Raw genomic sequence first — 57,671 nt, forward strand, 5'->3', positions numbered from 1 at the left:
TAGCCGATCAAAATGGAAAAGCTAAGACTGCCGGTGAACTGTACCCTTTACGCGGACTTGTAAAAAACATTCATATCGAAAGTACAGAAGATGGCAAACGATTATACACTTTTTCAGCACAATCAACAGATAAATTTATAAACGCCTGGTATCAGTTAAACCTAGAAGGTTATCATGCTTTACAAAAGAAACGCAGTTTTGAAGGAGAACGTGTTTTTTTAGAAATCGAATTAAACAACGGTGCAACCTTTAGACTGCTTTACTGGGCAAACACCAACACGTTTAACGTTGGCGCGGTCGGAAATAAAGCAGTTAGAGAAATCATTATGAATGAGTTATCAAAAATACATAAGCCTTCATAGGACAATCTCACCTATATGAGGTACCACCAGCAAAACGCGATTATCTGGTGGTACCCCTATTGAAGCTTTTCGGTGCACCAACATGGATTTTTAAATTGCTTTTAATAATTTTTGGGATTTTACTGTTATCGTTGGGAGTTTTATATCAGATAATTCCTGATTATCTTTTTCAACCGATGAATGCGTTTTGGTAATATTCAGGAACGTTTTTTACTAAAGGGGCAGGGTTCTTTATTTACTGTACTTCCCATTTGAATTTTCCATTATACTGTTTAAGTTGTTTTTTCACTTGTTCCAATTCATAAAAACTTGAATGTGCTTTTTTGACAATTTCTTCATCCGTTTTACCTTCTTTTAGAAGAGTCCTGATAAGTTCATATCTTGATGCTTCAAACTCAAAATAACCATGATATACATTAAGTTGATTTCTTATGTCCTTTAATTCAACATAGCTGGTTGTTGCTATATAAACAATCTCTTGGTCTGTTTTGCCCATTTGTATAAGAGTTCTAACAATGCTATATCTTTGGTTTACTTGACCTGTCGCATATCCTTCTCCCCATCCGTCATCCCAAGCTATATCGTAGCATTCTTTGCAAGGAAGACACTCTTCTTCCTTCTCTTTAACTAATCCCAATAGTAATGGTAATGAAATTAATGTGACAAGAAATGATGTTTGTTTCACAAAAGTCACACCTTTTTTAGCTTAGTATGAACTTTTAGTTCACTAATTACTTCTTTTGAGTTGGTGAATATTATTCACCAACTATTATCAGGATTTCATTCCTGAAGCACGGATTAGTCAGTAATTCAATTACTTAATTTGTTTATTTCACATATCCGTATCACCATCAAAAAGCATTGACCATGATTCGCGCTTAAAGGATTCCAGTCAATTACAATATCTGGTAATATTAAAATAGACTAAATTTGAGGTGTGAATGTGATGAAACGAATGCCGTTTGAACGACCGACTGATCATTATAATGAATTGTTAGCCCCAATCGATGAACAAATATGTTCTTTGCTAAAACAAAGAAAGGAAATTTCAAACAATAACCCAGGTTTTCCACCACTTGAAGATATTTCAAAGTGGGCAGAAAAGTTTAACCTTTATGAGGATCTATTAAGGTCGTTATTCGGCTTATTAGAAAATGACGACCATTTTCGACCGCAGGTTGAACCAATAGATTTTCAAAAGTATCTGCCAGTCTCAAAGTCAGTGGAAAATGAAAAGTGTTTGTATTCAGTAACTTTTATCAGGCAATACGCAAATGCAAGTGTGGTTAATTTTAATATTGATTGGGAACCTGAGGAGGATCGAACTTCAGACAGGTTCCATCGACATAGTTTTTGGGAGTTATGGTTAGGAGAGGAATATGATTGTAGAATGACTGGCGGAGGAGGTTCAGATGGACATATTAGTAATAACTTTATTGTGTCTCCTCCATTACCAGACGATTTATCTGGTTTGAATTTTATATTTAGAGAAAATCAGACTCCTTTTAAAGGAAAACCCATTGGACTTGAGATTGTTATACGTTTTGATTAATATAGTTTGTTTGTGAAGAATTGTAACTTAAAGTAACAGGTGCGATGGGTCAATAAATGAGATGTCGCTTTCTGGTTCCACTAGCGGGGCAGGTTAGTTGAATAAGGTTATGACTCATATGAACTAGGGAATGACTATAGAGAGGTGAATTTAATGAAGTTTAATCAAATGACAGACGACGAAAAACGCAAGTTACTTATTGCAATGTACTTTCTACGAAAAGGTTCACATCAGTTAAATCGATTACACGATGAATTTAGACGTAGAGATAATGATGATGAAATAAAGGAAACAATGGAAAAGGAAAGCAACCTTTTTCAAGCAATAGCACGTTTTGATGATATGTATCTTTATTCAGAAGATGAAGGTGAAAATGAAGAAATTGAAAAGTTAGAGAATGAAATATTCGAATGGATTGAAGATAACGGTTTTACAGAGGACATTAAGAAGTATTTTGATAAGAATAGTATCATGTTCAGCTAACAGGGGCGATTGTTCTATATGAACAGTCGCTTCTTGTGCTAAAAAGGGCAGGATAGTTGAACAAGAAACTGTTAAAATAGTGATAAAAAAGGTGACGGGAAAATGGCTATATTTCCAGAAAGAAAACGACTTTCTTTCGTTATTCGAGTGCGAACCAACGTTATTAGATAACACTTCGAAAGACTTGCCATTTTATTATAATAAAGCAACATACCGATTTTCTAATGGAGAGGAAGACTTTATTGTTACTCTTTCTCCTTCTTATGGTGAAGTCAAAATACAAGTAACTCAGCGTGCTTCCAAAAGATTGTTATCACTTTTGGACCTAAAACGGGTTGATAAATTTGAAATTACAGCAGATAAGAAAGACCATTCAAGTGTGCTAATAACAGTTGTTAATGAGGACATTCAACAAATGATTGAAATTGATTTTAAGCCTTATTTTAAACAGATTATTAAAGAACATTTTACTATGTAAGTACAAATTCAATAAAATTGGAGGAATACAATGATATTTAAATATAGATTAATGGGAACAGGTTGGGCGGAGTGTTTTTTTGAAATTAATTCGCAAGCCTTCACATTTGCTGCAAGTTATGTTACGGATGCTTTAAAATATCTTCTTGAAACATTAATTGATATAAATCCATTATATATGGATCCAGCCTATGATGATTTCTCCTTTAAATGGAATGGGGAGCCAAATGAACTTGAATGGAATTTTCAAGTTTTATCAAATGGAAAAATTGTAATTAAAGTAACAGAAAATGATGGTTTCGGAGAAGGATTGACTTCGAAAATTAAAACAGAGTGCAATTATGATGATTTTTTATCGGAAATTATTAGGGAAATGAAAGCTCTTCTTAAAAAATACGGCATTGTGGGTTATAAGGATAATTGGGGATACGACTTCCCAGTAACAGAATTGATTCAGTTAAATTACTATCTTAAAAGTAAGACATCATATCCGTTTACAACGATTATTGAGGATTATTCAGAACTTAATTGTAGTGACCTGAACAATGATTTAAAAGAACTAATTTAATTCTTCAACTATCGGGTGTAAGAGTTTGAAGATCTAGTTGCCAATTTAGTGGTTTTTTAATTAATGACAAGATTGTGAATAGATGTACTTAAACTAACGGGTGCGTTTCTACAATAAGCGGAGACGCATTTTTTATATTGCTGTAACTGGGCGGATTAGTATTAGAAGGTATAATTAATTACATATAGAAGTAGTTCCAGTTAGTAAACGAAGTTTCGAAAAGGGGTTAATAAATGTTTAGGATTAATTTTCAAATAGAAGACTCGCCTACACTTAGAAGTTGGTTAACCGAACCAGATTTTGATCCATATTTACATTTAAATGGTTATATAGATATATCTTATAGAGAAAATAACTTCTTTTTGAATTATTTACAAACACCTTTGGAAGGAAGGATTCCTTTTGAATCCAAAATGAGGTATCTAATTGTTAATATAATTAATGACTTGTTGTATTTCTTAGCAGAATCAGATAAACCTGGCTTATACGAATTAGGTGAATCACCTAACATTTATAAGCTAGTCCTGGTAAATAAAAATAACCAAATTCAATTGTTTATGCACACCGATTTTGAGGAAGTTGAAGAAAATATAGCAGTACATTGGTATGACGGTAAGAATATTTTATTTGAAGAAAATATGCCAATAAAGAGTAACTTTATTATCGATAAAGAGGAATTCTTAGATGGTGCGTTAAAATCAATCCAAGATTTTTTCTATACTGTAAGTGATAAATTTCCAGAACTAAAAACTAATGAATACTTTATTTTATTAAAAAGAAAATATGAGAAAGTGAGGTAAATCTAATGCTATAAAAAGATTTGTGTGAGTTAAAGATCAAGTTGTAAATTGGTGGCATTTTTGTTATTGTCTTGACGGATAGGATATTTAAGGGAGTAAATTATTCATCGTGTAATTCTGTCTTTCGAGGACAAAATATGTTAAGGGATTGTACTGGAAAAGCACTGCCCATTTTTTAATAAGGAGTGAAATGAATGGCTGATAAAAACGAATTCAATCGAGTCGATAACGATACTGGTGAGGCTGTAGATACTGTTGTTGGTGCTGTCTCTGGTGCTGCCGTGGGTTCTGCTTACGGTCCGATTGGTACTGTAGTAGGAGCAATTACAGGTGGAGTGATGGGTAACAATCTCGTCGAAGGAGCCGATGAAGCTAATGACGGTGATGCGAACCGAGAAGATTAGATTTATACAAAGAGGTACATGCATTAAGACTTTCAAAAAGGGAGTCTTTTTATTTTTCTATTAATTTATTCAGCTTTTTTAGGTGAATTTCCAAAAAAGATTGTGGATTGTTTCACTTAAAGTAACGAGTGCAAAAGGGGTAATGCTTTTTTTATTGAACTTAAAGAGCAGCATAGTTGAAGATTTTTGGGGACACCCTATTCTCAAAAAAGGGGTGTACTAAATGAAAAGACCTTTCTTAATCATTTTGTTTATCTTAATTTTTTTAATGGTTTACCTACAAAACTCAATTAACACATTGGCTGAAAATAATTACTTATTACAAGATAATAAGGAAAAACAATTTATTAGTGCAAGGGAGTTTCTCCAAAGTGGGAAACTAACTGAATATACTCAATATAAGGATGCTGATATTAATTTTCAGCAAAAATTACTTTATAAGGATTTAAATCGGTTTATAAAATCTAATGTTAATGATTATTTCTACACAAATTTAATCAATATCTATTCTAATCCAAATAATAGCGTAAGCCCTAATCGCCAGGTATATTTTTTTTGCTCTATATTGGACAATGATAAAACATTTAAATATAAATTTATAATTCTGGATGCTGAAACCTCTAAACCATTAAGAGAGGGCTATAGGAAAGGCTCCAAACAAACGAATTAAACCTAATTCAACTATGTGAAGGAATATACTTAAACCAAACCAGCTAATAGTTTGTCAATATTTTTCATTAAAAATCTTAAAAGGCACATGATATACTAAAAATAAGCATACCAAATAACCTTCCTTATTTAGATTATTGGAAGGTTTTTCATTGTTTAGTATTATTTTTTATTTAAGCTATATCTTGGAAGATTGAATTACTTTTTAAAAGAGCATATATCCATTGTAAGAGCTTATTTGCACACGCTATTATAGCTACTTTATAAGGCTTTCCTTCTTCGCGTTTCTTATCATAAAACTCCCGTAACCGTTTATTTCGGGGGATGATAGTATCTGTTGTTTTCGTTTTGCGACAATCACGAATAGCACATTTGACAGCCATAAACAAGGCATGTCTCAATCACTGGATCCTCTTTTTGTGATTCTATTCACGGTTCCTTTGAATCTACCAGATTCAAAGATACTAGGGTCAATTCCGGCAAATGCTACGAGCTTTTTAGGGTGATTAAACCGATCAATCTCACCAATTTCAGAGATAATCGTTGCAGCGATTTTTTCTCCTATACCAGGGATTGATTGGATAATCTTATATTCCTTTATTTCTTTTGCTAAAGCATCTATCTCTTCCTCAAACGTAGATAGGTGCTTTTGGTATTCTAAAAGCATTTTAATGTACAGTTCTAAGGTTAAAATATGGCTTTGATATAAGGTTTCCTGAAAAGGATTCCGTTCAGCTGCAGCTATAAGTTTTTTTGCCTTTATTTCAGCCCACTTATTAGAACGACTTTTACATAACTCATTGATTTTAGCTGCTAAAGTATCTTCGTCAGTTGTCAGTACATCGTTAGATGTAGGGTACGCTAATAAAGTTTGTAAAGATACAACTGAATATAAGTCCCCAAAAACACCTCTAAATTCAGGAAAAACCTGATCAAGGACAGATTGGAATTGCAGTTTTGTTTGAACAACAATTCCGGTTAGATTTTCGTGTTGTCTCGTCAGATTACGAAGTTTTAAAAGTTGAATTCCTCGCTTTATATAGGGTTCTAAGTCCTCCTTATAGTAAAGTTCGCAGAGATGATTATCATCGATTTTATCTGTTTTTACTTTGCGTAAACTTGAGCTTTTCGCCCGATAAGAGATTAATGGATTTACAATGATTAATAAATAATTCCTGTCCTCAAAATACTGAACAACAGCTGTATGATAATGCCCTGTAGCTTCGAGTACGATTGGAGGTTTAATCCCAGTTAAACTCTCAATTTCTATAAGAAATCGGTGTAATTTATCAAGTCCCTCAAGAGTATGTGTTACTTTAAAACTACTTTTATATGGCTTTTTCTTTTCCAAGTATGCTTGAATCTGAGATTCACCTTTAGCTACATCCAGACCAACGACTGGATTCATTTATAAATCTCCTCCTCCAACTATAATTAACCGGTACCCCTAATCCTCCTTGCAGTATCATAGCTTCGCTTGTTATACGAGATCTATGTCCCAACCAGCCTCAAACATGTTTCTACAAATAGGGGGCGAACTGTTTAGTTGACGGGATCCGAGTCCCACGGGTGCTTACGTTCTACCCCGGCTACCGTTATAATAAAACCAAATAAAAATTGGTCAACCAGAAATATCTGGCTGACCTTATAATACGAACGGGTGCTTTAGTTTATTAAGAGATATAGGAAGACCTGTAAAGATGTGATTAAAGTTCGATTTAATTTCACAATTTCCCCATCCCTCTAATTTCAAACGAGTCATAATGAAATTAAAAGGAGTGCGCGAATGAGCCGACTTGTTATTATGGAAGTTGCAATGAAAGAGGAATTACCGGAACTATACGACATTTATTTTGGTGGAAAAGTTCTACTTCATTATGAAGAAGATATCCCTTTTATTGTGGTTGGAACTACATCAAATATGGGAAGAGAAGCGGCAATTGAACTTTTAAGAGGCTGTGAACAATTTAAAGCTTTACACAAGCGCCTATTTGGAGTTGAGATAAAATCATTTGTTACAGATGAAAAAAAGTTTAAAAAGGTAAAGAATTGGTGGGATTATTTCCATCCGAATGGAATCTATCGATAATTATTAAAGTTTTATTCTATAAAATGTACATACCAAGTAAAAAGAGCTGCCAATTTGGTGGCTTTTCTTTTTTATACATACGGAACATTGGTTCGTATATAATAAAAGTGAGATGAATTACAATGGCAATTCGTGACCGTGGTATGAAGAAATGGCAATTTGCGTTCGGGCATCTGGAGCTAATAAAAGGGCAGCAGGATCTATGGCGGGACCAGGAACGGATAGCAAAGCCGATTGTGGATCCATATGAACTCGAAGAATTCAATCAGCGAATAGCTTATGCGATGGAATATAACCTTGCGGTGATTATTACGATATGATCAAACGGCTTCACATCCGACATAAAAGGGTGGGTGCATTGGGTAGATCCTTTAACTCATCAACTGCGGATTGAAGCGGAGGATGGCTTATTTCACCGGATTGCTTTCGAGGATGTGGTCGCAGTGGTTGTCGTTGATTAGGTGGCATTAACGCTATATAGCGGGTGCCTTTTTACGGAAAGATTAGGTTATTTCCATAAAAAATATTAAGTTGATTAAATGATTTATATCGAGGACGCAAATCATTTTTATAAATACTTCAATTATTTCTGGTAATTAGCTGGAATATAGGTAAAATATAATTTGGAGGGGGAGCGAATATGAAAACAAAAATCATAAAAATAGTAACAGCACTAACTTTATCTACTGGTCTTTTATTTGGTGCTTCATCAACAAATGCTGCAACAAAGGATTTGAAAGTTCACTTCATCAATGTTGGACAAGGAGATTCTATTTACATTAAGACAGCTGCTGGCGATGACATTATAATCGATGGTGGAAATAAAGATGGTAGCGACGTCGTAGCATATTTGAAAAAGCAAAAAGTAAAAGACATCGAGGTTATGATTTCAACTCATCCGGACGCAGATCATGTAGGTGGCTTGGATGAGGTTTTAAAAGCGTTTAAAGTAAAATCTGTTTATGCACCAAAAGTAAGCAACACTACAATAGCGTTCAAGGATTTTCTAACAGCTGTAAAGCGAGAAGGTGTAAAAATTAAAACAGCCCAAAAGGGTGTTAAATTACCTTTAAAAGGCGTTTCAGCAACATTCTTAGCGCCGGTTAAAACGTATTCTAAAAGTGACTTAAACGACTGGAGTGCAGTTCTTCGCTTAGTTTATGGAAAGAAATCTTTCCTATTTACTGGGGACGCGGAAACTAAATCTGAAGCAGATATGATAAAATCCAAACAAACTCTGAAATCAGACGTCCTGAAGGTTGGCCATCATGGTGCCAAGACTTCAACAAGTTCAGCATTTTTAAAGGCCGTGAAACCAAGTTATGCTGTAATCAGTGTAGGCAAAAACAATAATTATGGCCACCCAACAAGTACTATTTTAAATAGACTAAAAGCACAAAAAGTAAAAATATATCGCACGGATTTAAGTGGAAATATCATCTTTACCACCAACGGTTCTACACTAAGCGTAAAGACGGTGAAATAATTGGTAAAGGGTATCATTGATCGGTTCGAAGGAAAGTTTGCAGTTGTAGAAATCGAGGGGAAAACGAAGGATTTTCCAAAATCAATTTTTCCTAAGAGTGCAACTGTTGGAGATGTTGTAGAAATTAACGGAGAAAAGGTCAAAGTCTTAAAAGAAGAAACCGAAAAGTTAAGACGTGAAATAGAAGATTTAATGAATGATGTATGGGAAGATTAGACGGAGATTATGCGGAATAAGTAACGATGCCAATGCGTCACCATTTTTGGTGGCGTTTTTCTTTTACATATTTTGTTTAATAACAACAGGATATTTAGACGAGTTTACAGAATTAAGTCTTGCTCCAGTATCGCTAAATAAAGATCCCCTTTAAAGGTATATTAATTGTTTATAAATTTAAATTATTTTTATCAAATAAACGACTTTTAATAAAAAATTTCATCTGCAATAACACCCAAAATAATTAGAATATCTAATGTGATAAGTATCCTCATCCATATTTTCACAACGTTATCTCCGTTCATATTGTCTTTTATAAATATAAAAGAAACTTTCAATCTACTTTACACTATATATTATAAATGCGTGAACATTTTTTATTTACCCAAAAAGTTGCTAGAAATAAATCATATTGTATTATTCCTGTCCATAAAAAGGGTGACTGAAAAGAAGGGTTGAAGATTATAATTTCCAAATAGTTGATGCAGTGGCTAGGGTGAAATTTAATGTATTTATCACAATTGACAACTCAGATATTCAAGGAAAAAAATATGTGATACATCGACACTGTCAAATTCATAAAATGGTGTGGCTCATACTCTAAATTTGTATGTATTTATAATTTTTAGGTTTTCCTCAACAGTTAATTACATATATGTCTACATCTCCTAATTCATTATAATATATATCAAAAATAACATATAAATTAAAGTATATTTTATTTTCTTAAACAACATTGTTGTCTAATAACCATTTTCCTTAATTCAAAAAGACATTATATATTGTAAAATCACTGTTTATAAATAATAAAAAAGTGAATATAAAATCATCTGCGTTTTCTAAAAGTCCTTTTTTAAAATACCCATTAATAAGGGGTATTTTATTGATGACTTCTTTCCTTCTTTTGTTCATATGTTTTTATAGAAGGGAAATGGAAACCGTTTATAAAGAAATAGTATTTTCTAAGTGCATTTTGATAAACCCCATGAATGGATTTGTCATTTAGTTCAGTTTGTACTTTAAGTAATGCTTGATAGGTTCTATCTTCATCTACTACTACATCATCAAGATCTATATTGATTTTACGTTCAATCGATAAACATTTTGAAATTATTGCCACAACCGATTTATCACTAGTAGTTAACATAGACAGGTGTTTTCTAAACTCGCTTACTTTCATAATTACCACCTCATATTTAGATCAAAATCTGTGTTTCTATTATTTATTAATATGAAGAACAGAATAGACCTTAGAATATCTGTTTTGTTAATCAAATTTAACTAGATTAAGGATCCTTTTAAGTAGCAAAAATAAGGGAAGAACTCCCAAATAAGTCCATTCGTTGTAAAAATGTTCAATTGATCCCGATTAACACGAACTACAACTCGTTATATATATTGGGTTACAGAAGCAACCTTTAACCTTATAAATGGCAAACAACTAAATTCAACTGGTTTGATAATTTCTGTGCATTTCGGTTGGCTGAACGGGTTTTCCTCATAGAAAACAATTTTTAAAATCTCTTTACGGTGCAGATTTTCTTGATGATTCATATGAAACTGGAGTATGTAAATTAGTTAAAGGAAAAACAAAATTAAATCCCTAGTTGACACATTGGATTAATATGCTTATTATAATGTAATAGATACATAATATTCCAAAAATGTTATAAAAAACTTATGAGCTTAGCTTATCAGTCAACTGAGGGCTGCTTCCATTCTAAATGGGAGCAGTCTTTTTTATTAAGTGTTAGGAGGGAGCAAAGAGCATGCAGGACTTATTTGTAAAAAATAGCAAGCAGCGTAAGTGGCTTGAACGGCTGTACCCATTAGAAGAGGACTTTAAAGCACAAGCCCCGCAAATCGACAAGGAGGGCAGCTTTCCTAGAGAGCATATCCAGGCATTAAGAAAAATCGGTTATACCAAAATGACCTTACCAGAGGAATTTGGCGGAGCAGGATTTTCTCTATATGATACCATCCTCTTACAAGAAAAACTGGGAAGCTATGATGGCAGTACCGCGTTATCGATTGGATGGACATTAATGACCGTTGGAGAATTATTTGAAAATCGGTACTGGAATCCATTAAAGTTAGCCTTTTTTGCTGAAGAAGTGAACAATGGGGCCATCATTAACCGAGCAGTAAGCGAAATGGCTACAGGCAGTCCCATTCGCGGGGGCCGGCCCGAAACAAATGCTAAGCGGGTAGCTGGCAAATGGGTGATTAATGGGCGGAAGAGCTATACAACCTGCTCACCGGAACTAGATTATTTTTTAACTTCTGCTTGGATCGAAGAAAAAGGAACAGTAGGCTTTTTGCTGATTCCAAAAGAAGCGGAAGGACTAACCATCGAGGAAAATTGGAATGTAATCGCGATGCGTGGTACAGGAAGCCATGATCTAGTATTAGAAAACGTGGTAGTGGATGAGTCGGATTTAGTCGAAATTCCCAGTTATCATACGGGATTTAAACTGAATGGCTGGGGTCTACTGATTCCTGCCACCTATTTAGGGATTGCGCAGGCGGCCAGGGACTATGCACTCAAATTTGCCAATACCCATTCTCCCAATAGTATTAAGGGGCCAATCGCTCAGCTGCCGAACGTGCAGGCGTTATTAGGCGAGATGGACTTGGAATTATACAAAGCAAGATTTGCCCTATATGGTACGGCAGAGGCTTACATTGATGAGGATCGTCAACGGGATATCACTAATGAAGCACTTGTAGCCAAACATATTGTGACCAACTCCGCTATTACCGTGGTCGACAAAGCTATGCGATTAGTCGGAGCAAAAAGCCTACAGCTGACCAATCCACTTCAGCGTTATTACCGAGATGTCCGGGCAGGCCTGCATAATCCGCCAATGGACGATCTAACCATTTTAAAATTAGCTCAAGCAGCTATTCAACAATATGAATCCAAGGGAGGAAAAGACAATGAAAATGAATAAATTTTTTAAAATCGCCGCTACAGGAATCGCTTTAGCAACCTTCATCGCAGGCTGCGGCTCAAGAGCAACAACGGGGGCAAAATCGGATGCGGGAACTGATAAACAAGAAGTCAGAAAAGTAAAAGTAGCGTTTGATCAAGGCGGTAAACCAATCGGATACCTAGATGAAAAGGGCAACCCAACCGGATATGAAATTGAAGTCATGAAATTAGTGGATAAGGCATTGCCAGAATATGAATTTGAATATGTGCCAACATCCAGTGATGATTTATTGATAGGGGTGCAGCAAGGCAAATATCAAGTAGGGGTAAAAAATGCCTGGTTCACAGAGGAAAGAACGAAGAGTTATATTTTCCCAAAGGAATTCCTCGGACTCAGCGGCGTTGGCATTTTGTTAAAAAAGAAAAATGAAAATATAAAAGACTTATCCGACTTTGCTAAAGCTAAACTGTCGTTAGCACCTATTGCAGCAAGTAATGCTCAATATACCATTGTGGATGAATATAACCAAGCCAATCCAGACAATAAAGTTAAACTGGAAGCCGGAGATGCATTCTCAGTGGATGTCGCTCAATGGGTAAATGAAGGCCGTGTAGATGGAGGCATTTATTTGGGAGCAACGTATGAAAAGCAAGTCCTTGCAAAGGATGGTCCTTATCATAGTTTAGCAAATGACCTTGTGTATAATGAATTTGCGGTTGTCAAAACGTGGCCATTATTCAACAAAAAAGAACAAGAATTTGCAGATGCCTATGATCAAGCCATCAAGAAAATAAAAGAGGAAAAGAAGACAAACAAACTGATGGTTAAGTTCTATAATACTGATTTATTTAAATTATTGGATACTGTAAAAAGGTAACCATCTAAAAAGAGGTGGAATATGCAAACGTATTTTGATAGTGCCTACATTTGGGGAGCATTGCCACAACTTCTTTCGTTTTTACACGTAACTTTTATGGTTGCAGGTCTATCGGTTTTGTTCGGTACGATTCTAGGATTTGTTTTAGCTGTAATGAAACTAGGAACGAGTACAGCTGCCAGAAAAATCGCCAATGGGTACACCACCATTTTAAGGTGTACCCCCTCTATTGTTCTTTTATTTATAGTGTATTACGGGCTTCCGGCTATAGCCAGTTACTTTGGTACAGATCTGAATCATCTTGACACTTCGATTTATGTTGTGATTACCTTTTCGCTGCAATTTGGGGCCATCATGTCTGAGGTGATGAGAACGGCCTATGAAGCGATCGACCGGGGACAATATGAGGCAGCGGTTAGTGTCGGGCTTAGTCCTGCCCAGGCATTTAGGAGAATTGTGTTTCCGCAAGCAAGTGTTGTCGCATTGCCCAATTTCGGTAACAGCCTCCTTGAATTAATGAAAGAAGGATCATTAGCGTATACCATTGGTTTGGTTGATATTATGGGGAAAGCAAGCCTAATTATTTCAAATAATTATAATTCTCATTCGTTAGAAATTTATCTTGCCCTATCTCTTATATACTGGGTTTTATCCATTTTGATTGAACAGTTCTTTTCAAAGTTAGAAAAGATTTTTAGTAAAGGTAAACTGGTTATAAAAACGACATAGGGGGTGAAAGCATGTCGGTCGGATTGGATGTTCCATTTTTAGTAAAAACCTTTTTTGTTGCATTATCTGGAGTGCCTATAGCCTTACTCATTACGATTGTCTCCTTACTCATTGCTCTGCCTTCAGGATTTTTGATCGCCTTATCGCGGATTAATCGAATTCCAGTGATTAGCCATTTGGCACGCGTCTATGTTTCGTTTGTGAGAGGGACACCTGTCATTGTTCAAATTTTTATTATTTTTACAAGTGCCCCTTTACTATTGACTCCCATATTCGAGAAGTATCATGTTAAAACGAGTATCTACGATATCAATCCGATTTGGTACGCATTTATTGTTTTCTCGTTGAATACAACGGCTATTTTAATAGAAGTATTTCGTTCTGCTATAAGTACGGTCAGTAAAGGGCAGCTAGAAGCAGCTTATTCCGTTGGGCTGAACAATGTGCAAGCATTTAGAAGAATACTCATTCCACAAATATTAGTGGTGGCATTGCCCAATATTTGTACAGCAACGGTCAATCTCATTAAAGCTACCTCTTTGGGTTATGCTTTGTCATTGAGAGAGATTACTTTAAAAGCTCAAGTGGCAGCCAATGTTGGCTACAATTTTATTGAAGCGTACATCGATATCTTTCTTGTATATCTCATTTTATGCAGCTTAGTGGAAACTTTATTTAAGCTGTATGAAAAACGGTTAAGGAAGTATAAAGCAGCCGCTGCCTAAGATCATGATAGGAGGCAAAGTCATGCTAGAGATTAAAAATATCCACAAGTCCTTTGGTAAGAATGAGATTTTAAAAGGAGTAGATTTACAGATTGATAGGGGTGATGTGGTTGTCATTCTTGGCCCGAGTGGCTCTGGAAAGACTACATTGCTTCGGTGTATTAACTTTCTTGAACGAGCTGATCAGGGGCAAGCTATTTTTGGTGATATTCATGTAAACCTTAAATCAGCAACCAAAAAACAAATACATCAAATCAGGCAAAAGATTGCTTTTGTGTTTCAGAATTATAATCTGTTTACGAATAAAACAGTATTAGATAATGTGACAGAAGGTCTTATCATTGGAAGAAAGGTTCCGAAAGCAGAAGCTAATGAGCTAGGGCAACAGGCCTTAGCGAAGGTCGGATTGGCAGATAAATTGAATTCCTACCCTAGTGAATTGTCTGGTGGGCAGCAGCAGCGGGTTGGCATTGCAAGAGCGATTGCGTTAAATCCAGATATTATTTTATTTGATGAACCAACGTCTGCACTGGATCCGGAATTAGTCGGTGAAGTCTTAACCGTCATGAAAAATATTGCAAAAGAAGGAACTACTATGTTAGTGGTGACGCATGAAATGTCTTTTGCAAAGGATGTAGCCAACCGAGTCATTTTTATGGATGGTGGTGTGATTGTAGAAGAGAATTCACCAAAGGAAATTTTCTCAAGACCAAAAGAGGAAAGAACGCAGCATTTCTTAAGACGGGTCATACCTGAGAATTTTATTTATAATATTTAATGAATGAGCAACCACTAGAAAGGCTTTTCTTCATTAAACGATTCCATTGCGTTTAGGATAATATGGCTCGAAGTACACCATTTATGCCGGAAAAACTATCCGGATAATAAGAGTAAGATCTAATTGTCCGGAAACAGTATATAGAATCCCGTTATTGTATTCGACAACAAAAGCCCCTTACTCGGTTGAGTAAGGGGCAACTTTATTTCCGGGTTATCATTAACGTTCACAAGCAATTCCGTCTTTATCTCTGTCACTCTTTTTATTTGCATTATAAAGAGCACTCGAAACAAAAGGCTTGTAATGTGTTTTTCCACCTTTATTTCTAATCTTTGAGGATTTAGCAACTCCTCCCTTATAAACCTTGTTTAAAGCAGTGCAATTTTTGTAAGTAATAATCTTTGTTTTTGCCTCCGAAACGCTTGAAGCAGCAAATACTAAACCAAAAGTCATACCAACTGAAATCAAAATTTTTAGTGTTTTTTTCATTTAAATACATCCTTTCGTTTTTATTCTATGGAAATCCTAATTTAATGCGGCTTCCCATTATTATCGTTTTGAGTGTCTGTATCCAGCAACTTCAGCATCGGAAGCAGAGCAAAACCAAACAATATTATCTTGGGTCCTATCGTAGTGCACCCGGATCCACCTTTCTCCATTATTTTTCCCCCTATGTAATTTACATAGATATATTTTACTAGTCTATTTTACATATTTTTAATCAAGTTTAAAACCCATTCTTTCACTAAAGAGAGGCATCATCTAAATATTTAACCAAATCTTTAATATCTTCGCCACTTACCTTTACTCGTGCCAATTCCTCTTCAACCTGATACGTCTACTTCCTTTGACAATCCGTTACTGTGATTGAAGGAAATGGAAGTTGGCGTAAGGAAAGTCAACAACTCTCTATTCGACTTTCAAGGGCATAATCTCTCGACTGCCTCCCCAAAACTCTTACAAATTATAATAGAGAATGATTCGAGCTTTTACGTGTTGGCGCTCAAAGGGAACAAAAATGGACTGACTATATAAAGTCAATCCAATGTGACGCAAGGTGCTACCTCGTCGTCTACTATATTTTATTCAAGTATTTGGACAAGTGATACTCTATTTATTAAGTTATAGGTAAGTTATAAACTGATTTTTTTTAAAATGGTTTAGCAGCAAGCAAGTTTTTTATTTATGGAAAACTAGGGGGAGATGTTGAAATTCAAACGATTGTTCCTTCTCCATAAGAAATTGGAAAAAGAGGACCTGTCGGGGAATTATTAAAAAGTATTGGACGTCATTCCTGGCGACCGGCCCATATCCATTTTAAGATTTCGTACGAGGGGTTCGAAATTACTTGCCGAATCCATTACGTGGCCCTTCATGTTTGTGTTTTCTTCAATTTACGAGGGCTTTCGTTAAAAAACAGGGTGCAGATTTTTTTATTCAACAAACGGTTAGTAGAAAACAGAATACTTGATACTTATATTCATTTAAGAGCAAGAAAAAAGCCACCCTGGATGAATGGCTTCTTTAAGTTTATTACATTGAACTGATTATAATTTATCATAAAAGTGCCTCCATTACTGCAGTCTAATGAAATTTATTAAAAATGAATATAAAGGTCTTTTTATTCAATAAAAAAGAGCCAATCCCAGTACTCGAAACAGGGTCTACTCTGGATCAGGGTACTATTTGGCTCAAATAAAGTTTAACATAATCTTATGAATATTCAAGAAAAAACAGCAAAAAGTTTTAGCCTAAAGAAAGAGGGATAATACTATATTTTGTCTTAATTCTTTTCTTTATTAGAACTTTCTTGGTTTTGACTCTTTCCTAAATTTTGATACTGAGGACCTTTAGTTGCTTTGTAAACAGTTGTTGTTTTGTAATTGGGTGTTGATTTATAAACATATGCATTTTCAGTTACTATTTTCTTACTTCCTCCGCAAAAACATCCCAATCTATCCACCCCCTTTCTCTATTTGATTGGGAATGTGGAATCCAGGTTTCCAATACTTTTCTCCAATACAATTACTGCTAGCATTATGATTATTTTACATTTTATGATGAAGTTCTCTATATGTATGGTTATTTGGACTAAGATTTTATCACCAATTTTTTGTAACACTACTTAATTCCCTCCATTTTGATCGTTTTAGCATTTGTATGATCCCTTGTCTTCATTTTCAACAGTGTCCTTTTTTACCCCTTCCATCATATTAAATTAGGCCGACTCTTTCTTTCAGTTATACAATTATTAGGTCGACAATAAAACGCACCAATCTTTTTTGGGGGAGGAAATTCCTTTTCTTCCCCATACATAGAAGCCTTCCCGTTATCCATCCATGCATTTGAAAACATCGATGCTTGAATGGATAACGGGTTTTTTTGTTTATATTTAATCATTAAATTAAATATATTTATTTTCTGGTATTCTCATTGGATTTCAATAATAAGACATTATTTATTTACGTATATTGGAACTTCTTTATAGGTTAATTTGTTTATGTCATAACATTTAATTAATGGATTTTTATATTTATAAGAAACAATGACCATTTTAACTGTAGAATCAGGATGACTTCGAAGATCTAAATATGAAGGTATTGGATTAGATGTTGGATGGGAATGTGCTAATGCAATTACTTCTTCACCTATTATCTCTATGGTTTTTAAGGCTTCTTCCACAAATTCTTTCTTTATAAAAAAAGAATTTGGGGTTGTGGAGCTGTTTTTCATTTCTGTCCAAGTAGTGATGTTGTTATATTTTCCGGATAAAAACCCACATGTTTCATTAGGGAGGTTTTGAAGTCCTGCTTGAATCATTTGATTGCATACGTTCGACTCAATCGTTAAAAACAATTCGCTCACTCTTTTTTCCTTAGAAATGAGAAAAGTGATTGTTTAGCTGGTGAAAGTTCAACAATCTCAGGTACTTTTGATTCCTCTGGTGTTTCAATTGAAGGCTCATTAAATTCGCCTTGATTTTGGATATTATTTAATTCATTATTATCAGCGCTAGAGATATTATGGGACAATTGATTTTCATCCTTTTTGACTATATTCGAGGGTAGTGAAGTGTTTTCAAGTTTTTTGTTATTATTTATTTTTTGGTCGGGTTTATAGTAGATAGGTGATTTAATAACAGCCTGCTGCAAGCCTCTAAATGTTATTTGTTCTGTGTTAGCCTTCGGTTCAGATGTTTTTCCCATTAAAGAAATTAATTGGTGATTTAAGGCAGTTAATTGATCAATCTGTTTTTGCAAAGAATTGAAAGCTTCTTGCTGATTTATAATTAATTTACTTGTATCATTTAACAATTCCATGATTTTAGTTAACTGCTTGTTAATATTATTTTCAAAGTCTTTTAATGATTCTTCATCCAAATATTTTTGTTGTCCATCATCCATTTGACTTGATTCTTTATTTTCCATTTTATCACCTCGCATTTAGAACTAATTAATTTTATGATAAATCAAATAAATTTGTGTTTGTAACCGAGAATAATAATTCCGCACTTGTCCGTTTCAAAATAATCAAAAAATAATATTTTATAGTGTAAGACAAAAATAAAATATATGAGGTGATTAGTTTGAAAGTAAAAAACTTATCCGGTGGCCAAGAGTTACTTTGTGTCAATGTAGATAAGGTGTATGATTGGGTTACCAGTCAAGCAAGTGTCAACTTACCTGGCACCACAATTACATTCCCAGCTGGAGTTGCCGACCCTTGTGCGGCAGGAACCAATATTTTAGATATTACAGCTGAAGTTACTGTAGGAGCTGTTACAGAAGTAGGGGATAGGGTCAATCGTACATTTATTATCAATGGTGCAGAAGTAACCCTTCAGCGAGTGACTATTGTAAAATCCTTATCGATTGCGGTAACTGTTTCAGCTCTAACCGCTTTAGGGGCTCAAATTACTGTAACAGGGGTTCCAATTCCTGCAACTGTAACAGAATCGTACTTCCTATGTGCTCCTGAAGGAACAGCTATTAATGTTTCAGCCTATGATACAGAAAGTTCCGTTAGTGGGGCATGCGTGGCAGGTGTAGGTTTAGTTGTGGATATTGCTGCTGTCATCTGTCAAAGCATCCAAGTTACAGCACCGGTTACAATTGAATTAACTGCAGATTTCTGTGCACCACGTGAAAATATTATCGCTGCTTGCCCTGCACCAGCAATTCCTCCACAATGTCCTGTTGTTTTCCCAACTCCTTTGGCCTAAAGAAATAAATGGATAAGCAATAATCAGAGGGTGTCCCTTAATCCGGGACACCTTTTCTCATTGAAAGTCATCAACCTTCACATTGATATCATGAATCATTGTAGAGATTTCATTAAGATTTTCTAATATTTTACTATTTTCCACCTCATCTCCTTGAAAGTCATTCCGGAATAACATATTCTTTGCGTAAATTAAAATTAATAACTCTAAAATATCGTCATTTAAGACTAAAATTGATGATTCTTTTTTCTTATTTAGATCTAAACTTTGGAGACGTTTAGTATATTTTGCTTTTAAGGATTCATAAATCAATTTATCAATCTCATTTTTCATAATAATCCTCTTGATTCTCCTCTTTTAATCATATATTTATTGAAACGGAATTTAATGAAGTAATCCCTTTTTTAAATTGATCACAATAAAAAAAACCCGAAACATGAATATTTTGTTCATGAGAGGCTGCCCATTTAATTTGGAAACCTGGAAAAACCAAAGTTTCTTTTGGTTTTAAAGTTGTTTGTTTTGATTTCAACCAATAATCGCTTTTTTCATCCATCTCCTCTACTTCAACCCGTTCCCATTGGGCTTTTTCATCAATAATGGTTTTACTAAAAAACCTGCCTAAAAAATCAGTGGGATTTATACTGTTGATTTTTATGAGAATAATTGGATTTTTTAGGGACATATTGGTGTTGTTTTGAATGACAAAGTCACAAAAAAGTATATTTTCTTCTGAATCATCTTTGGTAAAATTCATTGAAAAGTTAAAGTAACTTATAACTGATTTTTCATCATTTGTGGAAATATTGATTATTTTATCTTTGAGGATCACTATTTCACTTTTTATGTCTTCAATTTTCTTTTCAATTAATAAAGATAAATCATCCATGTCATCGAATCCCCTTTTGTAATGTTCATTATAGATTTATGTAAGTTACTTGAAAAATGTCAAATTTTTTAAAGGATGAAAGTTAAAAATAAGCCTTTTTTCAGTCAATATACGAAATATTTAAAAAAACAAGCCCATTGCCTAAAGACAAGGGGCTTATCTGCCAATTTGTTTTTTTCCTGAGTTATTTAATTCAATCTATTTTAATATGAATATTATAATTATTTAATTATTTAATTATTTATTCTTAAAAAGGATCTGAGGAAATGGAAAAAAACGAGCTCAGAGAAAATTTGATTGAAGTCGTTACAAAAATAAAAGAAGATAGAAAATTAGTAAACAAAATTAAAATGGGGCTGAAACAATATAAAATTCTCCCTGGTAAAATACAAAGTTATTTTTATAACACAGAATTGTTGTTAGATGTAGATATTGATACGGTCTATATATTAACAGAACAAATTTATTCAGCAACTGGAAGTCCAATCATAAATCCAAAAGAATACTTCACTGTTAGAGAAATAAAAGAAATTAAGACAAATTTTGTTGGAGATATTGTCAATCATATTCGGCTTCCTTATACATTCAAAAATGTACTTAGGGGGACAGAAGACGACTTCATACTTTATATCCAGGCACGTGAATTAAAACAGCTTTTTGAAAATGGCTTGCTACAATATAATCCGGAAACTCAACGTGAAATGAGACAAACAAAAAAGAAAGGATCCGATGAAATCATAGAACTTCCTAAATTAGTTGAGAAAAGTATAAAAGAAATGGAGGACTTATTAAGGAAGGGTGAAATGATTGGCACCATTATTACCTTCAACGCACGTTTAGGCAGTACAGATGATGAGTCGGGGGAAGAATTAATTTATGATGAAGATGATATGAAGTTGACTGTAACAGAGGGCACATTATTAGATGTTTTAGATGGTTTTCATCGTATAAATGCAATTGTTCGAGCCTTGAGAAAAGATCCATCATTAGACAGTATGTTTAAATTAAATATTTTACATTTAGGAAAAACAATGGCCCAACAATATTTCAAGCAATTAAATACAACGAACTCTGTAGGAAAAGGGCAATTAAAGAAAGTTGGAGAATCAAGACAGGCCGATTTTATCGCAAAACAATTACAATATAATAGTGAATTAAAAAATAAAGTTGCAGCATCAGATATGATCGCTCCTGGTTCTAATTTCTTAGTAACATTCAACACTCTCGCAGATGCAATAGATGATGTATTCAAAATTGAAGATAAACCAAATGCAATCATTACTGCCAAGTATTTAAGTGAATTCTTTAATGAACTTTTCTTTGCATTTCCAACTGAATTTTTTTCTGATATATCAATCGTTAGAAAGAATAGTTTAATTAACGCCAATACCATGTTTTATGGGTATATCGCCTTAGCAAAACGAATGAAGGATGAAACTATTCAGTTGAATAAATTATCAAATATCGTTGGAAGTATTAATTTTTCAAGAGAAAATAGGGTATGGGAAGAATACGAGATATTAAATCGGTACAAAAAAATCTCTACAAGAACAAAGAAACAAGTCTATAAATTTTTTTATGATTTAGATTTAACTAAATATAAGGGTGGGGGGTTTGGTGGTCAAAAAACTTTATAACGAAAAAGAAAAAATGGAATATCTAAAGACTATTCCTGAAAAAACAAGAATTGTATATAAATTCGCACTTTGCAGAAGTTTTGATACCGAGGAGGTTTCTGGAAAAGATCTATATAACTTTACTTCAGAAGAAATTAAAGATGCTTTGATTAATGCGGATCATTCAACGCTCAATTCCATAAAACTAACATTTAATGTTTTTGAGTCCTATATAGATTGGGCTATAAAAACGGGTAAAGTTCATAGTAACATTAATCCGGCTAGGTCAATAAAAAGAGATGAATTAAAAACCTATTTAAGTAAGAAAAAAATCCTTTTCTCAAAGTGTGAGATAGTAGGCATGCAAAGAAAAATGGTGAATGCCCAGGATAAAATTATCCTTCAATTATTATTTGAAGGTGTGAATGGCCATGGCCATTCAGAAATATTAAATTTAACTAAAACAGATATTGATTGGACCAATTGTGAACTGCATTTAAAGGATGACAAATATGGTGAAAGAAAAAACGTAAAAGTTTCAGAAACATGTATAAATTTAATTAAAGAAGCAATTGAACAAACACGATATCAAAATAAGAATGGAACCTCGATAGGGAATAACCCTGAACTACCGTTAATAAAGAATCATTATATTTTAAGATCTGCCACAACAAGGGTACAAAATTACAATCGGGCAGATAAACATTTAATCTACAGAAGAATATCTACCATTGCCAAATTTTTTGGCTATCAATACTTAACCGCTAAAAACATCGAAAAATCAGGTATGATTGCCATGGCAGTTAATTTATTTAAAACACGGAACAAATTAAAAACGGAAGAATTATCGATGATTGCTAATCAGTTTGGAGTGAAAAAGACGGTTGTAAATGGGTATGAAATCTTTAACATTTCCTTCCTGCGTGATTTTATAAACCCCGATACGATCATGGATTTATATAATATTCACATAGACTGATGTTTACTTATTTCCTCTACCTAAGTTGGTAGAGGTAAATACATACATAAGAATTTTAAATATATTTTTCTCATATTTTTATTTAAATACAGGGAAAAATACCCATGGAAAAACTTTACTTTAATTGTAAGATATAAAAATGAAGATGATACAATGGAGGGGGCAAAGGTGTATATAGCACAAGGTAAAATTATTCTAGAGGTATCAATTGAAGAAAATACATTAGAAGATTTACTAAATGTAACCAGGAGTTTAAATAATTATAATCTAAAAATCTATGATATTAATTTACAAACAGAATCTGGGGAATTCTATAAACTTAAAGTTGATGATATCAATATTAAATGGGACTCAATTAGTCGATAACTTTTTAATATTTTTTAGACTAAAAACTCAATTGGTTAAAGAATGATTGGAAAAAAGAATTGCCCCTAGCCATTTGTAGTACTCTTAAACTACACTGTTAAAAGTATATACTAGGTACTACACTTGAAAAAGAAGCGTGATAGGGCTTCTTTTTTCGTTAACTGTATTGATAGTGCAAAAAGATAAGGATGACAATTCATAAAAAATGGAGGTTATCATATGAAAATAGATTTTTTAATACGTCATTCATTAAAGTGTGACAACCAATACCAAAACCAGCTCAAAATGTGAAGAGTTTCAAAGTGTGAGGATGCTATCCCTTAGGGTAGCATTTTTTTCGTTAATGATGTGCCAAAAGGATTAAAAAATTTCATAACTAATGTTCAATCTCTTAAAGATATATACCCATTTTCAAGGACTACCTCCTCTTTTATTACACATTATCTTCAAATTCTCTTTAATTTCGCATTTGATAAATATTAGGAAAAAAACTAGGATTTTTCCTGTCTTATACACAAAAGGAACTGTGTTGGTACGAAACATATGATTGAAGGTCAGTATTGATTTTATTTTACAACATTCAAGTTGTTAGCTTGGATATTGAGTCATAAACCCTAACTTTTCAGGGCAAAAATTTGCTAATTAAAGGGAGTGTGTTTATTTATATGACTAATTCAATTTCTTCTGTTTTAACATTTCATATTAAAAGCAGTACATTAGGGAAATTTAAAGCTAAAGTTACAGTGAGGGACCAATTGGCATTAGAAAAAACTTTTGAAGCTGTCAAATTAGATCTAAATCTAAAAGACGCTGACGGGTCCATTATTAACCTTCAGATTTTACCCAAAATCAAAGATGACAAAGGTAATGTTTATTGCGATCTTGACGAAGAAGGAGAACAACTTTTAAGAAAATATATTGGATTGCAAGATTGATTTTATAAAGGAAAATTTCCTAATTTAACAAAGGAAAGAGCGGGTGCAAGAGCTGCGGATCAAGCTGTCATTTTTGCATCTATTCTTTTTGCGCTTAAAGTGCATTATCCCCAACATTGACATATGTGGAATTTTTACTGACAGATAGGTTATACTTTCTCCAAATTTGAGGGTGGTTTGAAAAAAATTTTAAAAATTCTTACTGCATTGTTAGTCCTATTTTTTATTATTTTGAAATACTGCAGGTACTAGCTTTTACAGAAGTATCCTATCCTTGTAGTATGGTTCTCCATCCAGTTTAGGGTATCCCCAATGCACTGCTTTATTTACAAAGGTTAAAAACCATATAAATCTTCATCAACGAGCCCTGTTAGAGAACGAAAAGGCGTATGTGTATATGCTGATTGGCTTCCATTCCCCTCTTCATTCAGGGCTTTTGTAGATGGTTTTTGTTGAAATACCTTATTTGCTTATTAACGGAAGAAACGCATCCAATGAATCCCTTTTCTGTTACAAATCCAGATTTTGACCAACTGTTTAAACGGTTAATTTTTGCTACTTATTCATTCTTGTGGTATTGAGATAAATATTTTAGAGCGGCTCATAGATGTAAGCAACACGAGCATACCCTTCCTTTAACAAGGTTTATTGCACCGATTTGCCATCCACAAAAACATACGCTAACAATCTCCCATATTTGTCGGTACGGCTTTTTTCAATCTCAATAGTCAATTTTCCTGAATTCACTAGTTGCTTATTTCTGTTATAAGCATTCATAGGTTTAACATTAAGTTGTCGATTTTATAGGTTATGTTCATAAAAAAGAACCAATCATCCATGCAAAGCTAGTCATTTGCGTTGTGATTGGTTCCTAAAAATGAAAAGTGTCCACTTTCTCTTCATTTTTTATGTACACCCTGTAGGTTCCCTTGAAGGGGGAATTTACTACAGTTTATGTGTGGGCAGGATGTACCTTCCTCTAAGTACATCCAATCATTATAATAGCCAAGATTTAAAAAATTATAAGTGTTTGGGATAGAATTAAAAAAGCGTCAATAATGACGCTTTCATCGGGAAGGTGATCCTCATCGTCCTACACCTTTATCATATGAATGATTGGGAATTTTAGAATATTCATTTTATCTTAAATATCGTAAATATCGTAAATTGGATATTAGCCTATTTTAATGTATTTTTTTGGAAAATACAGTCCATATTAATTTTAACCAGGTTCCTCAATGCTTGGTTCCTACTTTAAAAATTCCATCCTTAATGCCCAAACCTCAATCTAGCATTGAGGATGGAGTCCACATCTTACTATTAGATAAAATGGTAAATGTTTTACATGCACTTTTTCTCATTTTATTACCTCCTGAGGTTGACTACATCATATTTGGTATAAATACATGTAAGAAAAAATAATAACCAATGGCTCCAATTATCGCACCGAGAAGTACTATAAAAATAGGCAACTTATTCCTTTTCATAACAACCTCCTTTTATACCAAATTTTACCATAAACAATAAGCTCCGAGTAATCTCGAAGCCTATTGTTTCTATTCTATTTCCAATCTTGAGCGTCTATTTTCCCCTTCTTTACTCTTTATTCAACTAAACGGGCACATTAATTAAAGAAAAAATCATAAGCGGACCTAACCGGTCTTTTTTATTTTTTATCCATTCGGAACGTTTGTTCGTATATAATGATACCGAGGAGATGACGGATATGGCAATTCGTGACCGCGGAATGAAAAAGTGGCAGTTCGCGTTCGGGCATCCGGAACTAATCAAGGGACAGCGTGATCTAGGGCGCGACCAGGAACGGATAGCAAAGCCGATAGTCGACGCCTATGAGCTCGAGGAGTTTGATTCGCGGATAGCTTACGCAATGGAGATTAACCTGGCGGTGGTCGGACGGATTTACTTCGGATATAAAAGGGCATGTACATTACGTGGATCCTTTAACACATCAGATACGGATTGAGACGGAGGATGGTTCGTTTCACAGGATTGCACTCGAGGATGTAGTCGGAGTGGTTGTCGTAGATTAAACAAAATAGCAAAGCTTAAATTATCATTGTATTTACATAATTATATCAATAAGGCATTTCTCAAATAGTATATGCTTAATTCGTATCATACTTTAGGAGGTGCTTTATTTTGTACAAATTGCAATTTGTTAATGCTTACACCTCAGACATACTAAGAGAAGTTGATTATGAAAAGCCAGACATCATTAACAGTTTGATTGAGCAGCTTGAAGAAAGAAATAGTACTGATGTATTTTTAATGGATAGTCAACAACGACTATTTAGAGCTGATTATGTTTCATGTAAAGAAGTCAATGAGCAAGATAATCATGTTTATAAATTTTTCTTCAAAGTAAAATTACATAACGTACAACCGATTTTGGCAAGGAGAAATTAATATTACTTACATTTAATTACCATCAAATATAGTAAATGCCTCATGGTACAATTTATTATGAGGTGTTTTATATGTTTGTATCACCTATGTTATTGCATAAAACAGATTGTCCATTTGACGATGATGAATATATCACAGAACTTAAATTAGACGGCATTCGTTTAATCTTATCGAAGTTTGATGACAAGGTTCGCTTATATACCCGACATAATAACGAAGTAACCGCAAAGTTTCCCGAACTGCTTTCGATCGATATTCCAAACGGCACGGTAATAGATGGCGAGATTATCGTAACTGATTCCGAAGGCAAACCAGATTTTGAGGCGATGATGGAGCGATTCCAGTCGAAAAGGTCAGCTCACCGTATCCAGTATTGCGTGTTCGATGTTATTTATTACAAAGGAGATAAAGTCGCTAATTTACCGTTAGTTGAGCGTAAAGAACTCCTCGAGTCATTCTTGCAGCCTACGCAAGAAATCGTTCTTGTCCAATGGATGCATGGAAATGGCGAAGCATACTTTAAATTAACGCAGGATCATTCATTAGAAGGCGTTGTATTAAAGAAGGCTGACTCGGCCTATAAGATTGGCAAGCGATCACACGACTGGCTAAAGGTGATTAATTATCAATATACTGAAGCGTTTATCACCGGTATGAGAAAAGACGAATTCGGCCTATTGCTTGGCGTTGAAGAGGGCGGCAAGATAAAGCCGGCTGGTATTATGGAGTTCATGAATCAAACGGATAGGCGAACGTTTTACCAACGCTATCGCAATCTAATTATCGAGGAAAATAATAAGTTTATCTTTATCGATCCGCAGCTTAAATGCCGTGTAAAGTTCCGTAATTATACGAAGGATGGGAAGCTGAGAATTCCGTCTTTTGTTGAATATATATCGTAAGATTTTCGTCACCCTAGCCGGTGGCGTTTTTTATTTTTTATACACACAGAACATGCGTTCGTGCTATAATAAACACGAGGAGGGGCGGAATATGTCCGAAGTGACTATCGAAATTCATTATTCAGCAGGCAGCCGAATAACGCAGAAAGGTTCCTTTCCGCTCAGAGGTAAACGGCCAGAACAAGTTGCCCTGGCGTTTTGGAAGCAGATCCGGAAGGAAATGTCCTATCACGCGATATTAGAGAAGGTCCTTATTGGTGGCGGTGAGGATATTACGCAGCTGGTGAAGGTTTTACAAACGCACGAATGGCGCAATGTTGATGGCGTGGATCTACCGTTTTAACGTGGACATTGTCGGAGTGGTTGTCGTAGATTAAATAACAAAAACGGCAGCATAGATTCACTACCGTTCTGTTTTCTTATTAAACGGGATTTGGCGGGACCAACAGATTATGGAATATCGAGTTACCCTCTTGTGGCACACCGGCAGCGTTAATCCCAAATACGTTGACGCGCATAGGTGACGGTGGAACGACAGGTACCGGTGGAAGAAACGGAATTCTCACACGCACCTCAAAAATCGGAACTGGCGGTACCCAAGGAGTACGAGGTGTGCCATAAACGGTCACCGTAGTTTGTGGTTGAATGGTAAAAGTAAGCGGTGTGAAGGTTAGCGGTGGTGCACATTCTGGGCTAGATATAGGGTCACAACATGTCGGGTCGGACAATGGTTCACATGGCGACGGATCAGCAGGTGCGGCTAATACTGGTGATGATCCATCTTCTGAATTCGAAGATTCATCAGAACTTGAGCTTGAGCTTGAGGATTCGTCATCGGAACTGGATGATGACTCGTCAGATGATTCATCAACTGAGCTTGGTGCATTTCCGCAAGTATACGCAAACTTGCCATATTCAGGGTGGTCACAGGTTGTCCAATCAAGGATAGAAACCGTGACTTCCTGGGGCTTGTCCGATTGATTCAGCATCGATACTATAACGAAGTCCGTATTGGGATTTCTCCAAACTGGACCTGTTGTCAATGTGATGTCTTTATCATGATGATGAGACAATAAGAAAAACCTCCTTCTAAAATTAAACGTACACAATACTTTATGAATGTTGGCTTAAATAATTAACGACAGTTGACCTACCGTGTGATTCTTTTCGTATTAGCTGAAAGAGTGGTTGTCGTGGATTAGGACGTAAAAAAGCGCCAATAAATGACGCTTTTAAGAAGTGAAATGGTTTGAATCCTACCCGTTGCCCCCACTTTTATATTATGTAATGTGGTTAATGTTCGGCAGAGACAAATGCTGATAGAAACGAAAAAAGGCGAGTTTCACCGGATTGCATTCGATGATGTTGTCATTGATTAACAAAAAAGAAGCGTCTATTTAAGACGCTTCAATTTAGCTATACTTATCGACGAAGTACTATATCTTATGCAAAAAATAACGATAACTAATGGACAAAAGCGGAGTTAATTATTAAGCTTCTGTTAATTTAGAAATAGCGGACATTACTGTATATACCTACTAGGAGTATATAATAGAAGTTTAGAACGTTATCTTGCGTAATGTACAAAATATTACATTTCCGCAAAACTCGGTGGGAAGTGGCGGAAATATGCCGTAGAGTATCGTTGTTACTGCGTTTAAGTAAACGGGAGGGGTTCCGATTTCTTCCCATTTCATCAAACCATATAAATGTTATACGTAATAATAGTGAATAAGTTATACAATCGCATGCAAAGCGAAGTGAATACGAATTGTTTACGGTAGTGACACACTTTCGACAACCATCGGCATCCGTTCGCCCCCCCCAACCCCGGCCGGCCCAGCCCCTTCATTTGACGTTTCTAACTTGCGCATAATTTTTCTTCCTCGATAGGTCAAACGTCACAAAAAGCATTGAAATATTTATGTTATTTAGTATAATATACTTATTATTGGATTTGGTTCGAGCGCTAGCCATTCGTTTGGTTGGCGCTCTTTCCCTTTATTGAGCGTAAAAAAAAGACCGAAGCCTAAACTTCGATCATAAGGATGCATCGCTAATTTCCTCGTCAGTAATCCCGATATAAGCCAGCGTTATCTCAGGCGAACTATGCCCGAAAATAGCCATGATTGGCGTGATATCAACACCTTTCTTATGAAGCTGGTATCCGAACGTCTTGCGGAGTGAATGGCAGCCGATCGAACCGATCATATCAAGGATTCCGGCCTTCTTTTCCCGAAGAGGATTCGTCCGACCTACAGTTTAGGAAACTGAAGGTTATTTTATTGTTTCTCTCTGCGCTTATCCAGAGCTTCTGCAGCTAGCCTTGCTTTTTCTCTAGTAGTATTTATGTAAAGTAAAGAAATATCAGAAGAAGTATGCCCCAGTTGAGACATAATCAATGGGATATCTCCATTAGTTTGTTCAGCAAGATTTGTTGCATAAGTATGTCGCAACTTATGAGGAGACATCCTTTTGTCAAACGATTTTGTGTATTTATAAACGATATTCTCAATAGCACGATTCGTAAGAGGTTTAGGCTCGTTTTTGTAAAGTTTGAGATATACATACTCATTTTCATTGTTCCCAGCCTTGTATCTTTCATTTCTAATAGAGAGATATGTTTTTAAGTCATCTAGGCTAGAGGGAGTTACTGAAACGGTATCTTTCTTATTCCCTTTTCGTATCACACTGATCTCTTTAGAAGTGAAATCAATATCCTTAATACGCAAGTTCGATAACTCATTTACTCGAATTCCTGTTCCTAAGAATAAAGAGAGGATACTAATATCCCTTTCTCTATCACGCTTAAAATATTTAAACTGAGAAGGGGAGAGGGAGAGTTCATATTCGCCCTTTATGTAGTCTAAAAATTCAAGGTCTTTTTCTCCAATAAATATCTTATCTGTAAGGTTTTTAGCTCGTTCATTAAAAGTCTCCGTTACTTTGGTTACTTCTATTTTTTGCATAACATTTCGATGGAAGTAAGGCTCATTATTGTCTAATTCCGCTTCGATAGTCATGTATTTAAACAAGGAACGGAGGGAGGACTTATGACGATTTACTGTCTTAGGATTAATTTGCTTTGTTTCATCACCTGATACTTTAAATTTTTTCCTCGCTAAAAATTTAAAATAATTCCTTGCTTCATCTAATGTAATTGAAGAAAGCACATCTGGGGGAATATCCTTAATTCGATCACACTTCGCAATGCCTTCCGTTATAAGCCAATTAAAGAAATCACGATAATCTCTAACATAATTAAATAGGGTGATGGAAGAGCGGATATCTTGTTTAGCATCTACGTATTCCACCACATAAGAGGGCATTTCATTAAGTAAAATTTCTAATTGGTTTTCGTATTTTTCATGTTGTTTGGAAATTTCCATTCAAAGCACCTCATAAGAAATAATACCTCAATTATAGAACAATTGTTCGTATAATACAATTTTTACGAATTATTGTTTACATAATTATATTACGAGAAACAATAATTAATACATAAGAATTGTTTTTGTAAATTGGAAAAAATCAACTAAATGATTCTCTAAAATTTTCTGTAAAATAGTTAAGTTAATCTCTTGATAATCATGAACTGCAATATTACGAAAACCCACCATATTTTTCATTTTTTGCGATAGAAAAGGGGGAAGAATACCTTCTTCCTCTAATAAGGAAAAAGCATCTCGGCTATTTTGAGGAAGGCCAAGTTTCTTCTCGGCTACTATATGCATAGACAGATCAATACTCGCTTCACAAGCTCGCTGCAAGTTCAATACAATGGAATCCTGTTTCGTATAATTCCTAAGGTTCTCGGGGTTATTTGCATACTCTTCATGAATACGTTTAATACATCGTTCAATAATGTTTACTTTATTTAAGATCACATCATTTTTCATAAATGGACCCACTTTCTGTTACATTTTTAAGTATTGGAGATCGTTCTTCGTTTAATTTGGTGTACATTTTTAATGTTTTAAGCTCAAATTCGGCCTTTGTTTGGTCATCTGTACAGTAAATGACTTTTCCTGTATGAACCACCTGAGCTTGGAATACTGTGCTTGCTTGATATAAATCAATTAAGTCTACATCACGATTACACTTTGCTGCAATTTCTTGTGCAATCAAAAATAACTCATACTTATCTAAATTTTTATTATTGCTTAGAAAAGCAATATCGATATCGCTGTCTTTATGTAAATTACCTTTAGCTGTTGATCCGAATATATATATTAAGAATGGAGAGACTTTATCTGTTAATGTTTCTACAATGATTTGTTCCATAATATGACTCATTGTCTAAAAACCTCCATAATTTTCTTTTATTATAACATATGTCTTTAATCATTTCGATTATTCGTAAAATTAGTGTTATACGAATAGTATTTTTATATACCTTCAAACCCTGCAGTAATTTGAAAAGCACTAGGTATCAATTTTATTTAATGTTTTAATCATTATATAGATTATGATTTCCCTTTTATAATTTGAATAGCGAGAAAAGATATTATCAAAAATTCGATGCCTTCAAAACATATTATTGAATACATCTGAGAAGCCTTATCTTAATTATTTGAACAGCAACCACCAAAAGTCTCTCTATATATAATTCTTGAAGTGAATTCACAAATTGAGTGTCTGCATCAAGAATTCTTTACCATGAAATCCATATTCAAGCCATAAATAATATAAAGATGCCCCTTTCAGAAGGAGCCTTCCATCTTTTCAATTTATTATAAAAAAATTTTTATTTGTCAATTCATAACCTATTTTTTTTTACAAATTTATAAAATAGGGCCATAACTTCTATGAATCTTTTATCTTCATTTAAAACTTTCCTTTATAATGCACGTCTATATACTGAAAGCATCTCCTTTTTTCTTGATTTCCTCATATGCTTCCCTTCTATATAAAAATCCGCTACGTTTAAGCAATCAATTGTACTTTCTGTAAAGCTTCAAATCATAGCGGGTTTTTCTTTAAACTCTTATTTTCTTATACCATAATTAAAAAATAGAATTAGGGAAACTAAGAAAACCACTATTAATATTAAAGCGATTGCTAACGAAGTGGAGGTAAGAATGAAAATCAAAGATAGAATCATGATAGTAATTAAAATATAACTAGTTTTTTTTAGCTTTTTCTTCTGATGTATATCAAAGAATCCTGTTATTAATATTATTAAAATTACAAAAGCTGTTGGAGCAGCGATTTTTAAAAAAATATTATTCCTTCCTATCCCTAAACCTAAAAGCAAGAAAATGGTAAATATAGTAGTGAATGCATACCCTATAGGCAGAACAATATCTTTCAGTTTATTAAAAAGATAATCTATCCCTTCAATTCCAGACTTTATAGGATAGAGACTTTTATTTTCATTACTAAAGTAAATAATTTCTTCATATATTGTTGCTTCAATTCTATCGATTTTTTGTATTTCTGTTATTGCATTGTCTTTAATATAGCTTTTAATTTTTCTAATTAAATTTCCATCCATTATTGTGAAACATTCATATAAGGTTGCATAATATTCTTCTAATTTCCCACTATTTGTTTTATATTGATGAGATATGGCTAATACTTTACTTAAATTTGTCAATGCCTTGTCTGTTTTTGTTGCTTTTAATTCTTTATTTTTCTGATATTGTGTTTTAAATTCTTTCTGAAGCCAAACAAATAATGCTATAATTATTAGCCAAAATGTCACTTCTAAAGGTTGCATATTTGTAATTTCAACAACTTTATCGAAAACTTTCTCTAATTTCATTTGGATATTCTCCTTTATGTGTTTAATTGTAATTATTAATTTTTCTAACTATAGACGACTGATCTGTTACCCTATTCATAGTCTCATTTTGTTTACTAGTAAATTAAATTTAAAATGTGTTACCAAAAAATATCTCTTACTATTATATGGCTGGTTAAACACCAAAAAGTATTATCAGCATATTGATTTATTCAAAACAAACGTTCAAGGTAATAGTCAAAAAAGGAAACCTTTCTTTAAAGATCGGGGGCATTATCGAACAAATCTAATTTTTTCTACACCAGAAGCCCTTAGCTCTTCCCCCTCCCTAATATGGGAAGGCTCAGCTGATTTAATTAAAATGTTAAAGGACTAGAAAATTTTTCTAGTCCTTTTTATTATACCAAACACTTTTTCTACTAACTATTTACTATTCATAAAGTCCTATTTTACGAATTTTTATTCTCCTCATCAAATAGTGTTATAATAAATTTTCGAAACACTTCAAATTCATTGGGCAAGTATTTATCTACAATTTTGTGAGTCGTAGCAGTAAGAAAAGTGCGACCTAAATTTATTGGCATAAGTGACAGCTCTGCTTTTCTAATGGGTTGTAATATTAAGTTCTTACCCGGAGTTGAAAGGTCTGTAATTGAATTAAGCCCATGAGCCTCGGCAGACATTCCATTGTACAAGATATTATGTACTTTCTGTAAGGAGGTTTCTTTTGACAGTTCTCCTAGACTTTTAGGACCATTAAATAATGAATACCATTTTGGTGGATATCTAAGGTTTAATCTTTTCATGGTATTTTGTATTTCTATTTTATAATTCTTAAATTCTTTATCAAGCAATTGGTTATTTTTTTGTAGTTTTAGTAATAAAATTTCCTTTTCTAGTAAAGGGTGTGTGCTCTTCAATTGTTTTTCAATAAATGTTATCTCTTCAAACAACCAAGTGCTATAGTAAGATCGGGCTCTAGATTTGAATTCTTTTTGATTTTCAAGTATAAACTCAAGTTGCATAAAGATTTCATATGCAGATCTAATAACCGAAGTTGAAGGACTGTCCAGTCCACTGTCAACAAGAACTAAGATACCATCAATGTTTTCAATTAATTTTCTGTAAAGAGTTAACACAGTAATTTCTTCGTATGATATTAAACTAATTTGAGCCAGTTTTTTTAATGTAGAATGACTATACCTAATCACTTTACTAAGCTTATTTAATTCGTCCGGAAAGTCTAAGTCGAATAATGAATAAGATAAACTATCCATTTATTTCTCCTTTTTATTCAATATCATCTATTTTTTTTATCGAGAGTATATCTTCAGGTGTAATTATTTTATTCTCCTTTAAATAAACCATCGGATGGTCCTTAGGATATGAATAAACTATGGCATCAAAAATTAATAAAAACTCTAAAGCTTTTAATATGAAGAACTCCTGTTTTTCTTGTTTAGTAACATTTTCATTGTCAAATGTGGAATGATGGATATCATCTAGTTTTACCTTAAATGAAATAAAACTTGGTACTGACTGCCTTTCCCATTGAAATTTTATGTCTTTTCCTAATAGACTTCCTAAATGGCTTATAATTTCCGGACAGTTTCTAATTTCCCTTATATTCGAATCCTCGCCTATGGAATATGCAAATAGGTATCCGTTGATACACTGATCACGTTTATATCGGACCTCAAGATAGTTGGACGTAACTCTTTTACAGTTATACTCAAAAAAGGGAAAACCATCTTGGTCCAACTTAAATTCAATATCGTTCTTTTGTAAGAATTCCTTAAAATAGGTAAATGGCATTTCAGCGAGAGTCTTAAGGTTGTAGATTCCTTGTTCTAAGAAACTCGATTTGTTAATTAAAGAAGTAGCATGGTGAATTACAACCTCATCATATGCAAAATTTGAAATTCTAAAGTAATCTTTAATATATTCAATAGTTGGACGCTCAAATTGTACAAACCCATTAATAGGAGGTTTTATTCTATAATTATTATCACCAACAAAACCTACTACGTTGCCCCCTAAAATATTTTCTAAAGATTTATATATTGTTTCTACGCTAGTGCAGTTTAAGATTTTTGACACATATATACCTCCATTACCTTTTCAAGTTTTGAGCTATGGATAATTATACCACACAGTTACTTTCGCAAAATGTGTATTATACGAATAATTAAATTATGAATAATCTCCCCTATTGAAAGGAGCAATTTTGTTCACCGACATAAATCTCTAGACAAAAACAACAAGAATATTTGTACAATACCCTTTTGAGAAAATTTAGGACAAAAACGTTTGTACAAAAAAAGACAAGAATGTTTGTACAAACTTTTTCTCTTTATGGATTTTTTTATAAAGAATAACATTTGAACGGTAGAAGAAATGTCCATTTATTTCGGAATTTAACTGGTTACAAACCTCACCTTTTCCCCCAACACCATACATTGCATTAAGCTATTATAATGCATGCTAGACAAGATGTGTTAAAGTTGTTTGTATTGTCCAGCATATTTTATTTATGTAATCTAAAGATTCGCTTCGCGCGAAAATGACAATCATTTGATTAATGAATAAAGCAATTACAAAATAAAAAAAATGCTTGGCATCCACAGTATAATTCCCTACAAACTAAGTAGGTACATACAAATCTTTCAAATAGACTACCTCTACTTAATATGGTTCACCATACTAATAAAACTGGCAATGTGATTTGAAATATCATGGAAAAAAGATGCATAATTCAATCCAGAATATAGAATAAAGCGGCTCAAAAGTTGAGCCGCTTTATATTCCTGATGTTTAATTGGAAACCAATCAAGCTGTTCCCCTTTTTAGTAATTTAATGGGGAGTATCGTTTCCATTGGGGGGGCCTCGCCCGCAATCTGTTGAATTAGATACTGAACTGCTAATTCACCCATATCTTTAATCGGTTGTTCAATTGTTGTTATTTCACAATTTTGGAAATAACCCTGTTCAATTCCATCATAACCTACAACTCTAACTTGGTCTGGTATACTTTTTCCTAACCGATGACATTCTCTTACAACTTCCATTGCAATAATATCACTACTAGCAAATACGCCGTCAACATCGGGGTGCTCTTTAAATAAAGCATGAACCAACTTCCGGTAATCTTCTAAGTTAAATCCATTTACGTGTGTTTGCTTAACAACGTATTCAACTCCATTTGCTTTCACTTGCTCTAAAAATGCATCATGTCTTTTTGTAGCCAATAAATTCAATTGTAGATTTCCACTGATGTAAGCAATTTTTCTGCACTTTTTATCGATTAGTACCTTGGTGGCAAGTTTCCCACCCTCATAATTATCGGATGAAATACAAGGAATGGAATCAGTAATTTGTCGGTCTATCGTTACAATTGGCAGTTTGATTGACCGATATTCTTCCACTCCCATCGTATGACTACCCAAAATAATTCCATCCACTCTGCTTGCTTTTAACAGGTCAAAATACTCTTTCTCCTTCCTCTTATTCAACAAGGAATTGCAAAGGAGTATCTTATAACCGTGACTGTAAGCGTAATACTCGATATTTTTCGTAAGTTCTGCAAAGAAAGGGTGAGATACATCCGGGATAATCAGTCCTATAATATTGGACTTTTTACGGGATAAGGAACGAGCTATTTCATTAGGTTGATAGTTCATCTCCTCCATAGCATCCTGAACCCTTTTTTTTAAATTGTCACTTATATATCCTCGGTTGTTTAGAACCCGGGAAATGGTTGTAACCGAAACACCTACCTTTTCTGCGATATCTTTAATTGTTACTGCCATTAAATTTAACTCCTTTTCCGAAAAGCTAATTTATTTCAGTGCCCCTTGAGTGATTCCTTTGATAATGTATTTTTGAAGCAACAAGTAAAGCACCAACACAGGGATAATCGTCATAATTAACCCGGCCATCAATGGAGCAAAATCCACAGAATAGGAGGAGAAGAAACTAAATACGGATAACGGCAAGGTTCTTAATTCTGGAGATTGTAAAATTAAACTAGGCAACAAGTAATCATTCCAAATTGCGAGCACATCTAAAATACAAAGGGTTACGATGATTGGCTTCAAGAGCGGAAAAACAACCAAGAAGAATGTTTTAAATCTTGAACAACCCTCGATAAAGGCTGCTTCCTCCAATTCAAATGGTATCCCTTTTATAAAGCCGTGGAATAAAAAAATGCCAAAAGGGACCATAAAACCGATATGCATAAATATTAAAGTCGACCTCATATTAAGAAGTCCCAACTCTCCATAGATTTTGACAAGTGGAATCATTAGGACCTGGAAAGGAAGTGTCATAGATGACAAAATAGTAAAGAATAGTATTTTATTGATTTTCCATTTAAAACGAGCGAACAAGTATCCAGTCATCGAGGAAAAAATAATAATAAAAATGGTGCTTACCATAGTAATAATTATCGAATTTAAGAAACCTCTTGAAAAATCCATACTATTAAAGGCATTAATAAAATTATCCGATTTAAAGCTCTCTGGAAATGAGAATGGATTCTCCACAAACTGCTGTGTTGTTTTAAATGAATTCATGACAATCAAGATAAATGGAAGTAAAAATATTATTAGTGTAATAAACAAAGAACCTGCCTTTAAAAAAGAAAGAACACGTTTTAAACCAATACCTTTGTCCTTGACATCATTTACAGATGAAACCTGATTAAATTGGTAAGAGCTCCTTTGTAAACTCATGCTTCTACCTCCCGCTTCTTAAGGAAATACGTTTGTGTCAAAGCGATTAGTGCAACAACAACAAACAGCACAATTGCTTCTGCTTGTCCCGTCCCATAGTCATTAGAAAGGAATGCTTTCTGAACGATATGGTAAGAGACCATTTCTGTCGAATTAAAAGGTCCTCCCTTTGTTAAGGAGAGGTTAACATCATAGGCCAAGAACGAACGGGTGATTGAGATGAAAATACAGATTACTATCGATGGTATAGCAAGTGGTAAGATGATCTTAGCAAGTTTTTGAATGCCATTCGCACCGTCTATTTCGGCTGCCTCCAAGATGTCTTTGGGCACACCAGCCAGACCAGCAATATAAATAATAATAAGATAACCGACTAATTGCCAAACTGACGCAATCACTAATGCCCAGAAAGCTTTGTCAGAATCACCTAACCAAGATTTTTCGAATATTTCCCAACCAAATTTACCGCCTATATACGGAAATACTTGCGAGAATAAAGTCTGCCACAAATACCCCAGCACAATTCCGCCAATTAAATTCGGAGTAAAAAAGCCTGCACGGATAAATTGAGACCCTCTTAATTTTTTTGTCAGCGCCAAAGCTATAAAAAATGCGATTACATTGGAAAATAGCAAGCAAAAAAAGGCATATTTGATTGTAAACCACAATGAAGTTAAAAATGCCTCGTCTTTAAAAACCTTTACGTAATTACTGAATTGAACAAATGTACTTTCCCCCGTACCAACACTCCAATTCGTAAATGTCAAATACAGTCCGTAAATGAATGGAATCAGAACAACAGCGAGAAAGGCGAATAGAGCTGGACCACCAAACAATAAAAATGTTCCCGTATTCTTTAAAAGATTTTTATTTATCATCAAGTATTCCCTCCTAACAATGATGGGAAAAAGTAAGCTACTTTTTCCCATCTCTTTAGGTCAGTCAACCCATTTATTTTTTGGTTGATTTCCAATAATTTTCCACTTCTTCCGCAAGTTGCTCACGATTAATCTTTTCTACTAAATACTTTTGCATAGAAGCTCCCGTCTTAGCCCAATAGTCCTGTGGTAAATAGTTGATGACACCAATATTAATCACTTTACCTTGACTTACATATTTAGATACTGCTTTAGATAGGATATTGGTACTTGTTGCTTTTACATCCTTGTAAGGCATGGATAACCCCATTTTTGTTATAATTGCATCTTGGCCTTCTTTGCTTGTAACCATCCATTCAATCAAGTCTTTTGCTGCTTGTTGCTGTTCTTTTGTTGAGCCAGAATTATCAATTGCAAACAACTTTGGTTCACTAAAAGCTACCTGAGAGTTGCCAAAGTCTTCTGGATTATTACTGATTGGAACCGGAATAACGCCGAATTCTTTATCTCTTCCTTTAAGATTTCCAATTACTGCCCACGTCCAGTCACCCATAAAGTAGAATGCAGCATTGCCTTTTGCAAAATCGGCACTATCTCTATTATAATCTGCTACTAGTGGATCATTTTTTCTAGCATTATATTTCTTTAACAAATCAAAAGTATCCATCAAACCAGTAAATTGCGGATTGTCTGTCAATTTGACTTTGCCACTTTGCATATCCTCTACAAACTTGCGATTCTTTTCCATATCATCCGATTGCAAAGAATAGGACAATGCTAAGTAGTGAGCTCCTAAAGACCAATCAGCACCATGGAGCATGACAGGCTCCTTGCCTACAGCTTCAATTTTCTTAAAGAGCGATTCCAAATCATCGCGGGTTTTGATGGAAGCTGGATCGAATGTCCCGCCAATAGCTTCTTCTACTACTCGTTTATTATATAATAAACCGTAACCTTGGGCTGTCCATGGGATACCAAGGAACTTTCCATCCAAGATTCCTCCCTCAACAGCCCCTGGATTTGTAAGACTTTCATATTTAGCTTTCTCAGACTCTAAATCTAAAAATTTATCTTTATATTGCACAATAGTTCCCGGATCCAGGTTTGCGATGGTAGCAGGGGTACCAGAGGCTATTAATGATTGGAATTTTTCTATTTGTTGTCCACCAATCGGTGTTGGAATTAATTCCACCGTCACATTTGGATTTAGTTCATGATATTTCTTAAAAAGGTCCTCAAACACAGTATTTACTTCAGCTGAAGTATTAAAGAAGGTAATTTTAACTCCTTTATCACCATTCGTTGTTCCCGAGGATTCTTCCTTATCAGAACACGCTGCCAATGAGGCAAGTAACAAAGCAGAAATGACTCCTAATTTCAAAAACCTTTTAATTTTCAAAATTGATTCCCCCTTTTTTAAGAAAACGCTTTCTATGTATACATGATAACCGGTTATCATATAGTATGTCAACCGGTTATTATAATTTGCTATTTAATTCTGATTCCAAGAAGTTTGGCGCATGGGACCAAAACTTAATGACTGAATGGCATATTCGATATAGAGGCAGAGGTGTAATGATTTACTGGCATGTAGCTAAACATTCAACTTGTATCTATTCCCAATTGAAATCTTGCTCCTCTTCTGAAGTGGCATCCATGATTGAAAGTGTTTTGAAGCATTGTACGAGCATGGAAGTTGAAAAGAATTATGTAGATAGCCACGGTCAAAGCGAGGTAGCATTCGCATTTTGTCACCTTTTGGGTTTTCAGCTAATGCCAAGATTAAAGTCTATCCACTCTCAAAAACTGTATAGGCCAGATAATGTATGAGTGACGCTTTCCCCAATTTACATCCCATTCTTACAAGGCCTATTAACTGGGAATTGTTTCGTCAGCAATATGACCAGAAGATCAAGTATGCCACGGCTTTACGTCTTGGAACAGCTGAAACAGATGCTTCTTAAAACGATTTACAAGACAACTTAAAACACCCTACTTACCAAGCCTTGGCAGAGTTAGGAAAAGTCATTATAACTATTTTCTTATGTGATTATTTAGATTCGGAAGATATGCGAAGAGAAATTAATGAAGGTCTCAATGTTGTAGAGAATTGGAACTCCACCAATGGATTTATCTTTTATGGAAAAGGTGGAGAAATTGCAACAAACAGACTGGAAGATCAAGAGGTTGCAGTTCTTTCCCTACACCTATTGCAAAACTGCCTCGTTTATATTAATGTACTCATGATTCAAACGGTTTTTTCAGAAAGGAAATGGTAGAATAAGATGACACCAGGTTTTGTGAATATATTGTAGATTTTTTTTGCGTTTTGTCTTTTTTAAGGAAATAGGATAAGTGATCTTGTTCATTCTAATAAAATGAACAAGATCACTTATGGTTATTATATATTCATTCTCTAAAATGGAGGAGTTAGATGAGAAGAATGACATCCACTTTCGTCCCTTTCCCCACTTCACTTTCGATACTTATTTCTCCTCCATGCGCTTCTATTATTTTATAACAAATCATTAATCCTAAGCCGATTCCTTCTTCTTTTATACAATAAAATGGTTCTCCAAGATATGGTATCCGTTCTTTTGGGATTCCGCATCCTCGATCAATAATGCTAATGCATACATGATGATCATCCGATTTTTTGACTTGAATTAAAACTTCTCCTCCCAGCGGCATTGATGCAATGGCATTTTTCAAGATATTGATCATCACTTGTTTTAATTGGTTCCGTTCAAAGGGAATCAAAGGAATTCCCGATTCAAACTCCGTTCTAATTTGGACATTGTTAAGCTTCGCTTGAGTTTGGAATAAGTGGGTAACCTGTTCAATTAACAGATACATGTTATTCGGACAAACCTTTACTGCCTGCGGCTTGGCTGCTGCCATAAATTCATTCGTAATGCCCTCAATTCGATTAATCTCTGATAATACTACGTCAATATAATGCTGGTTGTTCTCATTTTCCGTTGATTTTAGTAATTGAATAAATCCTTTTATTACGGTTAAAGGATTGTTCACTTCATGGGCGATGGCAGTATCTAGATGCCCTACAACAGCCAGCTTCTCCGATTTCCGTAATAATTCTTCTGTTTTTAAGCGTTCAGTAATATCACGAGAGGTAATCAGGACAACTTCCTTCCCCCAAAATTTAAAAACTTGGATATTACGCTCAACATTCATTTTTTTGCCTGATATAACAATTTCGTCTTGTAAAGTGAAAGAGTGTTTTCCTTCTTTGGTTTTTTTTATAAATGTCCTATACATTTTGGAATCTTGTGAAATAATATCGGTAATAGGCATCGAGAGAATTTCTTCCCTGCTGCGCCCCAATCGTTCACACACAACCGGGTTTATTTCAATTAATCGGGATGGAGTTCGATCCCCATTCAATTCTACTAAGAATACCGCATCAGGTGTCTGTTCAAATAGGATACGGTATTTCATTTCACTTTCTTTCAACGGTTCTTCTATTCGTTTACGGTCCGAAATATCCCTCAAGATAGATGCGAAAGCGGTTACATTACCTTTCGCATTTACAATGGGGGAAACGAAGATGCTGACATCAATGAGACTTCCATCTTTTCGCTGCCTAATCGTTTCAAGCGACATCACATGCCTGTTATTCACTATTTTTTGAAGGATTTCCGTATACTTGTCAACTAAAAAATGGGGAATAGTCGGTTTTTTTCTTCCTATTATTTCTTGTTCACTCCAGCCAAATACTTCTTCAAACGCTTTATTCACTTTTATGACATGATGTTTCAAATCAAAAATAATAATAGAATCCACTGTATTTTTAAGAAATAAGTCCAATTGTTGTCTGGTCCATTGCAGATCTTCTTGCGGGAAGTTTTTTACTTTTATATCGATTCGGTATCCATTTTTGTGCTTGATCGCCACATCATAATCCTGCGGTTTTCCTTTGATAGTTTTTTCAATGTTTTTCATTCCAGTTTCCTGATATCCTGGAAGAATTAGTGATGGAGGCGATGTCAGTTGAAGTTCTTTAAGCGTATAACCAATCATTCTTTCCAAAGCCGGATTCACATCCAATAAATTGGCTTGTAAATCACAAGAAAAGATTCCGTCAGGATTATGATTAAAAAGAGATTTATAAAAATCGGGCAACTTCATCGATTTTTTCTCCACATCTAATTTCTTGTCATCAAGTTTGCGGATGATAGCCCTCCTGTTTAAGCGATGCTTACTTGTTAAAGATGGAAGCCTTCCATCTATCACAGCAGGGAGGGAAGATTTTGAACCAATACTTGTTATAGTTGGAGGAATAACGTGAACAACGGAACCGATAAGCATTCCTCCATAGATAATGGGGGTTAGCTGAAAACGCCAAATACCATTTCGATGTTCATATTCCCAATACTGCCTTGACGCTAAGGTTAATGATAGAGAAGGAGTGCTGACCAAGTAATAGTTCGAATCAATCAAACCTTTTTCATATAATAAAGAGGATGCTTTAAATACCTTCCCTCCGCGGTCTAAAACGGCTAAACAGGACTTCGACTGCCAAGAAATATCTTTGCTTTGGTAATATTCGTAAAGCTTAAACCGTTCCCACTTTAATTGCTTGTGCAGCATCCCATTTACATCTTGTGCCGCTGAAATGACGACTAATAAGAAATAAGGATGGTTGACTGTCCATAGCCCGGTCAATTCAATGACTCCCAAAATTTTTTGAGTAGCTGGATCACGGATAGGGGCAGCTGAGCATGTCCAATTTTGTACCTCTTGACAAAAGTGTTCTCCGGCAAACACTTGAATCGGAGAACCAGTAGAAATGGCAGTTCCAATCGTATTCGTACCTATGCTATTTTCTGCCCAAGATGAGCCGGTGACAAAATTCATATCCTCAGCTTTGAGCATTAAAGACAAATCTCCGTCTAAAGAAACAATATCTCCGGAAGGATTACAAAACGTTATCAAATGGCCGGAATCCATATACATATCTTTTAATTTCGTAAGTACCGGTTTTAAAGTACGAAATAAAGGATCCGTTGCCACATACTCCTTAATTTCTTCTTCACTGAGGTTAATAGAAGTCTTACTTTGAAGGGGACTGATTCCCAGCTCCAAACAACGCTGCCATAAATCATGCATTAGGGGGAGGATTGATGGGGTTGCGTTAATACCAGAAACAAACTTTTCCCATTCATGTTCAAGCTTTTGCCTTTCTACATTCGGGCAAGTATACTGATCCAGAGCTATTAGGTTATTCATTATCATAGCTATCCCCCCAAAGATATAATTGTAGTTAGTTCATAAGCAACTGCGAAATTTACTATATCATTTTTCTTGTTATCGTGAGCAATGAATGAAATTTTCAAATAAAAATTCCTTTAGATAATAGAATCATATTATTGAAAAATAAATTTTAATATTCAGTATTTTCTGCATTTCAACATTTAATCATTTACATATACCTAATTTAATAATTCCTTAAGAGGGTTTCATTAATTTTTGTGCCTAGGAGCACTAGATTTCGGTTTTAAAATGTGCCTTCAGAGAGGGATTATTAACTTCTGTTTTTATATTTTAATAGAGTTTTTTACTCAATTTTCACTATTATGTGTAGCCCATACTATAGCCTTTTCAATATAATTATTCCAAAAATCAAACGTATGGTCCCCTTTTGTTTCTCTATAAATGACATTCACTTTTTTTGAAACTAAAAAATCATGAAATTTTTGGTTTACATCTAACAAGAAGTCCTCAGTTCCACATGCCATATATATTTCGGGTATTTCCACTTTAGTCTTTATCAATTTAAGGACGAGTGCCTCCGGATCTCGATCACTGCCCATAAGCAGATTTAAGTCACCAAAAACTCTTCTATAATAATTATAATCTGCCACTTCATCTTTATAGTCGGTAGATATTCCCGCTATTCTGTAAGTTATGATAGCGGAGGACAAGGCAATTATACGACTGAAATTACCAGCGTACTTTAATCCGTTGCGAATGGCTCCATATCCGCCCATTGATAATCCACCAATAAAAGTATCCTCTCGCTTAGTGGATAAAGGAAACATTTTTCGCGTAAACATCACCAATTCATTTCCAATATATTCACCAAATAATTCCCCTTTATCGTTGTCATCCAAATAAAAACTGTTTTCACCTGACGGCATAAACACAGCTATATTATATTTATGAGATAGTTCCCGAATTCTTGAAAGACTAAGCCAATCCAGATAATTACCAGAATATCCATGTAAAAGATAAAGAGCTTTAAATGGGCGCTCCTCAGTATTTTCATGCCCAAACATGTCAGTGCGGTCTAGCGGTAAGAGTGCATTAAATGTAACTTCCCTTTTTAAAGCCTTTGAGTAAAAATTAACTTGTGAGATGGCCAATTGATTCACTCCTAATGTCTAAATTTTTTTAATGAAGTCGAGGTTTATAAATAAAGGAACGGTTCTTTCGCATCAATAAAAGTGACAGGAATGTTCTTGACCAAAGGCTTCAACCATTCTGCCATATATTTCATGCCGAATTCCTCACTACGCTCATGGCCAATCACAATCATTCCCTTATCCATTCCGAGCATTGTTGCATCATTGACATAAGCACACAATGTCCATTCTGTTATTTCACCACAAACCATAACATCCAAGTTATGATTTCTCATTAACTCCATTGGCATTTGTTCTCTGCCTAAACCTAAGCTTCCTCCACCCACTAGTACCCCGACCTTTGAACATTTCATTTCAGGGTTGCCAACAATTTGAATAACATCCATTGATAGTTTCTGTTTAAAAAATCTGGCAAGTTCAGCCAAAGTAACTTCATTAATTTTGTATATGAAAGGTTGGTTCTCCTCCTGCAAATTATGTTCCCAGCCAATTTCTTTCAGAAGGCCATCATAAATTCTATCCGTTTTCGCCATATGCATATAATCATGGTACCGCCAAATTGCAATATTGTTTTCTTCGATTAACTTTTTCTTTGCAAGATATAACAGGTCATTCTCGAGCCAATCCGTCTCGTCCCTTCCCGTATAAAAAGTGGGTTCATGTGTAATGATCATATTTGCCCCGCCTTCAATAGCACGCTTAATAACGTCTATCGTTGCCATAAACGTTGTGACAATTCCTTGGACATCAGTATTAGGATTCCCGGATATTATCTGATCACCTGTTTTTTCAAGCCTCATATCGCCACATGAATCTGAGAGAATTGCCTCAATAACTTCTTGTACATTCATTATTATTCCTACTTTCATTAACATGACTGTCTTTTTAATAAATATAAGGGTGATACATTCCTTTCCTATTTATTAAAGCTGGAATGTATCACTAACACTATTAATTTGATATATTATTTCTTGGATTTTTTAATAGAAAGTCAGGCTGATTTATGATTATTTTCACCTTGTGCTTCTAAACCAAGATTCTTAGGAAGAATGAAAGATGCTAACATCCCTACGAACAATATTAATGCCATAACATACATAGCTCCTACTTGCGAACCTGAGATTGAAATAAAAATTCCAGCAAGATAAGGACCAGCAAATCCACCAAATGCTGAAGTAAATCCTGTTAGCCCCCTAGCTGCACCTTCAACTTCTTTGGAGAAAATAAGAGTAGGTATTGTATGAAAACTAGGCATAAAAGCCTGTATAAAAAAGCCAGCTACACACATTAAAACGATGTACAAAGCAGCATTTGTACTATTAGAAAAAAGACCTAAAATAACTAGAGAAATAGCAAACAACAGTAGTGGTATCCCCGTGCTAAGGCGGCGCTGCTTTATTTTCGCTGTTAATTTAGACCATACTGCCAATCCTAAAATAGCAGCAATCGATGGAAGTGCACTTAATAATCCTATATTACCAATACCTGCATGCGTAACAGACTGAATAGCTGTTGGCATCCAAGTAAAAAATCCTATCTGACCGAATACCGCACAAAAGCCAACGATACTCAAAGCCCAGCTATACTTATTTCTTAATAGATAGCCTAAAATAGGCAGAAGCTTATCCCCACTTACATTATTGCCCCCATCTTTCTTTAAAGCACTCTGTTCCTTTTGAATGGTTGTAGTAATATATTCTTTTTCTTCTTTGCTTAACCATCTAGCTTGTTCTGGTCTGTCATACATTACAGCAAACCATATTCCACCAATTATTAAACTAATAACGCCTAAAATCATAAACATCATTTGCCAATTGAACATTGCTATCAGAAATCCACCGATTGGTCCAGTAAGTGTTGCTGCAATGCCGGAGGCAGTAAACACTACAGCTATAGCTCGACTTCTTTCACCATCTTTTTCTGGAAACCAATAGGGTAAAAGAGTCATGATGCCTGGTACAATAGCTCCCTCTGCAACACCAAGTAAAAATCTGAGTACTATAAGTTGCCAACCGTTTGTAACAAACCCTTGTAGAATAGTTATTACGCTCCAGCATATCGTTGAAAAGCCAAGAAATTTTTTGAGTTTTCCTTTTTGAGCAATGTGTCCACCGGAGATCTGTAAAATCATACCTCCAATACCCGCGACTCCACCCGCAAGCCCAGCAATGCTTGCAGCAAAGCCTAAATCCTTCATCATTCCCCCAGGTAGGGCAATGCTTAGGAGTGAGTTACTTACAAATGAAAAAAAGCACATTAGAAATAATACAGGTAAAAAGTAAAGCCATCTTAACTTTGGTATTTTTTTTGTTTCAGACATTATAAACCCCCCTGTAATTTATACATCCTTAAATTCTTAATGATTTAATTTTATCTTCATCGAAAATAAATAATATTTTTACTACCCCTCCAAATTATTAATTGAAAGCGGTTTAGAAAACTTTTATAATAGTACGGCTGTCTCATAATTTGACAGCCGGTTACCTAAATACTTACAGCTGTATCTTTTATCTTTAATACATTTCCTCTTAGACTGCATGATTATTAGTTATGAATATTTATTAAACATTATCTATTTAACTTGTTATACATAATATTGAGTATCTTTACCATCTCGATCAATATAATCGATAACAGGCCTGTTCGTTTTAAAATCGATATAAAGTGTACAACGCTTCTTGTCCTTTTGCCAGGAAAGATGAATTTCATCTTTGTTGGATTCTAATACCTTGAACTCCCCATTAAAGGCATCATAATCGTTTCTAAATCGAATAAGCTTTAATAATCTTTTGACCACTTCTTTTTCTAGAGATTTTTCAATCTCCATAAGACTATAGTTGTGACGGTTGATTTCTCTACCTTCTCCTGTTTCTCTAACTCTTTCATAGTCGTTTTCCCCTGCTAATAGTCCTACATAATACACCTGAGGTATCCCTGGAGTAAAAAATTGAATCGCTCTCGCTGAAATATAGGCATCATCATCATTATTTAGTACGGAGTAGTATGAGCATCTGATTTGATGGACATCAAATCCATCCTCCGACTTATGCTCGTCTGACAAAATTAGACTTAGATTTGAACCTCTTTGGAGGCAAACATCCACTAATTTTCTTGTCTCTTTCGTGTCAATTAAATCATCCAAATCCGGCTTGACCGGAACACCGTCATGGCAGTCTAGCATCGTAAACTGCTTATGCGGGCGATTTTTAAGATAATGCAACAATTGTTCACTATTCTTATTGATTAATGTATCGAGCACCCGGTATGGCAGGATAAAATCATAAATCCAGCAGCCGTGCTCAGACAGCTTGTATTGGATGGAGTAGTGCGAATGAACTTCTGGAAGTAATTCAATGCCCAATGAATTGGCCAATTCAATAACCCAATCTAGGAATTCATAGATTTCCGGCTCGACGAAGAAGCAGTTTGTCCCCAGCTTTTTAATCACATAACCGACAGCATCCAGTCGTACAATTTTGACATTATTCTCCTTGAAATGCTTAAAGAAGTCCGTAAGCAGCTGCTTTACCTTTGGTGATTTGATGTCTAAATCAATTTGCTCGGATGGGTCCGTTTTACCAAACGTTGTCCAAACCTTCTCTTCCTCACCGGTTTCTTCGATGGTAAAAGTGGAATAAGGCAATGGTCGGCGCAAAAACATTTTATCCATATCTTTTTTTATGGGTTTACCGTCTTCCCAAAGCTTGTCAAGGGTGATAAAAAGGTCAACATATTCCGATTTACGGCCATTTTTAAGAAAATCCTGAAAGTACTCGGACTGTCTTGAAATATGGTTCACCATTAGATCCACTAATACATCAAAGTTTTCGCCAATCGCTCTGATGTCAGCCCAAGTCCCAAAGCTTTGTTCAATTTCCAAATAAGTCAGCGGAGCAAAACCCCGATCTCCAGAAGAGGGAAACGGCGGCAAAATATGTATACCACCTTTAAAAATATCCGAAAAATGCTCTACGAGAACATGGTTAAGTGTTTTTAAATCTCCTCCGAGTGAATCTGGATACGTAATAAGCTGTACTTGATTTTTTACTGTCACTTCTTACACCTCCTACAATTGATATAAATCTTTTATCTCCTCAAGCTTTGGTAAATTTACAATTGCACCTGTATGTTTTAATTTATAGGCACTGACTGCAAAACCTAAAGTTAAGGCTTCTCTGATGGTGGATCCTTTCACCAATGCTGTATAAAATCCTGACCAAAATGCGTCACCAGCACCCGTTGTATCGACGACCTCAGACGCAAAGGAATCCAACTGTATAATCTCTTTTCCATTCGAAACGAAGGCACCGTCTTTTCCTAATGTCATGATGACCAGTTTTGCCCCCAAGTAGAGAAAATTCTCAATCTGATTTTCAATGGTATCTTTACCGAATAATCTTTCTGCATCATCTTCAGACGGCTTGATGATATCCACCTTGCTAATTATTGATTTCACATACTCGAGCCCATCATGCCCCTTTTGCCAAATCATTGGATGATAATTGGGGTCGAAACCTACTAGAATTTGATTAGTTCTTGCTTTTTCTATGACTCTTTCAATCGTTTGACGACCCGGTTCCATTGATATGGGCCAGCATGAAAAATGAACAATCTTTGATTTAAGTAAGGCTTCTTCCAGTTGTGCAGTATATTCTAAATGGTAGTCAGCCCCTCTATAAAAGATAGGAATAGGAGTTGATTTACTCTTTGTAATCACTACCATACTTGTAGAGTAATCCACCTGCTGTACAAAGCTCGTATCGATATCAGCTTCAAATAATTTCTTGATTAAAAAATTTCCAAAACCATCTTTTCCTACCGCTGAAGCAACAAGAGACTGAATTCCTAATTTCCTAACGTTCATAGCAATATTTGAAGGGGAGCCCCCGAAAAATTTATGATAAGTATCTCCGTCAAAATTGTCGCCATATTCAGCTGAGATCATATCAATGAGAATTTCTCCGACTGTTAAGATGTCATTCCTTTTGTTTTGAAATTCGATTTTACTATTCAACTCAAGCATCATATGCCTCCAAATTCATTTATCGGCCATATTGGCAACCTGTCATTGTTAAAGCTTTTTGATCCAACGTCCTGCCATTTCAATCCAATTAGATACATCAGGTTGAAGGGTTTCATTATTATTCCTTGCCTTTGTTTCCTCTGTTCCAAGAGACAAGCCATGAATTCCCTTAGGAAAAATATGCATTTCCAAAGACACTTTATGCTTTAAAAGACTACCCGCTAACAAAAAACTATTTTCAACAGGAACAGCATCATCCAAATAGGTGTGCCACAGGAACGTTGGCGGAGTGTCGGAAGAGACGTGTTTTTCCAATGATACCTCATCAAGAAGCTCATTGTAGTTTTCTCCTAACAAAGCAACTAAAGAACCATTGTGTGCATATGGACCAGAAGTAATGACCGGATAACTTAAAAGAATTCCATTCGGCTTAATCTCTTCGTTTGAAATCCCTAACGTTTCTGAAAGAAAACTTCTATTCCAAAAAACCCCCAAACTAGCCGCTAAATGACCGCCAGCTGAAAATCCTCCAACAATAATCTTATCTCTGTCGATTTTCCATTTTTCAGCATTCTTTCTCATTAGAGCCACTACTATAGCCAGTTCTGTCAGTGCTGTCGGAAAAGTTGCCGGGCGCACACTATATCGAAGAACACAAGCATGAAAGCCCATCGCATTCATTCTAATTGCAATTGGTTCAGCTTCTCTGTCTGAAGTAAATACATACCCTCCACCAGGACATATAATGACCATCGGACGTGTTCGACTACTATCTATTTCTGGAGAATTATCCAAAATATACGTATATAATTTAGCTTCAGAATGCTCGGTACAGATATCGATTTTTTCATGGATCAATGTTTGACATCTCCTTCTTACTTGTTTAAAGTCATTGCCATCGCAGTAATATAAGTGCTTTTGGCACGTTCGCTGATGTCTGCATCTGGAACGATATGTTCGAATGCATGAAAACAACCGGGATATAAATGAAATTCTACCTCTACTCCTGCTTGTGCGAGGCGAGCTACATAGTCAATCGTTTCATCTCTAAAAGGATCTAGTTGACCGACACAAGTATAGGTCGGAGGAAGTCCTGCTAGATTATCCGCCCGAGTTGGGGCTGCATATGGAGATATTTCCTCATTGGAATGGCTGCCAAGATACATCTCCCAAGCTGCTATGTTATTTCCCCTGTACCACACCGCGAGTGGATCGGTAATTTCGTAACTGGAAAGTGTAATATTCCGATCATCAATCATCGGATATAAAGGCATTTGAAAACAAATAGCAGGCCCTTTTCGATCACGTGCCAATAATGACAAGGCAGCAGTTAATCCTCCCCCAGCACTTCCTCCACCGATTGCAACCCGGTTTAAATCGATATTCAATTCTTCAGCCAAGTTGGTCATCCACACTAATGCAGAATAGCAATCTTCTAAACCTGCTGGATATGGATTCTCAGGGGCAAGGCGATAATCTGGAGAAATGACGACACAATTGACGGCTAATACAAACCGTTCACAAAGGTTATCTTCACTGTTAGGATGGCCTAAGACGTAACCTCCACCATGGCACCAAAGAACTGCAGGCAATTTAGCCACATCCCTGCAATCAGGCTCGTAAATCTTAATCAACATTTCTTGCCCATCCCCACCGGAAATGAACCTTTCGGTGATTCGAACTAATTCGGAATTGCTTGTTGGGGGTGTAGGGATTAGTCTGGTAGCAGCCAAATCTTCAGGTAGCCGTAGAACCGGATTAAGCAGTAAAGTGTCTCTTAATTCTGGATTTACCCTGTTTAAAAAGTCCATATAATACCTCATAACAAAATTATTTTTAATTTCTTTCCCACCGTAAGTTCCCCTTTAGTTGTTTAGCCTAGGAGCTTACCAAGAAAAACAATGCAGATTTTCTCCTGCTAAAGCGCTTTCCCGGTTTCAATACCTATATGCTAAACGGTTAACATATATATGTCAACCGGTTTTCATATTTTTTAAAAAATTATTTACAACGAAAACTAGTAGGAGAATGGGGAAGTTGAAAATGCCACTGGTTGCACCAGTGGCATTTCTAAGTTTTTATAAAGATATCGGTTTGTATTAAAAAACGATAAAATTGTCAAATTTTAAAAAAAGAAATATATCTACGTGGTACATCGTTCAACCAATGAGACCGGAAGCCGATTTACTAACTGCACTTCTTCCCCATTAATTTGCTTGGCCATCAGTTCAATAGTAAGTTCACACATTTTTTTTATTGGCTGACTTATCGTTGTAAGAGGTGGAGATATTAAAGACGCAATCCCCACATCATCATATCCGACGATTTTAATTTCTTCCGGGATTTTCTTTTTTAACTGATAGCACGCCTGAATGACCTTTGCTGCAATGGTATCGCTACTAGCGAACACACCATCAATATCAGAATGTTCCTGAAGGATCTGAACAATTTCATGAACATTGCTGTCAGTATTCCCTGATTCCAACACTATAGCGAAGTGTTCAATTTCAGTGTTTTTTAATTCTTCCAAAAAGCCTTGGTACCTAGCACTGGCAAGCAAAGCATTATGGTGGGGTACACCAATTCCACCATAAAAATAAGCCAGTTTTCGGCATTCTTTTTGGATTAATAACTTGGTTGCAAGTTGGCCTCCCCCAAAATTATCAGAAGAAACAATAGGGATATTTTCAGCTAAAATTCGATCAAACGAGATAATAGGCAAATTCAGATTAAGGTAGTCTTCCACGTCCAATACATGACTGCTCATAATAATCCCGTCCACTTGATTTTTCTTTAACATCTCAATATATTTTCTTTCTTTCGATACATCCCCATTTGAATTACAAAGCAACAATTTATACCCTTTTTGGTAAGCATAGTCCTCTAGACTATAGGTAAGCTCACTAAAAAAAGGATGTGAAACTCTAGGCACAATGAGTCCAATAATATTTGATTTTCCTCTAAATAAAGAACGAGCCAGTTCATTAGGCTGATAATTTAGTTCCTTCATAGCCTGGTATACCTTTTCCCTCATGGCTTGACTAATATACCCCCGATTATTAAGCACACGGGAAACTGTTGTAACAGAAACACCTGCTCTTTCTGCCACATCGGTAATTTTTGCCATAAACTGTCCACCAACTTTTTAACTTAATTATACCATATTTATGAAAAATTCAATTTCTCTATGTTCTTACCCACATTAAACCAAATAATTGATATCTCCAGAATCATTCTAGTATATTGCCAAATGTTCATTTTAATTTCCACGTTGAATGTTGTTAGTAAAATTTAGGTTTTCAAAAGTTCTTAAATTAATACTATTCTTCTTAACTTTAATACTTAATAGAACAGGAAAATTATCACAAAGAAAAAGACACCCTTAGAAGGATGCCTAAATTGTTTGTTCATATTCTCCGATGATTTTATAGAATGAGTTCTTTTTTAACTCTAACAAGGTCTTGTATGGGTTCTGGTGCAAAGATAAAATAAAAGAGAATAAAGCACATATTTTCCTAGCAGAATCGTATCCTATGACGTAAGCCCAAACAATTGATGGATGAATTCTTTCTGATTTTGGACAGACTGATCCCGTAAATCAATCTGTTCTTTTTTAATGATATGCATGGCTTCTACTCCTGAAAGAATGGATGTAGCTGTGTCAAAAGACTTGAACCCTAACATAGGAAGGACTCGCCTCTTAATGAATCGATGATCCTGTTCCACGATGTTGTTCAGATATTTTACTTGCCTTATTTGGATGCCTTCCGGCATCTTTTTTTCGTTTTTTAACTGTTGAATCGCTACTGGATAAGCTGGATTTTTATCTACTGTTATGACACGAGGTCTGGCAACATACGAAAAAGCCAAGGCGTTTTTCAAGAAGCGCTTGGCTGATTTGGCATCTCTCGTTTTACTAAGGAAAAAATCAATGGTATTTCCATCTGAATCGACTGCACGATACAGGTACATCTATTGTCCTTTTACTTTTATGTACGTTTCGTCCACTCTCCATGAATCATTGGTTTGTTGGAGGTGACGTCGGATTCTCTTATCCAACTCAGGACCATATTGATGTACCCAACGCATAATGGTTGTGTGAGCAATGAATAAGCCTCGTTCCTCCATCATTTCCACCAAATCACGAAAACTTAGGTTGTATCGTAGATACCATCTTACCATTAATAAAATAATATCAGGCTGATAGTGCTTCCATTTGAACAAGTTGTCCTTTTCCATACCAATCACACACCTTTTGTAGAGTAATAGTATCAGTATGTCCAAGTTTACTAGACTTCTTGCACCAGAACCGGTCTGTACCCCTTATAGGGGTCACCATACATGCCCATCAACTTAAGAAATTCATTGTTCCCTTAAACGAAAAAAATGAGCTGAATTGTTATAAATAATTGTGGCAAGATAAAGTTTTCGTTTTGGGGACTTCAAAATATTAGTTTGATGGACATTGATGCTATCCCTAGGAGGAATGAGCTTTTTGTTTTACTACTGATAATGATACGTTATGTTAACCAAGCATGAATTCGATATACATCCATTTTTTACAGAAATTGTTTATTCTCAATGGTAAAATACGTAGGGGAGGAGTGTTATTATGGAGAAACATCGTTTTAGAAATCTATTTTTCTGTTTTGTTATTGGGGTACAACCAACATTTTGACATAAAACCCACGCTAATACATTTTTTGGAAACAAAAAGCCATTTTCTCCTACGCTAAGGGAAAATGGCTTCTTTTTATCTTGTTTGTTTTATTCTAAAAATCGATTCATTTTCGTACAGAATTGCTTGTTTAACTAACGCACCCTTTAGTTTAAGTGAAACCCTTCACAAACTAGCCCTTTAGAATGGTTATGTTTAATAATTAAGTTTTTTAATCCCACCATCGAACCAAAGGATTCTGTTTTAAAGTAGATCAATGGATGGTATAAAAATAGATGCACATAAGAGACATTTGTTGAAAAAAGCCTGGACTGTTGTCGGTCAAGTATCTTTTTTAGCCTTAATATTCACTTTTGCCTGTTTTTCTAGTTTCTCCGTGAGTTTTTCATCTAGTAATTTATTAATATCACCTTCATAGCTTGTTCCAATATTTAATTTACCTGATAAATCTTTAATTCCTAATTGACCAAAATTATTTGCGTAATCTAAATGTTCAATAACAATTTTATCGACCTGTAAATGTTCAACAATAATATTCGGATTTGAATTTTTATTAACAGATTCAGCATCTACTTGATTTTCATTTAGAGTCTTAGCTTTGGTAAGAGAAGCTTCAAGGACAGAAATCCTTTTTTCTAAATTCCAAAATTTTTTGGGTAAAAGTTCTTTTAGAGATGAAATTACGAAAAAGAAAACGCATATGAAGTTCCTCTATTCAGGTTTGAATTAATCGAAGGTAATAGGGATATTTTCGACAACTTCTCGATTAAAAAGTTTGGAAAAAATATTAAAACACCATTACGGATTTAGGATTTTTTTATCCACTTACATAAATCCACCTCGACTAAAATCTTCACTATTCTCATCTTATTTTTCCTTTTCAAAAACATGCAAAAAAAATCGACGGCTATATGATTTCTGTTACGTCGATTTGGGTAATATATTGAAAATCAATTTTTTCGAGAGTTTAATTTGAAGTATCCCATCAAGTAGTTCACCATTGCATTCTTCTTTCTAACTATCGCCCGAAAGGGGATGTTATACGTTTCTTCAGGGTGCGGAATATGTGCGACGATTAGTTTGTTCCAAGGTAATAGTAAAACTTTGTTATTAACTTTCTAAAGCTAAAATTGGCTCGATATTGGGATGGAAGGGTTGGCTATTTGGTCTTGATCTGTAACATCCGTATCACCGAACACATTAAAGGAGCATGAACTAGCAGGTGATAGGTCTCCTAGTGCTAATGTTGCTCCTATCCATTTTTGATTGGCGGTATGGCTATTTTGGACGGAAGGTCCTAATGAGATGTTTGCATTATTATTGACTGCATTTGTCTTGATATTAAAAACGTTTATCTGAAATGGCATTTTTTTCAGTCCCTTTATATTATTGGATTACTAAAGACATTCGATGGATTTGCGATATCTCCCATATCATTAACGTCCGGGTCAATAAATACGTTTTCCATTGCTGCACTCGGCGGTGCAAAATCTCCATATGAGGCATTTTGGCCCTGAGATTTAGTATTGGCCGTATGGGCGTTATGAAGAACTTCACCGATGTTGACAGATCCGGTGTTAGAAACACTGTTTATTTTCATGCTGAAAATGTTTATCACAGTCTGCTGCATCCTGTCACATCCTTTTTATTGATATCACATTCATACTATGCAAGCAATTGCCTATTCGTTATTAAAACTATGCTTATTTGCGAATGCCTTATTATTAAACTAACCTGCCCCGTACTTGAAGAAGGAATAAGTTATGGAATTAATTTTTAATTTAAATATGGAGATTTAAATTCTTCAATGTATAATCCAGTATCTTCGATTTTTTGACGAACGTTCAGTGAATCCATATTTGTTCCAATGTACATATAATAATCGTATCCGAAGTGAACAAAAAACTTGTTTTTGTAACTTAATTTACACCAAATAACATTTCGTAATGTTAATTTTGCTAACTCTTTAATTTCCTGCGTACTTACGGATTTACCCACCCACATTTTTGTCAAAAAGGGAGAAGCATTTTGGTTCTGAACCTCATCAGACCATATTTCTAAGTCATTTAAATAAAGTTTTTTAATGCCTAATTCATCCATAAAAGTAGTGATGGCATTTATGTAGTTTGATTCTGTTCTCAAATAATCTTCTTCGCTAACCTTAGTTCCTACCTCTGAAAAACATGTCCATTCCTCATTATCCAGATAAGAACCTTCTTCATCTCTATTTTTCGGGTTATATTTTGTTATTCTCCAAGAAAACAATTGGTTACACTCCTGCTTTTTTTATTTTTATTATAAAGGTGTTTTGAGATTATGAGATAATTTCCTATTCAATTAACCTGCCCCGTTAGCACAATAAGAAATAGCTGTCGCAACGACAGCCCTGTTCTTTAACTCTTGCACCCGTTTGTTTAAGTGCATTTCTTCACAATGTTAGAAGATAAAGTTATGTCGTCTTATATGAAAATCCATCCTAATTTACTATTTTTTAACTATTTTTAATAGTAAAACTCCCCGAAAACACTTATAATATATCCAGACACCTAATTAGGACAGTTACAAAATTTTTGTAATTATAGAGGAGGTAAATAAAATGCAAACATCTAAAAAAATTACTGTAGAAACAACAGTTCAAGCACCATTAGAAAAGGTCTGGAAGTATTGGACAGAGCCAAATCATATAACAAAATGGAACAATCCTTCAGATGATTGGTACACACCATTTGCTGAAAATGA

Annotated in this window: 62 protein-coding genes and 4 pseudogenes (2 of these 66 cut by a window edge); 30 read left to right on the forward strand and 36 right to left on the reverse strand. The window is 34.9% G+C overall.

What is annotated here, in order from left to right:
• Positions 1-362, forward strand: the 3' portion of a protein-coding gene (locus RCG21_RS31300; protein WP_308914364.1) for a hypothetical protein. 358 nt of this gene lie to the left of the window's left edge; 362 of the gene's 720 nt are visible here — the last part of the coding sequence; its start codon lies off the left edge, out of view; the stop codon is at positions 360-362.
• A gap of 235 nt (positions 363-597) precedes the next feature.
• Here RCG21_RS31300 and RCG21_RS31305 read toward each other — a convergent pair whose 3' ends face one another.
• Positions 598-1,047 carry a hypothetical protein gene (locus RCG21_RS31305; RefSeq protein ID WP_308914365.1) on the reverse strand — a complete coding sequence of 150 codons (450 nt, stop codon included), beginning with the start codon at positions 1,045-1,047 and terminating at the stop codon, positions 598-600.
• Positions 1,048-1,308: 261 nt separating this feature from the next.
• Between RCG21_RS31305 and RCG21_RS31310 the strand changes: the two genes are divergently transcribed.
• The 7 genes from RCG21_RS31310 (at position 1,309) to RCG21_RS31340 (ending at position 5,316) form a co-directional block, all read left to right on the forward strand.
• Positions 1,309-1,914, forward strand: a complete 606-nt coding sequence (locus tag RCG21_RS31310; RefSeq protein ID WP_308914366.1) for a hypothetical protein — start codon at positions 1,309-1,311, stop codon at positions 1,912-1,914.
• Between the two features lie 168 nt (positions 1,915-2,082).
• Positions 2,083-2,397, forward strand: a complete 315-nt coding sequence (locus tag RCG21_RS31315) for a hypothetical protein (protein ID WP_308914367.1) — start codon at positions 2,083-2,085, stop codon at positions 2,395-2,397.
• A gap of 91 nt (positions 2,398-2,488) precedes the next feature.
• Entirely contained in the window at positions 2,489-2,875 is a 387-nt protein-coding gene (locus RCG21_RS31320; RefSeq protein WP_308914368.1) for a hypothetical protein, read from the forward strand.
• Positions 2,876-2,905: 30 nt separating this feature from the next.
• The gene (locus tag RCG21_RS31325; protein ID WP_308914369.1) at positions 2,906-3,442 is read left to right on the forward strand and encodes a hypothetical protein; all 537 of its coding nucleotides are present in this window, start codon (positions 2,906-2,908) and stop codon (positions 3,440-3,442) included.
• Between the two features lie 233 nt (positions 3,443-3,675).
• Positions 3,676-4,242 (forward strand): hypothetical protein, encoded by a 567-nt coding sequence (locus RCG21_RS31330; protein WP_308914370.1) that lies wholly within the window; start codon positions 3,676-3,678, stop codon positions 4,240-4,242.
• A gap of 194 nt (positions 4,243-4,436) precedes the next feature.
• On the forward strand, positions 4,437-4,646 hold the full coding sequence (locus tag RCG21_RS31335; protein ID WP_308914371.1) for a glycine zipper 2TM domain-containing protein: 210 nt from the start codon (positions 4,437-4,439) through the stop codon (positions 4,644-4,646).
• 223 nt (positions 4,647-4,869) lie between these two features.
• Positions 4,870-5,316: a hypothetical protein gene (locus tag RCG21_RS31340; RefSeq protein ID WP_308914372.1), complete on the forward strand. Its 447-nt coding sequence runs from the start codon at positions 4,870-4,872 to the stop codon at positions 5,314-5,316.
• 172 nt (positions 5,317-5,488) lie between these two features.
• Here RCG21_RS31340 and RCG21_RS31345 read toward each other — a convergent pair.
• Positions 5,489-6,723 (reverse strand): annotated as a pseudogene (locus RCG21_RS31345) (IS110 family RNA-guided transposase).
• Between the two features lie 378 nt (positions 6,724-7,101).
• On the opposite strand from RCG21_RS31345, the gene RCG21_RS31350 reads away from it, so the two are divergent.
• The 4 genes from RCG21_RS31350 to RCG21_RS31365 all read left to right on the forward strand — a co-directional run bounded on the left by RCG21_RS31350 (position 7,102) and on the right by RCG21_RS31365 (position 9,106).
• The gene (locus RCG21_RS31350) at positions 7,102-7,404 is read left to right on the forward strand and encodes a hypothetical protein (protein ID WP_308914373.1); all 303 of its coding nucleotides are present in this window, start codon (positions 7,102-7,104) and stop codon (positions 7,402-7,404) included.
• Positions 7,405-7,526: 122 nt separating this feature from the next.
• Positions 7,527-7,724 carry a YolD-like family protein gene (locus tag RCG21_RS31355; protein WP_308914374.1) on the forward strand — a complete coding sequence of 66 codons (198 nt, stop codon included), beginning with the start codon at positions 7,527-7,529 and terminating at the stop codon, positions 7,722-7,724.
• 320 nt (positions 7,725-8,044) lie between these two features.
• Positions 8,045-8,890 carry a ComEC/Rec2 family competence protein gene (locus RCG21_RS31360; protein WP_308914375.1) on the forward strand — a complete coding sequence of 282 codons (846 nt, stop codon included), beginning with the start codon at positions 8,045-8,047 and terminating at the stop codon, positions 8,888-8,890.
• On the forward strand, positions 8,891-9,106 hold the full coding sequence (locus tag RCG21_RS31365) for a DUF3006 domain-containing protein (protein WP_308914376.1): 216 nt from the start codon (positions 8,891-8,893) through the stop codon (positions 9,104-9,106).
• Positions 9,107-9,986: 880 nt separating this feature from the next.
• Here the strand turns inward: RCG21_RS31365 and RCG21_RS31370 are convergent.
• Positions 9,987-10,286 carry a hypothetical protein gene (locus tag RCG21_RS31370; protein WP_308914377.1) on the reverse strand — a complete coding sequence of 100 codons (300 nt, stop codon included), beginning with the start codon at positions 10,284-10,286 and terminating at the stop codon, positions 9,987-9,989.
• 589 nt (positions 10,287-10,875) lie between these two features.
• Here RCG21_RS31370 and RCG21_RS31375 point away from each other — a divergent pair.
• The 5 genes from RCG21_RS31375 to RCG21_RS31395 are packed head-to-tail and all read left to right on the forward strand — an operon-like array spanning position 10,876 to position 15,151.
• Positions 10,876-12,060: an acyl-CoA dehydrogenase family protein gene (locus RCG21_RS31375; protein WP_308914378.1), complete on the forward strand. Its 1,185-nt coding sequence runs from the start codon at positions 10,876-10,878 to the stop codon at positions 12,058-12,060.
• On the forward strand, positions 12,047-12,919 hold the full coding sequence (locus RCG21_RS31380; RefSeq protein ID WP_308914379.1) for a transporter substrate-binding domain-containing protein: 873 nt from the start codon (positions 12,047-12,049) through the stop codon (positions 12,917-12,919). Before RCG21_RS31375 ends, RCG21_RS31380 begins: the two co-directional genes overlap by 14 nt.
• 21 nt (positions 12,920-12,940) lie before the next feature.
• Entirely contained in the window at positions 12,941-13,648 is a 708-nt protein-coding gene (locus RCG21_RS31385) for an amino acid ABC transporter permease (protein WP_308914380.1), read from the forward strand.
• Between the two features lie 11 nt (positions 13,649-13,659).
• Positions 13,660-14,373: an amino acid ABC transporter permease gene (locus tag RCG21_RS31390; protein WP_308914381.1), complete on the forward strand. Its 714-nt coding sequence runs from the start codon at positions 13,660-13,662 to the stop codon at positions 14,371-14,373.
• Between the two features lie 22 nt (positions 14,374-14,395).
• Positions 14,396-15,151, forward strand: a complete 756-nt coding sequence (locus RCG21_RS31395; RefSeq protein ID WP_308914382.1) for an amino acid ABC transporter ATP-binding protein — start codon at positions 14,396-14,398, stop codon at positions 15,149-15,151.
• A 219-nt stretch (positions 15,152-15,370) separates the two neighbouring features.
• Here RCG21_RS31395 and RCG21_RS31400 read toward each other — a convergent pair whose 3' ends face one another.
• Together RCG21_RS31400 and RCG21_RS33730 are read right to left on the reverse strand one after the other, a co-directional pair.
• On the reverse strand, positions 15,371-15,640 hold the full coding sequence (locus tag RCG21_RS31400) for an excalibur calcium-binding domain-containing protein (protein ID WP_308914383.1): 270 nt from the start codon (positions 15,638-15,640) through the stop codon (positions 15,371-15,373).
• Positions 15,641-15,700: 60 nt separating this feature from the next.
• A complete protein-coding gene (locus tag RCG21_RS33730) occupies positions 15,701-15,790 on the reverse strand; it encodes a sunset domain-containing protein (protein WP_443646363.1) in 90 nt (29 codons plus the stop codon).
• Between the two features lie 602 nt (positions 15,791-16,392).
• On the opposite strand from RCG21_RS33730, the gene RCG21_RS33675 reads away from it, so the two are divergent.
• On the forward strand, positions 16,393-16,698 hold the full coding sequence (locus RCG21_RS33675; RefSeq protein ID WP_372512797.1) for a dioxygenase family protein: 306 nt from the start codon (positions 16,393-16,395) through the stop codon (positions 16,696-16,698).
• 236 nt (positions 16,699-16,934) lie between these two features.
• Here RCG21_RS33675 and RCG21_RS31405 read toward each other — a convergent pair whose 3' ends face one another.
• From RCG21_RS31405 to RCG21_RS31415, 3 genes are all read right to left on the reverse strand, one after another.
• Positions 16,935-17,105 carry a hypothetical protein gene (locus RCG21_RS31405; protein ID WP_308914384.1) on the reverse strand — a complete coding sequence of 57 codons (171 nt, stop codon included), beginning with the start codon at positions 17,103-17,105 and terminating at the stop codon, positions 16,935-16,937.
• Positions 17,106-17,605: 500 nt separating this feature from the next.
• The gene (locus RCG21_RS31410) at positions 17,606-17,971 is read right to left on the reverse strand and encodes a Mov34/MPN/PAD-1 family protein (protein ID WP_308914385.1); all 366 of its coding nucleotides are present in this window, start codon (positions 17,969-17,971) and stop codon (positions 17,606-17,608) included.
• A 41-nt stretch (positions 17,972-18,012) separates the two neighbouring features.
• Entirely contained in the window at positions 18,013-18,579 is a 567-nt protein-coding gene (locus RCG21_RS31415; protein ID WP_308914386.1) for a hypothetical protein, read from the reverse strand.
• A gap of 158 nt (positions 18,580-18,737) precedes the next feature.
• Here RCG21_RS31415 and RCG21_RS31420 point away from each other — a divergent pair, with 158 nt between their 5' ends.
• Positions 18,738-19,373: a BMQ_0737 family morphogenetic spore coat protein gene (locus RCG21_RS31420; protein ID WP_308914387.1), complete on the forward strand. Its 636-nt coding sequence runs from the start codon at positions 18,738-18,740 to the stop codon at positions 19,371-19,373.
• Between the two features lie 57 nt (positions 19,374-19,430).
• On the opposite strand, the gene RCG21_RS31425 is transcribed toward RCG21_RS31420, so the two are convergent.
• Positions 19,431-19,706 (reverse strand): hypothetical protein, encoded by a 276-nt coding sequence (locus RCG21_RS31425; RefSeq protein ID WP_308914388.1) that lies wholly within the window; start codon positions 19,704-19,706, stop codon positions 19,431-19,433.
• A gap of 28 nt (positions 19,707-19,734) precedes the next feature.
• Positions 19,735-20,262, reverse strand: coding sequence for a hypothetical protein (locus RCG21_RS31430; RefSeq protein ID WP_308914389.1), 528 nt, complete (start codon positions 20,260-20,262; stop codon positions 19,735-19,737).
• Positions 20,263-20,528: 266 nt separating this feature from the next.
• Between RCG21_RS31430 and RCG21_RS31435 the strand changes: the two genes are divergently transcribed.
• The 4 genes from RCG21_RS31435 to RCG21_RS31450 all read left to right on the forward strand — a co-directional run bounded on the left by RCG21_RS31435 (position 20,529) and on the right by RCG21_RS31450 (position 24,158).
• On the forward strand, positions 20,529-21,899 hold the full coding sequence (locus tag RCG21_RS31435; protein ID WP_308914390.1) for a DNA sulfur modification protein DndB: 1,371 nt from the start codon (positions 20,529-20,531) through the stop codon (positions 21,897-21,899).
• Positions 21,880-22,857: a phage lytic cycle repressor MrpR family protein gene (locus RCG21_RS31440; protein WP_308914391.1), complete on the forward strand. Its 978-nt coding sequence runs from the start codon at positions 21,880-21,882 to the stop codon at positions 22,855-22,857. Before RCG21_RS31435 ends, RCG21_RS31440 begins: the two co-directional genes overlap by 20 nt.
• A 168-nt stretch (positions 22,858-23,025) precedes the next feature.
• Positions 23,026-23,223, forward strand: coding sequence for a hypothetical protein (locus RCG21_RS31445; RefSeq protein WP_308914392.1), 198 nt, complete (start codon positions 23,026-23,028; stop codon positions 23,221-23,223).
• Between the two features lie 665 nt (positions 23,224-23,888).
• A complete protein-coding gene (locus tag RCG21_RS31450; RefSeq protein WP_308914393.1) occupies positions 23,889-24,158 on the forward strand; it encodes a hypothetical protein in 270 nt (89 codons plus the stop codon).
• Positions 24,159-24,585: 427 nt separating this feature from the next.
• Here RCG21_RS31450 and RCG21_RS31455 read toward each other — a convergent pair.
• Positions 24,586-24,932 (reverse strand): annotated as a pseudogene (locus tag RCG21_RS31455) (thermonuclease family protein); the annotation flags it as partial.
• 916 nt (positions 24,933-25,848) lie between these two features.
• Between RCG21_RS31455 and RCG21_RS31460 the strand changes: the two are divergent.
• The 5 genes from RCG21_RS31460 to RCG21_RS31480 all read left to right on the forward strand — a co-directional run bounded on the left by RCG21_RS31460 (position 25,849) and on the right by RCG21_RS31480 (position 27,830).
• Positions 25,849-26,142 carry a YolD-like family protein gene (locus RCG21_RS31460; protein WP_308914719.1) on the forward strand — a complete coding sequence of 98 codons (294 nt, stop codon included), beginning with the start codon at positions 25,849-25,851 and terminating at the stop codon, positions 26,140-26,142.
• Positions 26,111-26,209, forward strand: a complete 99-nt coding sequence (locus tag RCG21_RS31465; protein WP_308914394.1) for a hypothetical protein — start codon at positions 26,111-26,113, stop codon at positions 26,207-26,209. Before RCG21_RS31460 ends, RCG21_RS31465 begins: the two co-directional genes overlap by 32 nt.
• A 109-nt stretch (positions 26,210-26,318) precedes the next feature.
• On the forward strand, positions 26,319-26,585 hold the full coding sequence (locus RCG21_RS31470; RefSeq protein ID WP_308914395.1) for a hypothetical protein: 267 nt from the start codon (positions 26,319-26,321) through the stop codon (positions 26,583-26,585).
• A gap of 71 nt (positions 26,586-26,656) precedes the next feature.
• A complete protein-coding gene (locus RCG21_RS31475) occupies positions 26,657-27,487 on the forward strand; it encodes an ATP-dependent DNA ligase (protein WP_308914396.1) in 831 nt (276 codons plus the stop codon).
• Positions 27,488-27,578: 91 nt separating this feature from the next.
• Positions 27,579-27,830 (forward strand): hypothetical protein, encoded by a 252-nt coding sequence (locus RCG21_RS31480; RefSeq protein ID WP_308914397.1) that lies wholly within the window; start codon positions 27,579-27,581, stop codon positions 27,828-27,830.
• Positions 27,831-27,909: 79 nt separating this feature from the next.
• On the opposite strand, the gene RCG21_RS31485 is transcribed toward RCG21_RS31480, so the two are convergent.
• The 12 genes from RCG21_RS31485 to RCG21_RS31540 form a co-directional block, all read right to left on the reverse strand.
• Positions 27,910-28,560 (reverse strand): hypothetical protein, encoded by a 651-nt coding sequence (locus tag RCG21_RS31485; protein ID WP_308914398.1) that lies wholly within the window; start codon positions 28,558-28,560, stop codon positions 27,910-27,912.
• Between the two features lie 967 nt (positions 28,561-29,527).
• Positions 29,528-29,707 carry a tyrosine-type recombinase/integrase gene (locus RCG21_RS31490; RefSeq protein WP_372512798.1) on the reverse strand — a complete coding sequence of 60 codons (180 nt, stop codon included), beginning with the start codon at positions 29,705-29,707 and terminating at the stop codon, positions 29,528-29,530.
• Positions 29,708-29,769: 62 nt separating this feature from the next.
• Complete coding sequence (gene xerS, locus RCG21_RS31495) at positions 29,770-30,876, reverse strand: tyrosine recombinase XerS (RefSeq protein ID WP_308914400.1); 1,107 nt, start codon at positions 30,874-30,876, stop codon at positions 29,770-29,772.
• 105 nt (positions 30,877-30,981) lie between these two features.
• Entirely contained in the window at positions 30,982-31,386 is a 405-nt protein-coding gene (gene hepT, locus RCG21_RS31500; protein ID WP_308914401.1) for a type VII toxin-antitoxin system HepT family RNase toxin, read from the reverse strand.
• Positions 31,376-31,783 (reverse strand): type VII toxin-antitoxin system MntA family adenylyltransferase antitoxin, encoded by a 408-nt coding sequence (gene mntA / locus RCG21_RS31505; protein ID WP_308914402.1) that lies wholly within the window; start codon positions 31,781-31,783, stop codon positions 31,376-31,378. Before mntA ends, hepT begins: the two co-directional genes overlap by 11 nt.
• A 691-nt stretch (positions 31,784-32,474) precedes the next feature.
• Positions 32,475-33,254, reverse strand: a complete 780-nt coding sequence (locus RCG21_RS31510) for a hypothetical protein (protein WP_308914403.1) — start codon at positions 33,252-33,254, stop codon at positions 32,475-32,477.
• A 428-nt stretch (positions 33,255-33,682) separates the two neighbouring features.
• Positions 33,683-34,510 carry a DUF5677 domain-containing protein gene (locus RCG21_RS31515; RefSeq protein ID WP_308914404.1) on the reverse strand — a complete coding sequence of 276 codons (828 nt, stop codon included), beginning with the start codon at positions 34,508-34,510 and terminating at the stop codon, positions 33,683-33,685.
• A 13-nt stretch (positions 34,511-34,523) separates the two neighbouring features.
• The gene (locus RCG21_RS31520) at positions 34,524-35,333 is read right to left on the reverse strand and encodes a hypothetical protein (protein ID WP_308914405.1); all 810 of its coding nucleotides are present in this window, start codon (positions 35,331-35,333) and stop codon (positions 34,524-34,526) included.
• A gap of 729 nt (positions 35,334-36,062) precedes the next feature.
• A complete protein-coding gene (locus RCG21_RS31525) occupies positions 36,063-37,043 on the reverse strand; it encodes a LacI family DNA-binding transcriptional regulator (RefSeq protein WP_308914406.1) in 981 nt (326 codons plus the stop codon).
• A gap of 30 nt (positions 37,044-37,073) precedes the next feature.
• Positions 37,074-37,898 (reverse strand): carbohydrate ABC transporter permease, encoded by an 825-nt coding sequence (locus tag RCG21_RS31530; protein ID WP_372512799.1) that lies wholly within the window; start codon positions 37,896-37,898, stop codon positions 37,074-37,076.
• Positions 37,899-37,963: 65 nt separating this feature from the next.
• Complete coding sequence (locus RCG21_RS31535) at positions 37,964-38,845, reverse strand: carbohydrate ABC transporter permease (RefSeq protein WP_308914408.1); 882 nt, start codon at positions 38,843-38,845, stop codon at positions 37,964-37,966.
• A 73-nt stretch (positions 38,846-38,918) separates the two neighbouring features.
• Positions 38,919-40,244: an ABC transporter substrate-binding protein gene (locus RCG21_RS31540; RefSeq protein WP_308914409.1), complete on the reverse strand. Its 1,326-nt coding sequence runs from the start codon at positions 40,242-40,244 to the stop codon at positions 38,919-38,921.
• A gap of 95 nt (positions 40,245-40,339) precedes the next feature.
• Here RCG21_RS31540 and RCG21_RS31545 point away from each other — a divergent pair.
• Positions 40,340-41,121: pseudogene (locus tag RCG21_RS31545) on the forward strand (Tn3 family transposase); the annotation flags it as partial.
• Positions 41,122-41,275: 154 nt separating this feature from the next.
• Here RCG21_RS31545 and RCG21_RS31550 read toward each other — a convergent pair.
• From RCG21_RS31550 to RCG21_RS31610, 13 genes and pseudogenes are all read right to left on the reverse strand, one after another.
• Positions 41,276-44,101: a PAS domain S-box protein gene (locus RCG21_RS31550; RefSeq protein WP_308914410.1), complete on the reverse strand. Its 2,826-nt coding sequence runs from the start codon at positions 44,099-44,101 to the stop codon at positions 41,276-41,278.
• Between the two features lie 326 nt (positions 44,102-44,427).
• Complete coding sequence (locus RCG21_RS31555) at positions 44,428-45,240, reverse strand: alpha/beta hydrolase (protein ID WP_308914411.1); 813 nt, start codon at positions 45,238-45,240, stop codon at positions 44,428-44,430.
• A 35-nt stretch (positions 45,241-45,275) separates the two neighbouring features.
• The gene (locus RCG21_RS31560) at positions 45,276-46,082 is read right to left on the reverse strand and encodes a Nif3-like dinuclear metal center hexameric protein (protein ID WP_308914412.1); all 807 of its coding nucleotides are present in this window, start codon (positions 46,080-46,082) and stop codon (positions 45,276-45,278) included.
• A 140-nt stretch (positions 46,083-46,222) separates the two neighbouring features.
• Entirely contained in the window at positions 46,223-47,551 is a 1,329-nt protein-coding gene (locus RCG21_RS31565; RefSeq protein WP_308914413.1) for an MFS transporter, read from the reverse strand.
• Between the two features lie 264 nt (positions 47,552-47,815).
• The gene (gene gtfA, locus RCG21_RS31570; RefSeq protein ID WP_308914414.1) at positions 47,816-49,285 is read right to left on the reverse strand and encodes a sucrose phosphorylase; all 1,470 of its coding nucleotides are present in this window, start codon (positions 49,283-49,285) and stop codon (positions 47,816-47,818) included.
• A gap of 12 nt (positions 49,286-49,297) precedes the next feature.
• Positions 49,298-50,254 (reverse strand): carbohydrate kinase family protein, encoded by a 957-nt coding sequence (locus RCG21_RS31575; protein ID WP_308914415.1) that lies wholly within the window; start codon positions 50,252-50,254, stop codon positions 49,298-49,300.
• 48 nt (positions 50,255-50,302) lie between these two features.
• Positions 50,303-51,112, reverse strand: a complete 810-nt coding sequence (locus RCG21_RS31580; protein ID WP_308914416.1) for an alpha/beta hydrolase — start codon at positions 51,110-51,112, stop codon at positions 50,303-50,305.
• 17 nt (positions 51,113-51,129) lie between these two features.
• Entirely contained in the window at positions 51,130-52,065 is a 936-nt protein-coding gene (locus tag RCG21_RS31585) for an alpha/beta hydrolase (protein ID WP_308914417.1), read from the reverse strand.
• Positions 52,066-52,397: 332 nt separating this feature from the next.
• On the reverse strand, positions 52,398-53,381 hold the full coding sequence (locus RCG21_RS31590; RefSeq protein ID WP_308914418.1) for a LacI family DNA-binding transcriptional regulator: 984 nt from the start codon (positions 53,379-53,381) through the stop codon (positions 52,398-52,400).
• Positions 53,382-53,785: 404 nt separating this feature from the next.
• Positions 53,786-54,493, reverse strand: a pseudogene (locus RCG21_RS31595) (IS6 family transposase).
• Positions 54,494-56,056: 1,563 nt separating this feature from the next.
• Positions 56,057-56,299 carry a spore germination protein gene (locus tag RCG21_RS31600; protein ID WP_308914419.1) on the reverse strand — a complete coding sequence of 81 codons (243 nt, stop codon included), beginning with the start codon at positions 56,297-56,299 and terminating at the stop codon, positions 56,057-56,059.
• 14 nt (positions 56,300-56,313) lie between these two features.
• Positions 56,314-56,562, reverse strand: a complete 249-nt coding sequence (locus RCG21_RS31605; protein WP_308914420.1) for a spore germination protein — start codon at positions 56,560-56,562, stop codon at positions 56,314-56,316.
• 146 nt (positions 56,563-56,708) lie between these two features.
• The gene (locus RCG21_RS31610; RefSeq protein WP_308914421.1) at positions 56,709-57,197 is read right to left on the reverse strand and encodes a hypothetical protein; all 489 of its coding nucleotides are present in this window, start codon (positions 57,195-57,197) and stop codon (positions 56,709-56,711) included.
• 331 nt (positions 57,198-57,528) lie between these two features.
• On the opposite strand from RCG21_RS31610, the gene RCG21_RS31615 reads away from it, so the two are divergent.
• Positions 57,529-57,671 carry the 5' portion of an SRPBCC family protein gene (locus RCG21_RS31615; protein ID WP_308914422.1) on the forward strand. It continues 283 nt past the right edge of the window, so 143 of the gene's 426 nt are visible here — the first part of the coding sequence; the start codon lies at positions 57,529-57,531; its stop codon lies off the right edge, out of view.

Origin of the sequence: Bacillus salipaludis (assembly GCF_030938565.1) — a bacterium.
GTDB lineage: Bacteria > Bacillota > Bacilli > Bacillales > Cytobacillaceae > Neobacillus > Neobacillus salipaludis_A.

Bases quoted from the DNA above. Each gene is read 5' to 3' on its own strand.
- RCG21_RS31560 (WP_308914412.1), bottom strand. From the start codon at position 46,082: ATGAATGTACAAGAAGTTATTGAGGCAATTCTCTCAGATTCATGTGGC.
- RCG21_RS31325 (WP_308914369.1), top strand. From the start codon at position 2,906: ATGATATTTAAATATAGATTAATGGGAACAGGTTGGGCGGAGTGTTTT.
- mntA (WP_308914402.1), bottom strand. From the start codon at position 31,783: ATGAGTCATATTATGGAACAAATCATTGTAGAAACATTAACAGATAAA.
- RCG21_RS31515 (WP_308914404.1), bottom strand. From the start codon at position 34,510: ATGGATAGTTTATCTTATTCATTATTCGACTTAGACTTTCCGGACGAA.
- RCG21_RS31425 (WP_308914388.1), bottom strand. From the start codon at position 19,706: ATGAAAAATGAGATTGATAAATTGATTTATGAATCCTTAAAAGCAAAA.
- RCG21_RS31410 (WP_308914385.1), bottom strand. From the start codon at position 17,971: ATGATTCAAGCAGGACTTCAAAACCTCCCTAATGAAACATGTGGGTTT.
- RCG21_RS31480 (WP_308914397.1), top strand. From the start codon at position 27,579: ATGTCCGAAGTGACTATCGAAATTCATTATTCAGCAGGCAGCCGAATA.
- RCG21_RS31355 (WP_308914374.1), top strand. From the start codon at position 7,527: ATGGCAATTCGTGACCGTGGTATGAAGAAATGGCAATTTGCGTTCGGG.
- RCG21_RS31585 (WP_308914417.1), bottom strand. From the start codon at position 52,065: ATGGACTTTTTAAACAGGGTAAATCCAGAATTAAGAGACACTTTACTG.
- RCG21_RS31605 (WP_308914420.1), bottom strand. From the start codon at position 56,562: ATGCAGCAGACTGTGATAAACATTTTCAGCATGAAAATAAACAGTGTT.
- RCG21_RS31525 (WP_308914406.1), bottom strand. From the start codon at position 37,043: ATGGCAGTAACAATTAAAGATATCGCAGAAAAGGTAGGTGTTTCGGTT.
- RCG21_RS31380 (WP_308914379.1), top strand. From the start codon at position 12,047: ATGAAAATGAATAAATTTTTTAAAATCGCCGCTACAGGAATCGCTTTA.
- RCG21_RS31600 (WP_308914419.1), bottom strand. From the start codon at position 56,299: ATGCCATTTCAGATAAACGTTTTTAATATCAAGACAAATGCAGTCAAT.
- RCG21_RS31390 (WP_308914381.1), top strand. From the start codon at position 13,660: ATGTCGGTCGGATTGGATGTTCCATTTTTAGTAAAAACCTTTTTTGTT.
- hepT (WP_308914401.1), bottom strand. From the start codon at position 31,386: ATGAAAAATGATGTGATCTTAAATAAAGTAAACATTATTGAACGATGT.
- RCG21_RS31575 (WP_308914415.1), bottom strand. From the start codon at position 50,254: ATGCTTGAGTTGAATAGTAAAATCGAATTTCAAAACAAAAGGAATGAC.
- RCG21_RS31335 (WP_308914371.1), top strand. From the start codon at position 4,437: ATGGCTGATAAAAACGAATTCAATCGAGTCGATAACGATACTGGTGAG.
- RCG21_RS31340 (WP_308914372.1), top strand. From the start codon at position 4,870: ATGAAAAGACCTTTCTTAATCATTTTGTTTATCTTAATTTTTTTAATG.
- RCG21_RS31350 (WP_308914373.1), top strand. From the start codon at position 7,102: ATGAGCCGACTTGTTATTATGGAAGTTGCAATGAAAGAGGAATTACCG.
- RCG21_RS31330 (WP_308914370.1), top strand. From the start codon at position 3,676: ATGTTTAGGATTAATTTTCAAATAGAAGACTCGCCTACACTTAGAAGT.
- RCG21_RS31510 (WP_308914403.1), bottom strand. From the start codon at position 33,254: ATGAAATTAGAGAAAGTTTTCGATAAAGTTGTTGAAATTACAAATATG.
- RCG21_RS31315 (WP_308914367.1), top strand. From the start codon at position 2,083: ATGACAGACGACGAAAAACGCAAGTTACTTATTGCAATGTACTTTCTA.
- RCG21_RS31395 (WP_308914382.1), top strand. From the start codon at position 14,396: ATGCTAGAGATTAAAAATATCCACAAGTCCTTTGGTAAGAATGAGATT.
- RCG21_RS31310 (WP_308914366.1), top strand. From the start codon at position 1,309: ATGAAACGAATGCCGTTTGAACGACCGACTGATCATTATAATGAATTG.
- RCG21_RS31375 (WP_308914378.1), top strand. From the start codon at position 10,876: ATGCAGGACTTATTTGTAAAAAATAGCAAGCAGCGTAAGTGGCTTGAA.
- RCG21_RS31535 (WP_308914408.1), bottom strand. From the start codon at position 38,845: ATGATAAATAAAAATCTTTTAAAGAATACGGGAACATTTTTATTGTTT.
- RCG21_RS31475 (WP_308914396.1), top strand. From the start codon at position 26,657: ATGTTTGTATCACCTATGTTATTGCATAAAACAGATTGTCCATTTGAC.
- RCG21_RS31590 (WP_308914418.1), bottom strand. From the start codon at position 53,381: ATGGCAAAAATTACCGATGTGGCAGAAAGAGCAGGTGTTTCTGTTACA.
- xerS (WP_308914400.1), bottom strand. From the start codon at position 30,876: ATGGAAATTTCCAAACAACATGAAAAATACGAAAACCAATTAGAAATT.
- RCG21_RS31400 (WP_308914383.1), bottom strand. From the start codon at position 15,640: ATGAAAAAAACACTAAAAATTTTGATTTCAGTTGGTATGACTTTTGGT.
- RCG21_RS31450 (WP_308914393.1), top strand. From the start codon at position 23,889: ATGACTAATTCAATTTCTTCTGTTTTAACATTTCATATTAAAAGCAGT.
- RCG21_RS31370 (WP_308914377.1), bottom strand. From the start codon at position 10,286: ATGAAAGTAAGCGAGTTTAGAAAACACCTGTCTATGTTAACTACTAGT.
- RCG21_RS31550 (WP_308914410.1), bottom strand. From the start codon at position 44,101: ATGATAATGAATAACCTAATAGCTCTGGATCAGTATACTTGCCCGAAT.
- RCG21_RS31435 (WP_308914390.1), top strand. From the start codon at position 20,529: ATGGAAAAAAACGAGCTCAGAGAAAATTTGATTGAAGTCGTTACAAAA.
- RCG21_RS31415 (WP_308914386.1), bottom strand. From the start codon at position 18,579: ATGGAAAATAAAGAATCAAGTCAAATGGATGATGGACAACAAAAATAT.
- RCG21_RS31430 (WP_308914389.1), bottom strand. From the start codon at position 20,262: ATGGATGATTTATCTTTATTAATTGAAAAGAAAATTGAAGACATAAAA.
- RCG21_RS31385 (WP_308914380.1), top strand. From the start codon at position 12,941: ATGCAAACGTATTTTGATAGTGCCTACATTTGGGGAGCATTGCCACAA.
- RCG21_RS31565 (WP_308914413.1), bottom strand. From the start codon at position 47,551: ATGTCTGAAACAAAAAAAATACCAAAGTTAAGATGGCTTTACTTTTTA.
- RCG21_RS31360 (WP_308914375.1), top strand. From the start codon at position 8,045: ATGAAAACAAAAATCATAAAAATAGTAACAGCACTAACTTTATCTACT.